Annotated in this window: 53 protein-coding genes, 2 tRNA genes, 1 pseudogene and 1 other annotated feature (2 of these 57 running past the window's edge); of the genes and pseudogenes, 11 read left to right on the top strand and 45 right to left on the bottom strand. The window is 37.1% G+C overall.

Annotated elements, in window-relative coordinates; genetic code table 11:
* On the bottom strand, positions 1-786 hold the 5' portion of the coding sequence (locus QGM71_RS00840; RefSeq protein ID WP_327605612.1) for a bifunctional folylpolyglutamate synthase/dihydrofolate synthase. 495 nt of this gene lie to the left of the window's left edge; only the first 786 of its 1,281 coding nucleotides appear in the window; it begins with the start codon at positions 784-786; its stop codon lies beyond the left edge, outside the window.
* A 61-nt stretch (positions 787-847) separates the two neighbouring features.
* Here QGM71_RS00840 and QGM71_RS00835 point away from each other — a divergent pair, with 61 nt between their 5' ends.
* The gene (locus QGM71_RS00835) at positions 848-1,738 is read left to right on the top strand and encodes an ATP-grasp domain-containing protein (protein ID WP_327605611.1); all 891 of its coding nucleotides are present in this window, start codon (positions 848-850) and stop codon (positions 1,736-1,738) included.
* A gap of 13 nt (positions 1,739-1,751) precedes the next feature.
* Positions 1,752-2,624, top strand: coding sequence for an ATP-grasp domain-containing protein (locus QGM71_RS00830; RefSeq protein WP_327605610.1), 873 nt, complete (start codon positions 1,752-1,754; stop codon positions 2,622-2,624).
* A 23-nt stretch (positions 2,625-2,647) separates the two neighbouring features.
* Here the strand turns inward: QGM71_RS00830 and QGM71_RS00825 are convergent, their stop codons facing one another.
* Positions 2,648-5,296, bottom strand: a complete 2,649-nt coding sequence (locus QGM71_RS00825; RefSeq protein ID WP_327605609.1) for a valine--tRNA ligase — start codon at positions 5,294-5,296, stop codon at positions 2,648-2,650.
* A 48-nt stretch (positions 5,297-5,344) separates the two neighbouring features.
* Positions 5,345-5,587: a binding site (T-box leader), on the bottom strand.
* Between the two features lie 155 nt (positions 5,588-5,742).
* Between QGM71_RS00825 and QGM71_RS00820 the strand changes: the two genes are divergently transcribed.
* Entirely contained in the window at positions 5,743-5,931 is a 189-nt protein-coding gene (locus QGM71_RS00820; RefSeq protein ID WP_327605608.1) for a hypothetical protein, read from the top strand.
* Here the strand turns inward: QGM71_RS00820 and QGM71_RS00815 are convergent.
* The 8 genes from QGM71_RS00815 to hemA all read right to left on the bottom strand — a co-directional run bounded on the left by QGM71_RS00815 (position 5,928) and on the right by hemA (position 14,622).
* Entirely contained in the window at positions 5,928-6,941 is a 1,014-nt protein-coding gene (locus tag QGM71_RS00815) for a phosphotransferase (protein WP_327605607.1), read from the bottom strand. The two genes, QGM71_RS00820 and QGM71_RS00815, sit on opposite strands and share 4 nt — an antisense overlap.
* 243 nt (positions 6,942-7,184) lie before the next feature.
* A complete protein-coding gene (spoVID, locus tag QGM71_RS00810; protein WP_327605606.1) occupies positions 7,185-8,240 on the bottom strand; it encodes a stage VI sporulation protein D in 1,056 nt (351 codons plus the stop codon).
* A gap of 137 nt (positions 8,241-8,377) precedes the next feature.
* Positions 8,378-9,667, bottom strand: a complete 1,290-nt coding sequence (hemL, locus tag QGM71_RS00805) for a glutamate-1-semialdehyde 2,1-aminomutase (protein ID WP_327605605.1) — start codon at positions 9,665-9,667, stop codon at positions 8,378-8,380.
* A gap of 36 nt (positions 9,668-9,703) precedes the next feature.
* Positions 9,704-10,684 carry a porphobilinogen synthase gene (gene hemB, locus QGM71_RS00800; protein WP_327605604.1) on the bottom strand — a complete coding sequence of 327 codons (981 nt, stop codon included), beginning with the start codon at positions 10,682-10,684 and terminating at the stop codon, positions 9,704-9,706.
* 6 nt (positions 10,685-10,690) lie between these two features.
* Complete coding sequence (locus tag QGM71_RS00795; RefSeq protein ID WP_327605603.1) at positions 10,691-11,455, bottom strand: uroporphyrinogen-III synthase; 765 nt, start codon at positions 11,453-11,455, stop codon at positions 10,691-10,693.
* On the bottom strand, positions 11,455-12,384 hold the full coding sequence (gene hemC, locus QGM71_RS00790; RefSeq protein WP_327605602.1) for a hydroxymethylbilane synthase: 930 nt from the start codon (positions 12,382-12,384) through the stop codon (positions 11,455-11,457). The genes QGM71_RS00795 and hemC overlap by 1 nt, the downstream gene beginning before the upstream one ends.
* Positions 12,385-12,406: 22 nt before the next feature.
* Positions 12,407-13,228, bottom strand: coding sequence for a cytochrome c biogenesis protein CcsA (gene ccsA, locus QGM71_RS00785; RefSeq protein WP_327605601.1), 822 nt, complete (start codon positions 13,226-13,228; stop codon positions 12,407-12,409).
* A gap of 17 nt (positions 13,229-13,245) precedes the next feature.
* Complete coding sequence (gene hemA / locus QGM71_RS00780; protein WP_327605600.1) at positions 13,246-14,622, bottom strand: glutamyl-tRNA reductase; 1,377 nt, start codon at positions 14,620-14,622, stop codon at positions 13,246-13,248.
* Between the two features lie 359 nt (positions 14,623-14,981).
* Between hemA and QGM71_RS00775 the strand changes: the two genes are divergently transcribed.
* Entirely contained in the window at positions 14,982-15,461 is a 480-nt protein-coding gene (locus tag QGM71_RS00775; protein ID WP_327605599.1) for a LiaI-LiaF-like domain-containing protein, read from the top strand.
* Between the two features lie 171 nt (positions 15,462-15,632).
* Here the strand turns inward: QGM71_RS00775 and QGM71_RS00770 are convergent, their stop codons facing one another.
* From QGM71_RS00770 to QGM71_RS00735, 8 genes are all read right to left on the bottom strand, one after another.
* A complete protein-coding gene (locus QGM71_RS00770; protein ID WP_327605598.1) occupies positions 15,633-16,376 on the bottom strand; it encodes an amino acid ABC transporter ATP-binding protein in 744 nt (247 codons plus the stop codon).
* Between the two features lie 20 nt (positions 16,377-16,396).
* Complete coding sequence (locus QGM71_RS00765; RefSeq protein WP_327605597.1) at positions 16,397-17,059, bottom strand: amino acid ABC transporter permease; 663 nt, start codon at positions 17,057-17,059, stop codon at positions 16,397-16,399.
* Between the two features lie 67 nt (positions 17,060-17,126).
* The gene (locus tag QGM71_RS00760; protein ID WP_327605596.1) at positions 17,127-17,939 is read right to left on the bottom strand and encodes a transporter substrate-binding domain-containing protein; all 813 of its coding nucleotides are present in this window, start codon (positions 17,937-17,939) and stop codon (positions 17,127-17,129) included.
* Positions 17,940-18,331: 392 nt separating this feature from the next.
* The gene (yihA, locus tag QGM71_RS00755) at positions 18,332-18,913 is read right to left on the bottom strand and encodes a ribosome biogenesis GTP-binding protein YihA/YsxC (protein WP_327605595.1); all 582 of its coding nucleotides are present in this window, start codon (positions 18,911-18,913) and stop codon (positions 18,332-18,334) included.
* Complete coding sequence (lon, locus tag QGM71_RS00750; RefSeq protein ID WP_327605594.1) at positions 18,900-21,230, bottom strand: endopeptidase La; 2,331 nt, start codon at positions 21,228-21,230, stop codon at positions 18,900-18,902. The genes yihA and lon overlap by 14 nt, the downstream gene beginning before the upstream one ends.
* 288 nt (positions 21,231-21,518) lie before the next feature.
* Positions 21,519-22,796: an ATP-dependent protease ATP-binding subunit ClpX gene (gene clpX, locus QGM71_RS00745; RefSeq protein WP_327605593.1), complete on the bottom strand. Its 1,278-nt coding sequence runs from the start codon at positions 22,794-22,796 to the stop codon at positions 21,519-21,521.
* Positions 22,797-23,115: 319 nt separating this feature from the next.
* Positions 23,116-24,402, bottom strand: a complete 1,287-nt coding sequence (gene tig, locus QGM71_RS00740; protein WP_327605592.1) for a trigger factor — start codon at positions 24,400-24,402, stop codon at positions 23,116-23,118.
* A gap of 130 nt (positions 24,403-24,532) precedes the next feature.
* Positions 24,533-25,513, bottom strand: coding sequence for a tetratricopeptide repeat protein (locus QGM71_RS00735; protein WP_327605591.1), 981 nt, complete (start codon positions 25,511-25,513; stop codon positions 24,533-24,535).
* A gap of 1,149 nt (positions 25,514-26,662) precedes the next feature.
* Here QGM71_RS00735 and QGM71_RS21915 point away from each other — a divergent pair.
* The 4 genes and pseudogenes from QGM71_RS21915 to QGM71_RS21755 form a co-directional block, all read left to right on the top strand.
* Positions 26,663-26,830 (top strand): annotated as a pseudogene (locus QGM71_RS21915) (ATP-binding protein); the annotation flags it as partial.
* Between the two features lie 305 nt (positions 26,831-27,135).
* Complete coding sequence (locus tag QGM71_RS00730) at positions 27,136-27,453, top strand: TM2 domain-containing protein (RefSeq protein WP_327605590.1); 318 nt, start codon at positions 27,136-27,138, stop codon at positions 27,451-27,453.
* 95 nt (positions 27,454-27,548) lie between these two features.
* Positions 27,549-27,758: a hypothetical protein gene (locus tag QGM71_RS00725; protein ID WP_327605589.1), complete on the top strand. Its 210-nt coding sequence runs from the start codon at positions 27,549-27,551 to the stop codon at positions 27,756-27,758.
* A 129-nt stretch (positions 27,759-27,887) separates the two neighbouring features.
* Positions 27,888-28,082 carry a tyrosine-type recombinase/integrase gene (locus tag QGM71_RS21755; RefSeq protein WP_407702987.1) on the top strand — a complete coding sequence of 65 codons (195 nt, stop codon included), beginning with the start codon at positions 27,888-27,890 and terminating at the stop codon, positions 28,080-28,082.
* Between the two features lie 133 nt (positions 28,083-28,215).
* Here the strand turns inward: QGM71_RS21755 and QGM71_RS00720 are convergent.
* From QGM71_RS00720 to QGM71_RS00685, 8 genes are all read right to left on the bottom strand, one after another.
* Positions 28,216-28,289 (bottom strand) — tRNA-Arg (locus QGM71_RS00720).
* 12 nt (positions 28,290-28,301) lie between these two features.
* Positions 28,302-28,375: transfer RNA gene (locus tag QGM71_RS00715), tRNA-Gly, on the bottom strand.
* A 216-nt stretch (positions 28,376-28,591) separates the two neighbouring features.
* Positions 28,592-29,101, bottom strand: a complete 510-nt coding sequence (locus QGM71_RS00710; RefSeq protein WP_327605588.1) for a metallophosphoesterase family protein — start codon at positions 29,099-29,101, stop codon at positions 28,592-28,594.
* 25 nt (positions 29,102-29,126) lie between these two features.
* On the bottom strand, positions 29,127-29,720 hold the full coding sequence (locus tag QGM71_RS00705) for an XTP/dITP diphosphatase (protein WP_327605587.1): 594 nt from the start codon (positions 29,718-29,720) through the stop codon (positions 29,127-29,129).
* Positions 29,721-29,731: 11 nt separating this feature from the next.
* Positions 29,732-30,484 carry a ribonuclease PH gene (gene rph / locus QGM71_RS00700; RefSeq protein ID WP_327605586.1) on the bottom strand — a complete coding sequence of 251 codons (753 nt, stop codon included), beginning with the start codon at positions 30,482-30,484 and terminating at the stop codon, positions 29,732-29,734.
* A gap of 164 nt (positions 30,485-30,648) precedes the next feature.
* A complete protein-coding gene (locus QGM71_RS00695) occupies positions 30,649-31,722 on the bottom strand; it encodes a GerMN domain-containing protein (protein ID WP_327605585.1) in 1,074 nt (357 codons plus the stop codon).
* Between the two features lie 100 nt (positions 31,723-31,822).
* Entirely contained in the window at positions 31,823-32,632 is an 810-nt protein-coding gene (racE, locus tag QGM71_RS00690; RefSeq protein WP_327605584.1) for a glutamate racemase, read from the bottom strand.
* A gap of 22 nt (positions 32,633-32,654) precedes the next feature.
* Entirely contained in the window at positions 32,655-33,107 is a 453-nt protein-coding gene (locus QGM71_RS00685) for a MarR family winged helix-turn-helix transcriptional regulator (protein ID WP_327605583.1), read from the bottom strand.
* A gap of 901 nt (positions 33,108-34,008) precedes the next feature.
* Between QGM71_RS00685 and QGM71_RS00680 the strand changes: the two genes are divergently transcribed.
* Complete coding sequence (locus QGM71_RS00680) at positions 34,009-34,233, top strand: helix-turn-helix domain-containing protein (protein ID WP_327605582.1); 225 nt, start codon at positions 34,009-34,011, stop codon at positions 34,231-34,233.
* 114 nt (positions 34,234-34,347) lie between these two features.
* Here QGM71_RS00680 and QGM71_RS00675 read toward each other — a convergent pair whose 3' ends face one another.
* The 4 genes from QGM71_RS00675 to QGM71_RS00660 all read right to left on the bottom strand — a co-directional run bounded on the left by QGM71_RS00675 (position 34,348) and on the right by QGM71_RS00660 (position 38,050).
* Positions 34,348-34,791 carry an acyl-CoA thioesterase gene (locus QGM71_RS00675; RefSeq protein WP_327605581.1) on the bottom strand — a complete coding sequence of 148 codons (444 nt, stop codon included), beginning with the start codon at positions 34,789-34,791 and terminating at the stop codon, positions 34,348-34,350.
* Positions 34,792-34,869: 78 nt separating this feature from the next.
* A complete protein-coding gene (sdhB, locus tag QGM71_RS00670) occupies positions 34,870-35,634 on the bottom strand; it encodes a succinate dehydrogenase iron-sulfur subunit (RefSeq protein WP_327605580.1) in 765 nt (254 codons plus the stop codon).
* A 2-nt stretch (positions 35,635-35,636) separates the two neighbouring features.
* Positions 35,637-37,400, bottom strand: a complete 1,764-nt coding sequence (gene sdhA, locus QGM71_RS00665) for a succinate dehydrogenase flavoprotein subunit (protein ID WP_327605579.1) — start codon at positions 37,398-37,400, stop codon at positions 35,637-35,639.
* Positions 37,401-37,429: 29 nt separating this feature from the next.
* The gene (locus QGM71_RS00660; RefSeq protein WP_327605578.1) at positions 37,430-38,050 is read right to left on the bottom strand and encodes a succinate dehydrogenase cytochrome b558 subunit; all 621 of its coding nucleotides are present in this window, start codon (positions 38,048-38,050) and stop codon (positions 37,430-37,432) included.
* A gap of 298 nt (positions 38,051-38,348) precedes the next feature.
* On the opposite strand from QGM71_RS00660, the gene QGM71_RS00655 reads away from it, so the two are divergent.
* Positions 38,349-38,786, top strand: a complete 438-nt coding sequence (locus QGM71_RS00655; protein WP_327605577.1) for a YslB family protein — start codon at positions 38,349-38,351, stop codon at positions 38,784-38,786.
* A gap of 44 nt (positions 38,787-38,830) precedes the next feature.
* Here the strand turns inward: QGM71_RS00655 and uvrC are convergent, their stop codons facing one another.
* From uvrC to zapA, 12 genes are all read right to left on the bottom strand, one after another.
* On the bottom strand, positions 38,831-40,615 hold the full coding sequence (uvrC, locus tag QGM71_RS00650; protein WP_327605576.1) for an excinuclease ABC subunit UvrC: 1,785 nt from the start codon (positions 40,613-40,615) through the stop codon (positions 38,831-38,833).
* A 93-nt stretch (positions 40,616-40,708) separates the two neighbouring features.
* A complete protein-coding gene (trxA, locus tag QGM71_RS00645; protein WP_327605575.1) occupies positions 40,709-41,023 on the bottom strand; it encodes a thioredoxin in 315 nt (104 codons plus the stop codon).
* A 179-nt stretch (positions 41,024-41,202) separates the two neighbouring features.
* Positions 41,203-42,174, bottom strand: a complete 972-nt coding sequence (locus QGM71_RS00640; protein ID WP_327605574.1) for an electron transfer flavoprotein subunit alpha/FixB family protein — start codon at positions 42,172-42,174, stop codon at positions 41,203-41,205.
* Between the two features lie 27 nt (positions 42,175-42,201).
* Positions 42,202-42,975, bottom strand: a complete 774-nt coding sequence (locus QGM71_RS00635) for an electron transfer flavoprotein subunit beta/FixA family protein (protein ID WP_327605573.1) — start codon at positions 42,973-42,975, stop codon at positions 42,202-42,204.
* Positions 42,976-42,993: 18 nt separating this feature from the next.
* On the bottom strand, positions 42,994-43,767 hold the full coding sequence (locus tag QGM71_RS00630) for an enoyl-CoA hydratase (protein WP_327605572.1): 774 nt from the start codon (positions 43,765-43,767) through the stop codon (positions 42,994-42,996).
* A 55-nt stretch (positions 43,768-43,822) separates the two neighbouring features.
* The gene (locus QGM71_RS00625; protein ID WP_327605571.1) at positions 43,823-44,407 is read right to left on the bottom strand and encodes a TetR/AcrR family transcriptional regulator; all 585 of its coding nucleotides are present in this window, start codon (positions 44,405-44,407) and stop codon (positions 43,823-43,825) included.
* Positions 44,408-44,536: 129 nt separating this feature from the next.
* On the bottom strand, positions 44,537-46,234 hold the full coding sequence (locus QGM71_RS00620) for a long-chain-fatty-acid--CoA ligase (protein ID WP_327605570.1): 1,698 nt from the start codon (positions 46,232-46,234) through the stop codon (positions 44,537-44,539).
* 190 nt (positions 46,235-46,424) lie between these two features.
* The gene (locus tag QGM71_RS00615; RefSeq protein WP_327605569.1) at positions 46,425-46,832 is read right to left on the bottom strand and encodes a DUF350 domain-containing protein; all 408 of its coding nucleotides are present in this window, start codon (positions 46,830-46,832) and stop codon (positions 46,425-46,427) included.
* A 32-nt stretch (positions 46,833-46,864) separates the two neighbouring features.
* Complete coding sequence (locus QGM71_RS00610) at positions 46,865-49,207, bottom strand: endonuclease MutS2 (RefSeq protein WP_327605568.1); 2,343 nt, start codon at positions 49,205-49,207, stop codon at positions 46,865-46,867.
* A gap of 14 nt (positions 49,208-49,221) precedes the next feature.
* The gene (gene polX, locus QGM71_RS00605; RefSeq protein ID WP_327605567.1) at positions 49,222-50,940 is read right to left on the bottom strand and encodes a DNA polymerase/3'-5' exonuclease PolX; all 1,719 of its coding nucleotides are present in this window, start codon (positions 50,938-50,940) and stop codon (positions 49,222-49,224) included.
* Positions 50,941-51,145: 205 nt separating this feature from the next.
* Positions 51,146-51,703 carry a CvpA family protein gene (locus QGM71_RS00600; RefSeq protein ID WP_327605566.1) on the bottom strand — a complete coding sequence of 186 codons (558 nt, stop codon included), beginning with the start codon at positions 51,701-51,703 and terminating at the stop codon, positions 51,146-51,148.
* A gap of 3 nt (positions 51,704-51,706) precedes the next feature.
* Positions 51,707-51,970, bottom strand: coding sequence for a cell division protein ZapA (gene zapA / locus QGM71_RS00595; RefSeq protein WP_327605565.1), 264 nt, complete (start codon positions 51,968-51,970; stop codon positions 51,707-51,709).
* A gap of 141 nt (positions 51,971-52,111) precedes the next feature.
* Between zapA and rnhC the strand changes: the two genes are divergently transcribed.
* Entirely contained in the window at positions 52,112-53,050 is a 939-nt protein-coding gene (gene rnhC, locus QGM71_RS00590; RefSeq protein WP_327605564.1) for a ribonuclease HIII, read from the top strand.
* A gap of 141 nt (positions 53,051-53,191) precedes the next feature.
* On the opposite strand, the gene pheT is transcribed toward rnhC, so the two are convergent.
* From pheT to QGM71_RS00575, 3 genes are all read right to left on the bottom strand, one after another.
* Positions 53,192-55,618, bottom strand: coding sequence for a phenylalanine--tRNA ligase subunit beta (gene pheT, locus QGM71_RS00585; RefSeq protein WP_327605563.1), 2,427 nt, complete (start codon positions 55,616-55,618; stop codon positions 53,192-53,194).
* Between the two features lie 15 nt (positions 55,619-55,633).
* Positions 55,634-56,668, bottom strand: coding sequence for a phenylalanine--tRNA ligase subunit alpha (gene pheS / locus QGM71_RS00580; RefSeq protein ID WP_327605562.1), 1,035 nt, complete (start codon positions 56,666-56,668; stop codon positions 55,634-55,636).
* Positions 56,669-57,036: 368 nt separating this feature from the next.
* Positions 57,037-57,671: the 3' portion of a TrmH family RNA methyltransferase gene (locus QGM71_RS00575; protein ID WP_327605561.1), read on the bottom strand. The gene runs 103 nt beyond the window's last position; the window shows 635 of its 738 coding nt (coding positions 104-738); its start codon lies off the right edge, out of view; it ends in the stop codon at positions 57,037-57,039.

The raw sequence follows: 57,671 nt of genomic DNA, 5'->3' as shown, positions 1-57,671 counted from the left end.
CTTCACCTGGTGTTCCCCGTACATTCGTATAGCAATATCTATCTTAGTGTCCCTACTATTTTTCCATACAAATCTTTGCAAGTTATCAGCAGAGGCCTTGACTTCATATATAAAATCCTGACCCATCTGGTGCAGGCTGACCTGTTTTTCTCTGGCTTCCTGAATAACTACTTCTCTTGCTTCATTAGCCATATCCCCTACAATTGCAGGGGTATCCTGCTTTATTATTCCAGCTTTATGATAAGCTATTTCACGTAATGTATCGCCAAGAAAAGAAGTATGATCCTTCTCTACATTTGTTATAATGGACATAATTGGAGAAATGCAGTTGGTAGTATCTTCTCTGCCACCCATACCTGCTTCAATTAGTATAATATCAACATGCTTCGTAAAATACATAAATGCCATGGCAGTAATTATTTCAAACTCTGTAGGAGACATCCCTTCTCTGTCTAAATGCAGAATTATAGAATGTATTTCATTAAGTATATCAACGAAAGATTCTTCTGATATGGAAGTGTTATCTTTAAAGATATGACCAGTCAGACCATCAAGACTTGGCGATGTAAAGACACCTACACGATAGCCATTGATCTGGAGTGCCTTCTTAATAAACTCTATCGTTGAACCTTTTCCATTCGTTCCCGCTATATGGAGTGCGGGGGTCGATTGTTGAGGATTTCCCAAAGAGTGAAGTAAATACTCCATACGATCTAAACCTGGCTGAATTCCTAAGAATTTCCTGCTTTCAAAGAATAGTTTAACCTGCTGGAAATTTTCGAACATTGGTACACCACTTTCTTTAAATAGGTATTAATTATAAGTATAGCAGAAAGGATATCATCAAATGAATCTACATGGTTGGATTATATATAACGGTAATTTACCGGGGAATAAGTTCCTTGACTTTGCTCAATGGATACAAGCAGCCGCTACCAGAAAAAACAGTACAACAACTATTTATAAAAACAATGAATTGCTCTCTTATTTAGGTATTGGACAACTTGAAGTGTTGCGACAAGACAAAAATAAGTTGCCTGATTATGTTGTTTTCGCTGACAAGGATATCTATTTGGCTAAGCAATTGGAATACCTTGGAGTCCCTGTTTTTAATAGTGCAGAAGCAATCGATATCAGTGATGACAAAATTGCCACCTATCAACGTTTAGCTGTTAAAAACCTGCCAATCCCCAGAACAATTATAGCGCCGAAAATATTCGTTTCTGGACAGTTGGATAAAACGACTGTGCAATTGGCAATGGAGTCATTAGGTTTTCCGATGATTATAAAGGAATCATTTGGATCGTTCGGCGAACAAGTATATTTAATATATACGGAAGAAGAGTTATACAAAATGGTTGAGTCACTACAGGGAAAAGCATTTATGTTTCAGGAATTTATTTCTTCAAGCTATGGAAATGACTTACGCCTGCAGGTTGTAGGTGACGAAGTTGTGGCTGCTATGAAACGAAGTGCTTCAGACGACTTCCGTGCAAACGTAACTGCAGGTGGAACAATGACTGCCTATAAGCCAACTCAACAAGAAGAGAAGCTGGCAATTGCTGCCACTCAAGCAATCGGTGCAGACTTTGCAGGAATTGATCTATTATTCGGCCCGAATAATTCCCCTATTGTATGTGAAATTAACTCCAATGCCCATATTCGTAATATGTTTGACTGTACGAATATCAATGTCGCAGATTATATTATTGGTTATATTCTTAACAGGTTGAATTAGGGGTGAGCAGCGGATGATGAAACATGGTTGGTTAATATACAGCAGAACAGATATTAAACAAAATAAATCCTATATTAATTGGTTTATTGAAGAAGCAAATTCGCAAAACCTATCTCTCGAACTTATTGTCAGGGATGAACTGACTATAGGCATTATAAATAATAAACGGTCAATTTATCTAAAAAATAAAAAAATCAAACCTCCGGATTATGCAATAATTCGTACGATCGAACCTTTGTTGAATCTGCATTTGGAAGCTTGTGGAATCAGGGTTTTTAATAATTCATATATAGCACGCATTTGTAATGATAAAGCGTTAACCCACCATTATATGCTAGACTTTGATATTCCTATGGTTAATACCGTTTTCTTCAAGAAACATACAATGCCGTTAACTTCTCCTCTCTCCTACCCTTGTATCATAAAAGAAACAACGGGAAAAGGCGGAATGCAGGTCTATTATATTAAGGACAAGCACAATTGGCAGAATCAGATGGAGAGTTTGTCTACAAGCGATTTTATCGTTCAGTCCTGTGATGTACAACTTGGAAAAGATATTCGGGTTTTTGTTGTAGGGAAGGAAATTATTGGTGCCGTTATGCGCTACAGCACCAGTGACTTTAGAGCCAATTATAAACTCGGTGGGTCTGTAAGTTTGTATAATCTCACTAAACAAGATGCGGATATGATAGAAAAGATTATTTCTCATTTCGACTTTGGAATGGTTGGTATCGATTTTCTAATTGGCAAGAATGGGGAACTTCTTTTTAATGAAATAGAAGATGTAGTAGGTTCACGCACATTGAGTGTTGTCAGTAACTTAAACATTTTACAAACGTATGTTACACATATAAAGTCAGAATTGAGAAAACGGGATATCAACTAAACAGTTGATATCCCGTTTCACTGTTATCCTTTTAATTCATTTAAACGTACTTTCACTTTAGATTGTTTTTCTCGGTAGTCCTGCTCTTTTTGCTTCTCCTCTTCTACAACTTCTTGAGGGGCTTTTTTAATAAATCCTTCGTTTGCTAATTTATTTTGTACACGCTCAACCTCTTTTGTCCACTTCGCCAATTCTTTTTCCAGCCGTTCTATTTCTTTATCAAAATCAATCAATCCTTCAAGTGGCAGGAATAATTCAGACCCGGTAATTACTGCAGACATGGCTTTATCCGGAACATCAATCTTAGTAGAGATAGTCAACTCGCTTGTATTACAGAATCTTTCTAAATAAATTCGATTGCTCTCAAGCTCACTTACAATAGTTTCATTTTCAGCTTGTATTAGAAGCTTAATTTGCTTGGACATCGGTGTATCAACTTCTGCACGTATATTACGAACAGATTTAATAATCGAAACGAGACGTTTCATTTCATCAGCTGCTTGATCATCATGGAAATCCTTACGTACCTCTGGCCATTCAGCTACTGTAATTGATTCTCCTTTATGAGGAAGTTGCTGCCATATCTCCTCCGTGATAAATGGCATGTATGGATGGAGCATACGCATCGTCTGATCTAGTACATGGGCCAGCACGGATTTTGTTGTTCTCTTCTTTGCTTCATCCTCACCGTATAGTGGGAGCTTAGCCATTTCGATATACCAATCGCATAATTCATCCCAAATGAAGTTATACAAGTGGCGACCTGCTTCTCCAAACTCATATTTGTTTGTATTTCTTGTTACATGCTCAATGGTTTCATTTAAGCGAGTCAATATCCATTTATCTGCTAACGATTTTTCACCCGAAAGATCGATGTCTTCATACGTGAAATCTTCCATATTCATTAATGAAAAACGCGATGCATTCCATACCTTATTAGCAAAATTCCAAGTCGACTCCACCTTTTCCCAATGAAAACGAAGATCCTGCCCAGGAGTTGAGCCTGTTAATAGGAAATAGCGTAGTGAATCTGCTCCGTATTCCTCTATAACATCCATTGGATCCACACCATTACCAAGTGATTTACTCATTTTACGTCCTTGGGCATCACGGATTAATCCGTGAATCAGAACATCTTTAAATGGTTTTTCACCAGTGAATTTCTTTGATTGAAAAATCATTCGTGCTACCCAGAAGAAAATAATATCATAGCCTGTTACCAATACATCTGTTGGAAAATGGCGTTTGAAGTCTTCTGAGTTCTCATCTGGCCAGCCCATTGTTGAAAAAGGCCAAAGCGCCGATGAAAACCATGTGTCCAGTACATCTTCATCCTGCTTCCAGTTTTCTATATCTTCTGGTGCCTCTTTTCCTACATAAATTTCATTTGTCTCTCTATGATACCATGCTGGAATACGGTGTCCCCACCAGAGCTGTCGTGATATACACCAGTCACGAATGTTTTCCATCCATCGCAAATATGTGTTCTCAAAACGCTGTGGAACAAAGTTAACTTTGTCATCACTTTGTTGCAGTTCTATTGCCTCGTCAGCTAACGGCTGCATATTTACAAACCATTGTGTTGATAAATATGGTTCAACTACGGCGCCACTGCGTTCTGAGTGACCAACCTGGTGAGTGTGATCCTCTATTTTAAACAATACATCAAGCTCTTGAAGGTCCTTAACAATCTTCTTACGACAGTCAAAGCGATCAAGATCTTTATATTTGCCTGCATTTTCATTCATGGTGCCATCTTCATTCATTACTAATACACGTTCTAAGTTATGACGATTACCAATTTCAAAATCATTCGGGTCATGGGCTGGCGTGATCTTAACTGCACCTGACCCTAACTCCATATCCACATAGTCATCAGCAACAATTTCTATCTCCCGGCCAACAATTGGTAATATTACTGTTTTACCAATTAGATCTTTATAACGCTCATCTTTCGGGTGAACAGCAATAGCAGTATCGCCAAGCATTGTCTCTGGCCGCGTTGTTGCAATTTCAATTGTTTCATTACTGCCTTTTAACGGATAACGCATATGATAGAACTTTCCCTGAACTTCTTCGTAAATTACTTCAATGTCGGAAAGTGCTGTCTTGGTTTTTGGATCCCAGTTAATTATATATTCTCCGCGATATATCAGATCCATCTCATACAACTTAACAAAAACCTCTCTAACAGCCTCCGATAAACCATCATCTAACGTGAATCTTTCACGGGAATAATCAAGGCCGAGACCAAGTTTTTCCCACTGGGAACGGATAAAATCTGCATATTCCTCTTTCCAGTCCCACGCTGTTTCTAAAAACTTTTCACGACCTAGATCATAGCGGTTTTTACCTTGATCTTTTAACTTTCCTTCTACTTTTGCTTGTGTAGCGATACCAGCATGATCCATACCAGGGAGCCATAATACATCATACCCCTGCATCCGTTTCATACGTGATATAGTATCCTGCATTGTCGTATCCCAAGCATGACCTAAGTGTAATCTACCGGTTACATTCGGTGGTGGAATCACAATGGTATACGGTTCTTTTTCAGGTTCCCCTGTTGCTTCAAAGTATTTTCCCTTTAACCAAAATTGATATCGATCTTTTTCAACTGCCTGCGGGTTATATTTTGGTGGCAGTGATGGTTGTTGATTTTTATTTTCCATACTTGTTCCTCCTTTTTAATTCCAAACAAAAAACCCTATTCATCCAAAATAAAGGACGAAAAGGGTTAGCTTCCGTGGTACCACCTTTGTTTACAAGCTCAATAAATAAACCTGTACACTCAACTAATTTGATAACGGTCTGCTCAACCGGCCTTCTTCTACTGGTAGAATACGTTCAAAGACGCTGCTTCAAGGGTGACCTTCCAAAATAACCGTTCCTGGGAAACTCTCAGCTCACGTTTCCCTCTCTTTAGGTGTTTATTTCGTACTCTTCCCTATCATCGCATTTATTGTACATAATTGAATTGCTTTAATACCTATATTTTATAGTTAACGCAAACTAACGTCAACTATTATTACAGGTATTGCACAAAACAACCGTCTATATACATATTATATAAGATAAAGGCATAACAAGTGAGGAATTCATAAAAAGGGGTGATTATATGGCTCGTTATTATCGTTATAGACTGCCACCATGGGCAAGAAACTGTATCATTGTTGTGGAGAAAGTTACTTTACCTATATTGATCTTTCAATTAATTCGTACTTTATTTTTTCCAACAAGCCTGGATGTTTTTTTATTAGGTTTACTGGTTGGTCTGTTTATTGCTTTTCATCAGGGTTGGATTTAACTCTCAAGATCTTCTAATGATATCGTCTCATGTTCAGTCTCAACATAATTTGACCATTGAAGTCCAAATCGTATTTTCCTGTATGCATGCTGCAGCTTTATGATTTGGTTAATCATCGTTTCTTCAGAGCTTTTTTTACTATAGTCTTGAACAATCCTGAGGTAGTCTATTGGATTCAATAAATGGATGGATAGCAGATAGAGTTCATTATTCGATAACTCATTTTCGTCATAGTATTTCTCAAACAATTCAATGATTTCGTTTGCAGGAAAGTCAAAATTGGCTGCCTCGCAATTAAAGAAGCCAGCGAGATCTGTGACAGCATGACCATAAGATGCTTTTTCCCAATTAATTATATAAAAAGTCTCAGCATTTATAAGATGAGAAAATTTTAAATCACCATGGCATAAACTATAATTCCATGCTGTTTCTTCCTCTTGCCCGTCAACAAATTGATCAATTCGCTTAATTGATTCTCGTAAGGCCAACTCAAGATCTCGAAAGTGTGTGCAAACCAGCAGTTCGATTGGAGACATATATCTGGTTCGTTCAAACAAATCGACAAACTCGAGTAATTTATTCTGTGATGCCAGACAGAATGATTTATAAGTATGGAAATCACTGATCATTTGGTTAGTTGAAATAGATTTAGTTCGTTTAGTTTCGGCATGAATTCTCCCAATTGTTTGATAAAAATTCACAATTGGTTGTTTAGTTGAGTGTGATTGTTCTGCATTTATCCAAGGAGTTAAATAAAAGATGCCTTGTTCTGTTTCTTCGTATATTTCCCCTCTTTGCGTTAAGTAAACCGGTACAATTGAAGTGATATTATGATTGTTAGCCTGCTGGTATACGCTATGGAAATGATACTTATTCTGCATGGACAGAGAACTTTTTTTTAAGGCATATGTAATATTTCCATCACTCACTTTGTAAAGTTTACCTGTTATTTTTTCAACATCTATAGGGTAAATGGCATAAGAACGTAACACATTATTAACTACATTCATCTTTTACCTCACCACCTAAAATGAACTGCCTCCGAGTACCCAAAAATACAAACCGTGTGGCGACATATGCTGATCATGCCCCCACACGGACGATTCAATAATACACAAGTAGTTGCTTGCATAAAACTGCTGGTGTGACTATAGTGTTTACGAAGCAATTTAAATTACAGCCAAAAACTCACATGGTTATTAAGGGAATTACTGCTAATTCTTTCTGCAGTTATCGCTGGAAATCACATATCTTCACCTTTTTTTAGTTGGTATATATAGCAGTTGCCCTTCAGATACATTATATTCCTCATCATCCAATCGGTTTTGTTTTATCAACTGCAATGTTGTTATTTTATAACGCTCAGCTATTGATTCAATCGTATCTTTCTCCTGTACAATACAAAGTCTCATTTTTGTATATTGTTCTTCAGTAGAACTTCTGAACATATCAGATAAATAACTTACATCTTCCACCTTTTCTTTTTCTGAACGACTTTCCATACTTTCGTAGTCATCAGATTCATAATGTGCTTCTGAAGAAATAGCAGAGCTTTCATCCGATTCCGGTGAATACGCTTCCTCGTTTGATGACTCCTTGCCAAAGAATTCTGCAAATGTTTTACTTTCTTTGTATTTCCAACGATCCTTTTCTTTCATTTCTTTATTGGTTTCTGTGTTGGTTTCTGTGTTGATTTCTGTATTGCTTTCTGCAGGTAATGAAGGTATATTTGTTGTGTTACTAATCTGGGGATCATTGATCGATTCGGCTTCTTCTTTCCGCTTAATCTCGAATTGAAAACTTTCCTCCGGTATATTTTGAGGACTGTTTTCTTCTTGTTCCTGGTCTTCCTCTTTATTGTCATTTTCTGCATAATTATTAATACCGTGAATTTCAATTGTGGAGTACAATCTCAGTTGACTTTGATCAGGTACTTCATAATCAAATGACTCAATATAAACAGTCACATCGTCTATATCAGCTACGCGATATGTTGGAACAGAAATTTCCACAGGGAAGCGGTGGGAAAAGGAAGCGATGCCATCCTCCTTATCTACAACTCGTTCTACATAACGTTTTGAATGATAGTCCTCAAATTCCAGTGTATCCTCTTCCACCTCAGAAGATAATATTCGTTGGTAGGACCCTTGCAACTCGATTACACCTCTTATAGAAATGTACTCATTAAAGGATTGTATAGATATTTCAGGGTCCAGTGAAATCTCTTTCATTTCTGCAACTTCCTGTCCCTTTTCAAAGTAAAGCGCCTCGTTTAACTCAAAACTAAATACCTGTCGATCATTTGACACATGATTCCCTCCCTTCAACATACATTCCATATGCTTATATGTCTTAATTATCTATATGAACAGCTTTTTGCGGTTATGCTTTAAATAACATAAAAAAAGCTATTCCACTAAGAGAATAGCCCAATAAACACAATTATTTATTTTTTAATTTTAGCAAATGCATTATTCACTGCCTGTATTGTCTTTTCCACATCTTCATCCGTATGAGCGGTTGATAAGAACAATCCCTCAAACTGTGAAGGTGGCAAGAAGACGCCTTCTTCCATCATTGCACGGTAATACTGCGCAAAGTAATCCAGATTGGATTTTTGGGCAGTTTCGTAATTAATAACTGCTTCGTCTGTGAAGAATACACCGACCATTGACCCTGCACGGTTTATCTGTAACGGGATTTCAAAATCAATTGCTGCTTGCTCAAAACCTTCAATTAATTTGTCCACCTTCTTATTTATTTCTTTATAGGATGATTCATCGAGTGCACTTAACGTCTCAATCCCTGCAGTCATTGCAAGTGGATTTCCTGATAAGGTGCCTGCTTGATAAATAGACCCTGTTGGAGCAATCTTTTCCATAATCTCACGCTTACCACCATAGGCTCCCACCGGTAAGCCACCACCGATAACTTTTCCTAAACAAGTTAAATCAGGTGTTATTCCAAAATGTCCTTGAGCACAATTATAACCAACACGAAACCCTGTCATTACTTCGTCAAATATAAGTACTGTACCATTTTTTTCCGTAATCGTTCTAAGTTCTTGTAAAAAATTATTATGAGGTGGAACCACACCCATATTTCCCGAAACTGGTTCTACAATAACAGCAGCTAAATCATCACCATATGTTTCAAATGCGTAACGGACGCTCTCCACATCGTTGTATGGGACTGTGATTGTATTTTTAGCAATTGACTCAGGAACACCAGGACTATCTGGCAATCCAAGTGTTGCGACACCTGAACCTGCTTTAATCAACAGTGAGTCACCGTGACCGTGATAGTTTCCTTCGAATTTTAAAATTTTATCCCTTCCCGTATAACCACGGGCTAAACGCAACGCGCTCATTGTTGCTTCAGTTCCTGAATTCACCATCCGTACCATTTCGATGGAAGGCACACGATCAATTACCAGTTTTGCTAGCGTATTTTCCAGAACTGTAGGAGCACCAAAGCTAGTGCCTTTTGCAGCGACTTCTTGGAGTTTAGCAACAACCCGCTCATCTGCATGCCCCAAAATCAGAGGTCCCCAACTAAGTACATAATCAATATATTCATTACCATCAATATCAGTTATTTTCGATCCTTTTCCCTGCTCCATGAAAACAGGAGACATACCTACCGATTTAAAAGCACGGACAGGGGAGTTAACTCCACCAGGCATTAAATCGACAGCCTCTTTGTAAGCATCTATTGAGTTCGTAAAACTTTTCACAATTAATCACCCTATCTGCATATTTTTATTCTTCTACTAATCATTCAACCATTTAGCTGCATCTTTTGCAAAATATGTGATAATTAAATCTGCTCCTGCTCGTTTCATAGAGGTTAGCATTTCCATCACTAATGCCTGTTCATCGATCCAACCGTTTAACGCTGCTGCTTTTACCATGGCATATTCACCACTTACATTGTATGCAACCACAGGAGCATTAAAGTTATTTTTCACATCGCGCACTATATCAAGATAAGATAATGCAGGCTTAACAATTAGAAAGTCTGCACCTTCTTCAATATCTGATGCTGCTTCACGCATTGCTTCTTTTCGATTTGCAGAATCCATTTGATATGTTTTGCGATCGCCAAATTGTGGGGTACTGTCTGCTGCATCCCTGAATGGACCATAAAAAGCGGATGCGTATTTAACCGCGTAGGACATGATCGGAATATTTTCAAAGCCTGCATCATCTAAAGCTTGACGAATAACAGCAACAAAGCCGTCCATCATATTAGACGGTGCGATAATATCTGCACCTGCCTCAGCTTGCGCTACTGCAGTTTTAGCTAATAGTTTAAGTGACTCATCATTATCCACATCCTGATTGTAAATGACTCCACAGTGCCCATGTGATGTGTATTCACATAAACACGTATCGGCCACAACGAGCATTTTCGGAAATTCCTTTTTGATTAATTTTGTTGCCAGTTGAACAATTCCACTTTCATGAAACGCCCCTGTACCTTGTTCATCTTTTTCACTTGGTACACCAAAAAGCATCATAGCTTTAATACCTAAAGCATGTATCTCCTCTACTTCCTCTTTTAAGCGATCAAGAGAAACTTGAAACACTCCAGGCATGGAGGATACTTCATTTTTAATAGCTGTTCCCTCTATAATAAAAATTGGATATATAAAATCGTCTGTTCGCAAAAAGTTTTCCCGAATTAGGGAACGCATAGAATCTGAAGAGCGTAATCTGCGATGACGTTTAAATTCTAGTTTTTCTGGCATTAAAACCTATCCCCTTTCAGTAATATAGTTACTTAAACTTGCTATCAATTCATCTATTGTAAACTCCTGTGGGGTGATTACTGAGTTAAAACCAAGCTCACGTGCCCGCAGTTCTGTCGTTGTACCAATACATGCGCAAGGTATCCGGGACTCAGCCGTTGCCATCTCCCAAAATGCCTCTACTGTCGATGGGCTGGTAAAAGTAATATAATCAATGTTTCCATTCTTTAAAATATCATTCAATCTATGTTTCATTTGATAGTTATAAGAAGTATCATATACTTCCAGTAAATCATAGGGCAATCCGTACTTGGAGAACCTGGCTGGTAGAACTTCCCTTGAACGGTTCCCGCGAACTAGTAAAACGGGTATTTTTCCAGTCTCTCTGTTAAGAAATTCATTTGCCATTACATCGGCATTATAGGTGGTAGGCATGAACGAAGCCGTAAAACCAAAGCCTTTTAAAGCAGCTTCAGTTTTATGTCCCACAACTGCCATCTTCATAGTCTGGAATACAGCCCAATCTATCTTATACTTTTTAACAAGTTGAAAAAAACAATTCACTCCGTTAGCGCTTGTAAAAAACAACCATTCATATTTATTCAGATTCGTAAGCAATTGCTTACTTTCAGGTTTATCTTTACATGAAATAGTTAATAAAGGAACCTCCACTGGCTGCCCACCATAAAATCTAACCATCTCAGTGAATTCCTTCGCTTGGCTTTCCTCTCGAGTGATTAATATTTTCTTTTCATGTAATGATATTGGCATTACTGGTCAAGCTCCTCTTTTACCTTATCAACTATCTCTTTTGCTCCTTGACTTATTAAGGCATTCGCGGCTTCTCTTCCTACAGTTTCCGGATCAAGACCACGTGCTACTTCTTTAAGAATTGTCTTACCGTCAGGTGTTCCAACTAAAGCAGTTAAAACTATTTCATCACCTTCCAGATAGGCATACCCGCCAATCGGCACTTGACAGCCTCCTTCAAGCAGGTGCAGGAATGTTCGTTCCGCTGTCACTGTTTTTGTTGTATCTGAATCATTAATCTGTGCTAATATTTCACGCAACTCATAATCATCTTCCCGACACTCTATTGCTAATGCTCCTTGACCAACAGCTGGTACACAAACATCCGACTCCAGGTATTCAGTTATTAACTCCTCACTAAGCCCAACTCGCTTCAGACCTGATACTGCCAGTATAATCGCGTCATAATCTTCTTCATTTAATTTGCGGATTCGTGTTTCAATATTTCCTCGAATCCATTTAATAGTTACATCCGGTCTCTCTGCCAGCACTTGTGCTGAACGACGTAAACTGCTCGTACCTACAATAGCTCCTTCAGGCAAGTCTTTCAAAGATATATTGTTCTTTGAGATAAATGCATCGCGGTGGTCTTCCCGCACTGGAATCGATGTTATTACAAGACCCTCCGGCATCGTAGACGGCATATCTTTCATGCTATGTACTGCTAAATCGATTTCTTTATCATACATTGCTTGTTCTATTTCTTTAACAAACAAACCTTTTCCACCAACTTTGGACAATGTTACATCAAGTATGCGATCCCCTTTAGTAACAATCTTCTTTACCTCAAAGTCATTCTTAATTCCAGCTTTCTTCAGCTGATCAATTACCCAGTCTGTTTGGGTTACTGCTAGATTACTTTTTCGTGATCCTATCGTTATCTTACGCATTTTGCTTCCTCCTTAAAATATGTTAATTAAAATGGAAATTTGATAGTAAACTAAATAAAAAGAAATTTATTAATAGAACTAAGAACGCAGCTGTATTATAAATTGATAACGCTTTTCCTTGATAGCCGCTAACTAACCGCAGTATCAAATAAACGATATAAACTACTAACACCAGTATAGAACCAACCGTCTTAATATCAAACCAATAAAACTCAGAATTTGAAACATGTGCCCAGACAACACCAAATATAATACCTATCAATAATAAAGGGACTCCGATAGTTATAGCTCTGAATGAATAGGTGTCCAAAACTTTTAAATCACCAAAACGCCATATCCATTTAAAACTTTTTTTTTCTTTTAAGAAGTGGTGCTGCATTATATGCATTAGCGAAAATAGAAAAGAAACCGTAAAGAAACCATAAGATACGATTGCTAATGTAATATGCGTTGCTAATATTTCGTTTACTAATTGTCCCCCACCTTTGTGAATGTTTTGCTGGGCTGTGGTTGACACATATAATAGATGAATAAAGAAGCCAAATAGATTCATAAAAAACACAATAAAATTTATTGGTAGTAGTTTATTAATAATCAACGAGATTGTTACCAGCACCCATGCATATAAAAACAAACTATCATTTAAAGTTATTATCGGAAAGTTTTTTTCAATTAATACTTGATACAATAAAAAAAAGGTTTGAATAGCCCAAACCATACTAAGTAACCAGAAGGCGATTTTATTAACCTTCTGGTTGTGCTGTATAAAATCAATAAAATAACCTACTAAGCTTAACCCATATATAATTAACAGCAATTCAACGATCAATTTCACTTCAATCATACTTGAAATCCTTTCTTTTAAGTCGTTTTGATATTTTCTACCATTTGAAAGGATACTTTTTCATTTATTTTCTCTATCTTTGTAAACGCATCATTTTTTATTGCTTGTTTTTCGAACTCTGCTTTTACTTCTTCTTCAATTCCAAAAATATTAACAAATAACTCTAAAGACTCTTCTGCTCTACCACTGGCAGCTATTTCTTTCGCCTGTGTAACAGGCTCTTTTAAAAGTTGATTAATAATACTTTTGGTATGTTTGTTTATTACTTTTCTCTCACGAGCTGTTAAGTCTGGGATTTTCCGTTCGATACTTTGCATCGTTTCCGACTGAATCGACAGTGCCTTTTGTCTTAGTGCAGATATAACAGGTACCACACCTAGTGTTTTTACCCATTCCTTAAAGGCAACGATTTCTGCTTCAAGCATAATTTCAATCTCTTCAGCAGCTGCTTTTCTTGCTCGTAAATTTTCATCAACTATATGCTGTAAATCATCAATATCATAAAGGAACACATTATCTAATTCAGCAATTTTCGGATCCAAGTCTCTTGGGACTGCAATATCTACCAGGAAAAGAGGGCTGCCTTTACGTTTTTTCTGAATAGGAGCTAATATTTCCTTAGTTAACACAACAGAGTCTGACCCCGTTGAGCTTATTAAAATGTCAGCTTTCTTTAATACATCCTGCAGATCATCCATGTGAGTTGATGTAGCATCGAATTTTTCTGCTAATACTGCCGCCTTCTCATGTGTTCGATTAACCACTGTAATTTTTGTTGCTCCTGAACCTTGAAGGTTTTTAACAGCAAGTTCGCCCATTTTTCCCGCTCCAAGAATAACAACATGTTTATTTTGAAGGTCTCCAAATATTTTTTTGGCAAGTTCAACAGCAGCGTAACTTACGGATACTGCATGTTCGCCAATTGCTGTATCCTTTTGTGCTCGTTTTCCAAAAGTAATAGCCTGCTTAAAAAGTTCATTAAATATTGTTCCAGTCGTGTTCATTTTTTGGGAAGTAAGAAATGCTTCTTTTACTTGTCCCAAAATTTGAGTTTCCCCTAAGACCATTGAATCAAGTCCGGTAGAAACCCTAAGAAGATGCTCTAAAGCACCATCATCTTCTGTAATCCGTAGATAAGAAGAAAAATCCTCCTTATCAATCTCAAACCAATCTGCCAAAAATTGTTTTATATAATACCGTCCTGTATGAATTTGGTCTACTACTGCGTAAACTTCTGTACGATTGCATGTAGAAATAATTACATTTTCCAGAATGCTCTTTTTAGCTTTCAACTCCACCATTGCCTCATGGAGTGTCTGTTCTGAAAATGTAAGTTTTTCCCTAATCTCTACAGGGGCTGTCTTGTAATTAAACCCAACTTTTAGTATATGCACGCTATCTACCCCCAAAAAAACTTAAGGAGTATGTTCATGGTTTTTGAACATACACTTTTTAACCTATATAATACCTATTATAACATACTAACCTTATCCTCTTTTTTGTAAATGTGAACAGATTCTGAAACAATATGGTAGGATTATACGTATGTGAACTATAACTCGACTGTACTTTATCATAATGATTATTATTAAGCAAGAGATCAACCTGTGTGGTCAGAATTGCACACTAGTTCCCCAATTATTTGTGCTATTATTGCAGATAAGTAATATTCAGTCACCAAACTGTATCCAAACAGTACAGCTAACTTTAAATGGAATTTTATATGGAGAATTAGTCAGAAAGGAAGTGTGGATTGAAAAAGAAAAATGCGTTGGCAGCTTATATACTAATAGGAATTGGTGTTTATTTTCTACTAGTTCAGTTAAAAATACCTATACTCACAAATTTTTATTCCTGGCAAACTCTTCTTATTGTAATTGGTCTTGCATTACTCATTCACAGCTATACATCGAAAAACTACCAAAATCTATTTAGTGGTACGATCATATTAGGTTTAGGCATCCATTTTCATGGTGTAGCACATTATTCCTTTTGGATAAACCATTGGGGTATGTATCTGCTAATAGTAGGAATAGCTTTTATTGTACGTTACTTGCAAACAAAAATGGGTCTTTTCCCCGGTATTCTGCTTATTAGTATAGCGATGATCATGATATTCTCTGTAAATCTTCCAATCTGGTTTGATTGGATTTACGTAGTTATTGATATAATAGAACGATTTTGGCCAGTTGCACTTATTATAATCGGCATTTATTTATTAAAAAAGAAGTAGTAAATACTTAATCTTAAGTTATAGAACAAAAGCGTAGAGCGCCCGTTTACCACCGTATGCGCTGGAGCTGGACGTGGCTAGATAATTTAATTCGTTATCCACAGCCCACAAATTTTATAATTTCCTGGACAATAAAAAAGTGATCCACTGACTAAGAGTGGATCACTTTTATTATAGGACTGAACTTAAAAATGCTTGTGTGCGCTCTTGTTTTGGATTATCAAAGAGATCATTGGGATCACCGGATTCTACAATTCTACCATCATGCATGTAGTTTACCCAATCACCCACCTCGCGCGCAAATCCCATCTCATGTGTCACAACAACCATCGTCATACCTTCCAATGCGAGTTTTTTCATCGTCGCTAAGACTTCTCCTACCAATTCAGGGTCAAGTGCTGAAGTTGGTTCATCAAACAGCATGACATCAGGTTTCATTGCTAGTGCACGTGCGATTGCCACTCGCTGTTTTTGTCCACCTGATAAAGTTGACGGATACACATCATACTTATCACCTAGCCCAACTTTATCCAATAATTCTTTTCCATCTCTTATCGCTTTTTCCTTTTTTATACCCTTAACTTGTGTAGGGGCTTCAATAACGTTTCCTAATACAGTTTTGTGGGGAAATAAGTTAAAATGCTGGAAGACCATACCCACTCGTTGGCGAACCTCATTTAAATTATGTGTGTTTTTTTCTATTTTCTCACCTTCAATTATAATGTTTCCGCTGTTTTTAATTTCCAGGAAGTTTAAACAGCGTAATAATGTACTTTTACCAGAACCACTCGCGCCGATTAAAACAACAACATCACTTTCTTTAACTGACATGTCGATATCTTTTAAGACGTGTAGATCACCGAACGATTTATTTAATTTCTCCACTCTTATAATTTCTTGTTTATCATCTACCATACTAATCTAAACCTCCCAAATTAATCACTTTGAGCTAATTTTTTCTCTATTTTACTTACTATTATTGTAAGAATTAATACAATTAATAAATAATATACAGCTACCGTCAAATAGTAAGGCAGAAAATTAAAACTATTTGATCCCATTGTACTGGCAACCCCAAATAAATCCTGCATGCCTATAAATGAAATAAGTGAGGAATCCTTAATTCCAATAATGAATTGATTACCGAGGGATGGGACTGCCCTTCTGAACGCCTGAGGCAATATAATCCTTCTCATTGTAAGCCCCTTGCTCATACCAAGCGAACTTCCTGCTTCTCCCTGCCCTTTATCAATTGATTGAATTGCACCACGGATAATTTCAGCTATATACGCACCACTATGGAAGGCAAGTCCTGCTGCACCAGCCCAAAACATCGGAATCAGTAATATATCAGTTAACCCGTAATAAAGAATAAAAATTTGTACAATAAGCGGAGTGCCACGAACAACCCATATGTAAGCATCAGCTATCCATTCTAATAGTTTAATATTTGATATCTTAAGTATTGCAAAAAACAGGCCAATTACACACGCGATAAGTAATGAAGCTATTGATAATTTTAAAGTAATCCATAATCCATTAAGAAAAACATCATAACTGCTAATGAATACCTCAAAGAATTCTAAAATAGACGACAATTATTCCAACTCCTTATAAGGGACAAATGTGCGCATACTATGCGCACATTTACAATCTGAGTATTTTTTATTCCATTTCTTCTGGTTCTTGTGTTATATCTACACCGATCCATTCTTCTGCCAATTCGGCTAGTTCTCCACTTTCTTTTAATTCCTGCAGAGCTTTATTTATTGCTTCCACCAATTTCTCATTACCTTTAGAAATTGCTACTGCTTGTTCACTAATACCTAATTGTCCTCGGTTTTCAATTTCCAAGCCGTTTTCTATGGCTGTCAAACCAGTTATGTCATCCGTAATAACGGCATCATGATGTCCTGAAGCTAGTGATTGTAAAGCAATTACGTCACTATCTACCTGCGGAATATTATCCGTATACTCTTCTGCCATTTCTACATATGTTGAACCCCGTGAAACAGATATTTCCATATCCCTTAAGTCTTCAATACTTTCCATATTACTGTCAGGTCGAGTAAATACTACAGGCCCAGAATAGTAATAAGGCTCAGAGAAATCTACCATTTCTAATCTTTCTTCAGTTATTGTATGGCTTGCTACTCCAATATCATAACGTCCCTCAGTAATTCCTGTTACGATACCAGAGAATTTTGCTCTTTCAGCCACTGCTTCCAGACCCAATTTATCTGCAATCGCCTCCGCCACTGCTACATCATAGCCAACCATTTCGCTACCTTCCATGTAACTAAATGGCTTAAACTCACCAGATGCTGCAAATATAAGTTTCCCCTCTTCAATTAACGAATAATCTTCATCATTACCGCCGTTAGCCGGTGAACTTGTGTCAGCCTCTTCGTTCCCATTTCCACATGCTGTCAAAACAAGTATGAATAAAGAAATAATTGCAATATTCAGTTTTCTCATGAGTTACTCATCCTCCAGTTTTTTTAATATTCATACACAATGCATGACTGCTAAGACATTGTTCATTATGTACATGTATAGCTGAGACTATGTACGCCTAATATGAGAATTGTACCAGTAAGATTGTTTTTGTACCACCTGCTTATAGACGGGTTTGAACGCCTGTATACACATATTATTATATTTATCCCCCTATAACTCAAGTTTCCTTATATATGCACCATATTTCGGACTAATACCTCTAAATACTGAGAATTTTCCGATAAAACCTAAAATACATACTGCTGAATAAGCTAAAAAATATATTTCATCAAAAAAGCTTTTCACAAGAAATTATTCTCTGTGAAAAGCTCGATTAGAATTTTAAATTTATATAAATTGGAATCTGATTTCTACAAAAATTTCCTTATGAGGCCCCATGCTTCATCCTTTCCTTCTCCTGTTTCAGCAGAAAAGGGTAATAGGAAATCTTTTTCCGTCACTTGGAACATTTCCTTCGTACGTCTTAAATGTTTAGATCTTTTTGTTTTAGGTACTTTATCAAGCTTTGTAGCAACAATAATAACAGGTATCTCAAGATGCTTCAAAAAGTCATACATTAAAATATCCGTGTTCGTAGGTTCATGTCGAATATCGGTGATCAATAAGGCGGCCTTAAGAGTATTTCTCTTTTGGAAATACTCTTCCATCATAACCCCCCATTTCTCACGCTCCTTTTTTGAGACTTTTGCATACCCATAGCCAGGGACATCTACAAAATAAAAGAGTTCATTTATTTTGTAAAAGTTTAAGGTCTGTGTTTTCCCAGGTTTAGATGATGTCCTGGCTAAATTTTTTCGGTTTATCAGTGTGTTAATAAAAGAAGATTTCCCAACGTTAGAGCGCCCAGCCAAAGCTATTTCTGGAATATGGTCGGCTGGGTACTGTTGTTGACTAACGGCACTAATAACAATTTCGGCATTAGTTACTTTCATTATTTTCCCCCACTAGCGCGTGATTCAGTACTTGATCTAAATGACTTACCTTAATAAATGTTAAGTCGCTTCGTACACTTTCTGGAATATCCTCAATATCCTTCGCATTCTCTTCAGGTATAATAATCGTTGTTATACCTGCTCGGTGTGCACTCAATGACTTTTCTTTTAATCCACCAATCGGTAGCACTCTGCCTCTGAGTGTAATTTCTCCAGTCATCCCTACTTCTTTTTTAACAGCTCGTCCCGTTAGTGCAGAAACAAGCGCAGTAGCCATCGTTATCCCTGCAGAAGGGCCGTTTTTTGGTGTTGCCCCTTCTGGAACGTGAATATGAATATCGTATGTCTCGTGAAAGTCAGGGTCAATATTTAATTCTTCTGCTCTTGAGCGAATATAACTGAACGCAGCCTGTGCAGATTCTTGCATCACTTCACCAAGTTTTCCTGTAAGGGTAAGCTTACCCTTACCAGGGTAATGAGAAACTTCAATAGATAAAATATCTCCGCCTGCAGAGGTATATGCTAATCCTGTAGCAGTACCAACCTGGTCTTCCTGCTCCATAATACCGTAACGATAGACAGGTTTTCCAAGCAGCTCTTCAAGACTTTTTTCAGTTACAATAACTCGTTTCTTTTCATCAGAAATAATAATTTTGGCGGCTTTCCTGCACAATTTAGCCAATTGTCTTTCTAAATCCCGAACACCCGCTTCCCGTGTGTACCTGCGGACTAATTTCAATAGTGCTTCATCACGAATTTGCAGATTCGTTTTCTTCAATCCATTTTCCTTTAACTGTTTCGGTAAAAGGTGTTCTTTAGCAATATGCAGCTTCTCTACTTCCGTATAACCGGCTATTGAAATTAACTCCATACGATCTAACAGAGGACCAGGAATATTATTTACATAGTTTGCGGTTGCTACAAAGAGAACATTTGATAAATCATATGTTTCCTCTATAAAGTGATCACTGAAACTGCTGTTTTGTTCTGGATCTAATACTTCCAACATCGCTGATGAAGGGTCACCACGAAAATCATTTGACATTTTATCAATTTCGTCCAATAGAAATACGGGGTTAACTGTTTTAGCCTTTTTCATTCCCTGGATAATTCTCCCTGGCATCGCACCTATATATGTTCGTCGATGTCCCCTTATTTCTGCTTCATCCCGGACACCTCCAAGTGATATTCTTACAAAATTTCGATTAATCGATCTGCCAATAGATTTGGCCAGGGAGGTCTTTCCAACACCAGGTGGTCCCACCAGGCAAAGAATCGGTCCCTTTATCGATTTTGTTAATTTTTGAACAGCTAAATATTCCAATATTCTTTCCTTTACTTTATCTAATCCATAATGATCTTCATCAAGAATTCTTTCTGCATTTTTAATTTCAATGGTATCTTGCGTTTGTGTTGTCCATGGCAAGGTCAATAGCCATTCCAGATAATTGCGGATCACAGAACTCTCCGCGGAGCTCTGTGGAACCTTCTCATAACGGTCTAGTTCTTTGAGCGCCACTTCCAAAATATTATCCGGCATGTCTGATTGTTCTATTTTTTCCTTAAGTTCTCCAACTTCTCCTGTTTTTCCATCTTTATCTCCGAGTTCTTTTTGAATGGCTTTCAATTGCTCTCGTAAATAATATTCCTTTTGTGTTTTCTCCATGGAGGTTTTAACACGCTGCCCAATCTTCTTTTCCAGATCAAGCACTTTTTTTTCATTGGAAATAATTTTTATTAATAATTGTAATCTTGCCTTTACAGTTTGTATCTCAAGCAGTTCCTGTTTTTCTTTAATCTTCAATGATAAATGTGAAGTTATAATATCTGCCAGTCTTCCTGGTTCCTCTATATCGGAAACGGTAGCAAACGTCTCATTTGTTATCTTTCGAGATATCTTAATGTATTGTTCGAATTGACCTAACAATGAGCGCATCAATGCCTCTTCTTCATTAATTTCTCCATGAATATCTTCAAGTTTTTGTATTTCTACAATAAACTCTTCCTCATGATCAATAAAGCGTATTATTTCTCCACGGTGTATTCCCTCAACCAGTACACGAATCGTACCGTTTGGAAGCTTTAACATTTGTTTTACTTTTGCAAGTGTTCCTACTTGATATATATCGTCAGGATGAGGATCATCTATACTTACCTTTTTTTGAGCTGCTAAAAATATAGTTTGATCACCCATCATAGCTTTTTCCAATGCTGTAACTGACTTGTCTCGACCTACATCCAGATGAAGCACCATGGTTGGAAATACAAGTAATCCTCGTAAGGGCAGGAGGGGAAGCTGAATCGTATCTTTTGTCATAGTATGTACCTCCAATATTTATGTAATAAATTCCTATCTATATATCTTTAAAGTCTATATAAAACTCATTCATTTGTAAATCTATATATTCTAAAATGTACCACTTTCACCATTTAATTAATCACCTTTATAGTTTGTATTACCTTATGTAAATATACTAAACAAGTTGAAAAATATAGACAGGAGAGCAGATAGCAAGGAAAGGTCCTTAATTTTCATAGAGAAAAGACTGACTTGAAGCATTTATCCGAATGCCAAGTCAGTCTCCAAATACTATATTTTAATTAGTTATGCACTTTCCTTGGGGTACTTTTCATTATCTTCTATTACTGTACCATCCCGAAAGATAAGTCTTGGGTTTCCGGCTTCTTGTTTAACCGTATCTTTTGTAATAACACATTTCTTGATATCTTCTCTTGAAGGTAATTCAAACATAACCTCAAGCATAATACTTTCGATTATTGACCGCAGACCACGTGCTCCTGTCTTACGTTCAATTGCTTTAGCTGCTATTTCAACTAATGCTTCTTCTTCGAATTCCAGCTCTACATCATCTATTTGGAATAACTTCTCATATTGTTTAACAAGTGCATTTTTAGGCTTGGTTAGAATTTCCACTAACGCATCCTTATCTAATGGCGTTAATGCTCCGATCACTGGAACTCTCCCAATAAATTCAGGGATTAGCCCATATCGTAAAAGGTCTTCCGGTAATATCTTCGAAAGCAATTGACCCATTTCCAGGTCTTCCTGCTTCTCATTTGAACCAAAGCCGATTACTTTCTTACCAAGACGGCGTTTTATAATCTGATCAATACCATCAAACGCACCACCAACAATAAACAAAACATTTGTTGTGTCTATCTGAATGAATTCTTGATGTGGATGCTTACGGCCCCCTTGTGGAGGAACGCTGGCTACTGTACCCTCAAGGATTTTTAACAATGCTTGTTGTACGCCTTCTCCAGATACATCCCTTGTAATAGATGGGTTTTCTGACTTACGCGCAACCTTATCAATTTCATCAATATAAATTATACCTTTTTCGGCTTTTTCCACATCGTAATCGGCTGCTTGTATAAGTTTTAGCAGGATATTCTCTACATCTTCACCTACATAACCAGCTTCAGTCAGGGACGTCGCATCTGCCATAGCAAACGGTACATTAATAATACGAGCTAGGGTTTGTGCCAATAAAGTCTTACCACTTCCCGTAGGCCCTATCATTGCAATATTACTTTTAGACAACTCAACATCACCAGTATTTTTCGGCGCGTTAATACGTTTGTAATGGTTATAGACAGCTACCGATAAATTTTTCTTTGCTTTATCTTGGCCTATGACATAATCATCCAACGTTTCACAAATCTCTTTTGGTTTAGGAATTTCTTTTAGTTCTGTTTCTTCTTCAGTCCCGAGTTCTTCTTCCACTATTTCTGTGCAAAGTTCAATACATTCATCACATATATAAACGCCCGGTCCGGCTACTAGCTTACGAACTTGCTCTTGGCTTTTTCCACAAAATGAACATTTCAATTGCCCTTTTTCTTCATTAAACTTAAACATTCAATTTCACCCCTAAAAGTTTAAATCTACTCCCAATCCTTTTGATCAGGATTCAACTTTTATAGTCATCATATCAGATCAAAATAAAAAAACAAAACAATACACACTTTCCTGGTAATATGTATTGCAAGTATTAGTATTAATTATGAATAAACTACAGTAAAAGTCAAATCATACTACTTATACTATATGTCGCATCACTAAATAAATTAGTTTAAACCAATTTAATTTATTTCTATCGTATTCTTAAATGGAAAACAAGGTGCAGTATGCCGCACCTTGTTTTAGTATTCACTTTATTTCATTGTTTATAATAGACTTATACAATTTTACTGTGTTCAACAAGGAAGTCAATTGCTTTTCTCATCTTCAGATCACCTTTAAGCGCGTCTGTATTTCCACCAAGCATTTGTTTCAGCTGGTCTACCTCTGTACCATACATCGATGCCATTTTTTCCAGCTCGGCACTCAAATCTTCGTCAGTTGCTTCAAGTTTTTCTTCAGTTACAATGGCTTCTAATGTAAGATTGGTTTTCACACGTTTCTCCGCATCATCTTTCATCTGCTCTTTTAAGGCACTTTCATCCTGACCTGAGAACTGTGCATACATCTCCATCGTCATGCCTTGTGCCTGCAAACGTTGTTCAAATTCTTTAACCATTTGATCAAGCTCTGTATCAACCATTGCTTCTGGAACATCTACTTGAGCATTATCTGATGCTTTTTCAATTAAAGTTTCACGTTTTTGATTTTCAGCATCTTGTTTCTTTTGCTCTTCTAGTTGTTCTCTTTTCTTTTTCTTCAATTCATCAAGAGTCTCAACTTCTTCATCAATATCTTTTGCAAACTCATCATCCAGTTCTGGCAATTCTTTGGATTTGATTTCATGGATTTTAACTTTAAAGGTAGCTTTCTTTCCAGCTAGCTCTTCTGCATGATAATCTTCTGGGAATGTAAGTTCAACTTCTGTATCTTCTCCAGTTTCTTTACCAACCAGCTGTTCTTCAAACCCGGGAATAAATTGGCCTGAACCAATTTCCAATGAATGGTTTTCGCCTTTTCCGCCTTCAAAAGCTACATCATCCATAAATCCTTCAAAATCCATTACAACCGTGTCGCCTTCTTCAACATTTCCTTCTTCTTTGACAACTAATTCAGCCTGTTGCTGACGTTGGTTCTCAAGATCCTGATCAACTTCCTCGTCAGTTACTTCCACTGTTTGTTCTTCTACTTCCAAACCTTTATAATCACCTAGTGTAACTTCTGGTTTAACAGTAACTTTCGCAGTGAAAACCAAAGGCTTTCCTTGTTCGATTGTTTCAATATCTACATCCGGCTGAGCTACAGGCTCAATTCCAGTTTCATCAATTGCTGCTACATAGGCATCCGGTAAAACAATGTCAACTGCATCTTGATATAATGATTCTACACCGAAGCGGTTTTCAAAAATCTTACGTGGTATTTTTCCTTTACGAAATCCGGGGATTTGGACATCCTTGGATACTTTTTTGAATGCTTGATCCAGTGCTTGATCAAACTTTTCTGGTTCAACCTCAATTGTTAATAAACCTTCGTTACCTTCTTGCTTTTCCCATTTTGCTGACATAAAATTCCCTCCAAAATCTATTGTTTCCATACATTACTCACGTTAATTAAGTATAATGATCTCAAATTTACAACCATTTTATTATAACATAATTACTAAGCCTTTCAAGCATTTGAAGCTACTTCTGTATTTACTCTTCTATAATACCAAGATACAAAGATTCACACAGTTGTATCTCTTCCATGTAACGAGCAACATCAACCGGTGTTTCCTTTTCAAAATTACTATGTATGTTTAAGTAACCTTCACCTATATTCTTCAAGGCCTCAGCGATCTTCACTACATCTTTGTTGGGTGGCATAATTGGATACCTAACATATGCATATCGATATAGTAATTGCTCCAGCAGCTGGAACAATGATGGGTTCTCTTGTTGTACTTCATTTATCAGCAATAACGTTTGCTTTATAATTATGTCTGCATTAATTTCTGTTACTTCATTTGGTTTGACGCTTTTTGTAAATCCTAACTTATGTATATCTACATGATCAGATATATTCACTTCCTGGAGCCATTGAAAAATAGCAGTCTTCGTCACTGGATGTACTTTCTCATTTACCAATAATGAAAGAACTTGTTCTGTCGGTAATGATTTCATTTTTCGTAATGTTTCAACTAATCGCCACTGTTCACTATGATTGTCCTTATTAATAGACTCGTAAAGGTCACTCAAGTAACCAAAAGATTTTTCAACAATCAAGTCTGTTTTCATTTTACTGCTCATGTCATAGAGTTGCTCAAATTGTTCCTTTATCACCGCCGGGGTGCTGCCATTAGAAAACTCATCTTCCACTTGTTCCATTAACAATCCATATTGATCCGTTTGAAATAAAATGGTTAAATAAATGTGCAGGTAGTGGTAATAATTATCATTCCTATAAAGTAATAGCTCTTCACACATATCCTGAGCTTCACTATAACGCCCTAATTCCATTAAGCACATTATCTTACCTATGAATACCTCATGGTTATCAACTTGGTACCTTAATAATTCGTTTAATTTGTTCAGCGCCTCTTCATATCTTTTTTCCTTAAGAGCTTGCAAGCTTTCTTCTTCAAGGGCTGTTTTCCATTTGGGAAAGAGTATTATATTTTCGGGTAGCGTTTGCATGCGTATCCTCCTTTCTCTTCCTAAGGTGTAGTATTTATAATTTAGATATTAGATATACATTCCCTTTTCCCAACAAATTAAACGTCTGATTCACAGAAAAGAGAAACCTATTTAACATGCTTAGGTTTCTCTTTGTTGATGTCCCAGGCAGGATTCGGACCTGCGACCCACAGCTTAGAAGGCTGTTCTGTTGTTAAGGAAGAAACAGACGTTCTATGAAAAATCTTGATTCAACGGGATTCCGAAATCAGTTGTTAGGAATAATTAAGTTCATTTCCAACCCCCAACCAAGCAAATTCAATCCCATTTCAACCCCAATTAATAATTTAAAACTTATACTTTATATAATGAAGGAAAAAATAACATCATGCAACTATCACCAATTCTCCATAAATAAATACATCCGCCTTTTTTCGTTTACTACAGATCTTCATCCTCAAATCCTTCAATTGCCTTTTCTAATAATCTAACATCAAAATAACCAGCTTCAATGTCGTCTTTCATGGATAACAAATAATCTTTCAATTCTTCATTTTATAGTCTTGGCACGTTATTCCAGCTATATTCTCTGTTGCCTTTACATAACACAATTAATCCAATATCATTTTCATACTTTCGTGTAGCAACTAATTTGTAATTTTTGCCGACTGGCGGATTTTTAAATTCCATATGGCACAGCATCCTTATATACACTCTATTTTTCAATATCAATTTTGCTTTCTTCACACCCAGCCTTGAATCCTTTTACTTCTTAGCCTGTGCTATTTTTTTCTTTTTGCAACAATAACAATGGACACGCGTGAAGCAAATATATTCTTCCATTTGATAAACGACCTTTATGATAAGTCTATTTCCTTCCTCTTGAAATGGAGCGAACGTTATTAATTTACATATAGACAGAGGATTTATTTAGAAATTACAAATTATTTTGTTTTTTGCAGGACTTATTACTTAATTGTCGAAATATAAGAAAAGGGGAGAGTCGATGAATGATCCCAGAGATTGGAATTTTAAAGGAACCCCATAAAGCTAGCGTCACCACTGGATGATACTTTGACAATGCAAAAAGTTTTTTAGCAGTGTTATATACCTTCTTTGATGCAATTGTCACAGCGCTATCTGTCGCTAAAGCAACTCCAAATCTATTGAAAGGAGATTAAAATCGCTGCATTTCCGTTTCATAAAACATTGGACACATTTAATTTAGATGAGCAGCAATCTTTAAGTAAGAAGCAAATTTAACAATTAAAAGAGTTTACATGGTTGGATCAATTATATAATTTAATCATTCTGGGTCCACCAGGAGTGGGTAAAACTCTCATAGTTAAAAAGGCCCACCCATTTCCGTAACCAGGGCTTTCAGCATAAAACAATTGTAATTTGTCATAATAAATAAGGCGGCCTACATATAAGCCACCCTCTCTTTCGATGGATTTATTCTTTCAAAATATAGTTGGTTGGAAGAAACTCACGACTGAAGATATAGAAGACATCAGAAATTACATAGAGTGAATGCAGCAGAAAGCTAAAAAGAGGAAAGAAAAAGATAAATAAGAAAATTTGATATTAACTATGGTTCAACTATGGTCGATATAATTATTATGGAGAAGGGAGGGTTAGTAATGGACAATCTAATTTTAAAGAGGGATTTATCAGCAGAACAACTATCAATGGTTGATGCAGAAGTTGAAAGACAAGGTAAAAATAAGCTGATTCTGTACGTTTTATGGTGGTTTACAGGTGTAATCGGTGGTCATAGATATTACTTAGGTGATATTGGTTATGCAATTGGAATGACCTTAACATTAGGCGGTTTTGGAATCTGGGCACTTATTGATGTTTTTATTATTGGTAAAAGATTAGAGACAAAAACAACTTTACTCGAAAGAGAAGTAATTGAAAAAGTGAAAGTTATGTCTAAAGATAGAAACGCTGGCTAACTGTAAACTTATATTAACACCGGGTGTACATTCTTTTGTACACCTTTTCTTATACACTAGAATAGAACATACGTTTTTAAAATGAAGGAGATTTAATGAAATATGTAACTACATTGCTAGAGGATTCTGTGGAAGGATTATACATTCATATAGGTATTAAGGATCCTAAACATTCCATATACGACGTTGCATCTGCATTAGGCATAGAAATATGCTATTTTGCTGAGCTCCCATTTTGTATTCCGGGAACGGTTACCTTGGATCCACAGATGCCACCAGAAAAACTGAAAGAGATTTACTCATGAATAGGCTCATGATCTTTATCATTTTTATTTGCCAATGAACTTGGAAAACCAATGTGTCCTGATTCTATCAGTCAATGGTGGGGTCGATTTATGAGAAGTGATGCATTCAAGGAACTGGAATAAAAACGGATTCGTTTTCACGATTTAAGGCACTCCTCGTTAACTTATTTAAGTTATAAGGGTTTACGTGCCAAGGCGGTACAAGAACGAGCAGGACACGCTCGATTTTCAACCACACACGATTTATATGGACACTTCCTAGAAGATGAAGATAATGAAGCAGTTAGTTATCTTGATGAACTATTTAATAAGCCGGCAAATTGATGTAAAAAAATCAATCCAACCCCAATCCGACCCCAAGAGCCCACCTTCTTTAGTTCGTTAAACTGATGAGTAATAGGAATTAAGAAAGCCTAACCCCTTGATACATAAAGGATTAGGCTTTCTTTTTACATAGTGTCCCAGGCAGGATTCGAACCTGCGACCCACAGCTTAGAAGGCTGTTGCTCTATCCTGCTGAGCTACTGGGACATATAGTATTTATGGAGCGGGTGAAGGGAATCGAACCCTCATCATCAGCTTGGAAGGCTGAGGTTTTACCACTAAACTACACCCGCATAGTAACAATTAATTCGAACATACTGCCAATACATCAGCAAGGTTAATCAAAAGGAAACATAGGTGGAAAGCTTCTAAAAAGGTTACCTGCTGATTTAACGGACAAGAATCATTATATGCACTATACTATTTTTTGTCAACACTTTATATTTAATATTGATTGAAAAGCTCATCAACCATAGCAGGAATACTAGGCAGATGAGCTTTTATAATTCTTATAAAGAAGCACGATAAGTCAACTCTTCTACCTTCTTGCCACTAACTGTATGGAAAGCAACAATAATATTATCTGATGATTCCCACTCCATGATTGCATATGTCTTTTCAACTCGATTACGTGGCAAACGGATGCTTCCTGGATTAATGAATAACTGTCCATCTATTTGTTCAGCACCAGCAATATGAGTATGCCCGTAACAAATAATCTGTGCGTCTTTTTCTGCAGCACGGTATGATAAGGTTGATAAATTTGATTTTACATTATCGAGATGGCCGTGTGTTACATAAAACGTAAGTCCACCGATAACAGGTGTTTGTTCATTCGGATAGCGTGAGTCAATGTCACAATTTCCAGCCACCTTTAAGAAACCATTCAACTCCGTCGCATCCAAGTCCAACTCAGAATCACCACAATGGATCATGACATCTGCCTGATGGCGGTTTTTAATTCCTTCGATTTCAGCTGTTAACCCATGGCTATCACTTATAATCAGGACTCTGGACATAACAAATCCTCCTTACACAATCATTTTATATGTTTTTAATCCACTCTTCCAACTGTTGAATCGCATGATAACGGTGACTAATTTTATTTTTTTCACCCGAAGAAAGCTGTGCCATCGTTTTTGTATAGCCTGATGGGATAAATATGGGGTCATACCCGAACCCGTTTTTCCCTTCTGCTGTAAAGGCAATCTTTCCCTCACAAAACCCTGTTTTGAAGATAGTTGGTTTATTCGGAATAGCGATAGCCAGGACACAGATAAATCTTGCGTCCCTCTTCTCAATAGGAACACCTGTTAATTCATCCAACACCTTTTCTATATTTGCTTGATCGTTTGACTGTACACCTGCATATCTCGCAGAATATATACCTGGCCGTCCATTTAGAGAATCAATGATTAATCCAGAATCATCGGCCAAGACTGGAGTACTTTGTATTGCTGAAATTTGTTCTGCTTTTAGTGCCGCATTCTCTTCAAAGGTTGTACCATTCTCCTCAATATCGGGCACTTCATCATTTAACTCTAATAAAGATAGAGCCTTTATTCCATATCGAGCAAAAAAATCTTTAAATTCTTTAGCTTTTCCCTCATTTTTTGTTGCAATAACCAGTTCCTGCATGTTCAGTCCTCCTATTTAACAACAGTTTCACCAATTCGCCCAGCTAAATCGCCGATTGTTTCTTTTTGCTTATCAAAGATTTCCTGTATTCCCTTATTTGCGAGCTGAAGCATTGTTTGTAATTGATTGTATGAAAAAGTCGCTTCTTCCCCTGTTCCTTGAATTTCGACAAACTCACCAGAGCCCGTCATAACAATATTCATATCAACATGTGCTTTTGAATCCTCTTCATAGTTTAAATCCAGTATTTCTGTACCATCTGATAGCACGCCTACTGACGTAGCTCCAAGTAAATCTGTAACAGGCATTTTTTCAATTATATTCTTTTCCAATAATTTACCGAACGCCAATACAACAGCAACAAACGCACCAGTGATGGAAGCTGTTCTTGTTCCACCGTCTGCTTGTATAACATCACAATCAACCCAAACTGTACGTTCGCCTATTCTATTTAAATCAACAACAGAACGAAGTGCTCTGCCAATTAATCGCTGTATTTCCATGGTTCTCCCACTGACTTTACCTTTTGATGATTCTCTAATATTCCTTTGTTCTGTAGCACGAGGCAACATGGCATATTCTGCAGTTATCCAGCCTTTGCCCTGCCCACGCATAAATGGAGGGACTCTATCTTCAATACTTGCATTGCATATCACTTTTGTATTGCCAACCTGTATTAAAACCGAACCTTCTGGATGACTAATATAGTTTGGTGTAATTGTTATTTCTCGTAAACTATTTACATTTCTTTCATCATTTCTCATAATATAACTCCTCCTTGATTCAACCATTATCTTAACATAATTTTTGCTATTTCTACACGTTAATACATACAGCCGTAAAAGAACAGCCGGGGTCAGCTATGCTAAAGCTGACCCCGGCGATAATCAAAAATAAAAAGAGGCTGTGTGGACAAGCCCCTTTAGTTTTAGAGTTTTTCTATTGACATAAACGTTTGATTTGTTACTGGTTCACTGTATACCTCACCATTTTCATTAACCAATTGTTCGACATCCTCAACTTTTATTTGTACTGCTTCCACGGCTTGTTGTTCCGTTAGAGTTCGAACTAACGTTTCCATTACTTCATCTGATATCATGGATTTTTCCATATCTTTCAATATCTCTTTATTAAACACCAATTCGAGTACTCCACTTTCCAAAGAAGGAGTATTAGTTAATAATGTATGTGTATTAAAAACATGTTTTATATTCGTATTGAATCCCGGTCCATCAATCATGGCTTGAACAATAGAACGAAATATTTCTTCATTTTCACCCTCGACGTACTGTGTTACCGGTACATAATAACGATTTTCATTATGCTCAGCGGGATAGTACATGGTAACTGCTTTACTATTAATAATATCCAGATTATCTGTGTTGATTAAATTAATGCCATTTACTCTGGAATATCCATCACCAATTGGTGTGCCATTTACAGGCATCTCGCTTTGTGGATAACCATTAATTCTTAATTGGATCTTATCAACGTTTTCAAACTGGGTTAGTGTATGGGTCATGGCTTCTATTATCTTCAATTCATCGTCAGCTTCATAATCCTCAAATTCACTGGAAACATCTACGATCATCGTACCATCTTCTTGAAGATTCAACCCTAATATTTCTGTTCCTGCAGGAAGCACTGCTCTAAACCCATTTGGCAGCAAAGGTGTTATAGGGCCACCCTCAACTAAATGTTCTAATACTTGTGTTGCGACTTCCTTTGATTCGAGATTTGGCAGCTCTACTATCTGGGAGGCGACCATTCCATTCGAATCAATCAAATACAGTTGCCGTGCTACTGTTTCCGAACTATTTTCGTTAACATCCTGATCGACCTCCTCTGTACCTTCTTCTTGTGTTGCTTCTTCTAAGTTATCAACAGCTACCGCATCTTCGGGCGGATCCATCTCCTCCATTGATTGTTCTCCTTGAAAGCACCCTGTTAATAGTACAGATAAGGTTATTGCTCCTGTCAAAAGTAAACCGCGCTTTAGCATGTGATTCCCTCCTACGATGGTTTGTACTATTATATATACGGGCTCATCCTGAAAATAGACCAAAAAAATAGGATACTTGATATAATCAAGCATCCTGCTGCTAATTAATAGCAGCTTTTTCTATACTCACCGTATGTAGATTTGAATTTTTAAAAATACTTTTTGATATTTTACGAAAAATAGTTAACTCCCCAGTGGTAAAGAACTGGTGTTTTGGTATTTCTCCCTCACTGTTTAGAAGGTTATGAATATCTAAAATAGCACTGGTCTCTCTGGCTGTTTCTTCACTTGATGAAATGATAGTGACATGCTTTCCAATGCTGGATTGAATCGTATCCTTCATTAAAGGATAATGCGTACATCCAAGAATTAATGTATCTATATGATTATTCTTTTTCATTGGACTCAGAGTATCTTCCACAACCTTTAATGCTTGTTCGCCTGTGGCGCCACCTTGTTCAATCAATGGCACGAAGAGAGGACAAGCTAATGCATTAACATGAATAGTACTGTTAATGTTTTTTAATGCTGTCGTATATGCTTTACTTCTAATTGTTCCTTCTGTACCAATAACACCAATATGATTATTTTTAGTAAACTTTAGTGCTGCACGTGCTCCAGGTTGAATGACACCAATGACTGGAATATCTAAGTTATCCTGCAGTTCTTTTAATGTGAATGCTGTAGCAGTATTACATGCTATAACTAGCATTTTTATGTTTTTCTTCAACAAAAATCGAACCATTTCCCATGTAAACTTCTGCACTTCATTTTTAGACCTTGGACCATATGGACACCTTGCTGTATCCCCCAAATAGATCAGTCTCTCTTTAGGTAGTTGGCGCATGAGCTCGTGTGCTACTGTTAGACCACCGACCCCAGAATCGATAACCCCGATTGCTTGCTCCAAATATATCGCCTCATTTGTATTATTATTTTTTATTAACAACTTTCATTTGTTCATGTAAGAATGTTAATAACTCATTTAGCTTGTCAGTTTGCTCTTCTGTGAATTCCTGTAAAACTTCACCGACATAATCCTGCCGCTTATCAATTACTTCATGGATAATTGTCCTGCCTTTGTCTAAAAGGTGAATCCGCACGACACGCCTATCTTTGGAATCACGGACTCTTTCAACAAGGTCATTTTTTTCCATTCGATCAACTAAATCTGTTGTAGTACTAAAAGCCAGACTTATTCTATTAGATAATTCCCCAATAGTCAGATCTCCTTCTTCAGACAACCATTGCAACGCAACAAATTGCGGGGAAGTAATCGGATAATTATTTAAGATTTTTCTTCCATTTTGTTTAATTATCCCTGCGATGTAACGGAAATTCTTTTCTATATCTTTTATGGCATCTGCTGTAACATCTTTTTTCAAGAAAGCAACCCCCTACACTATTTCTTGTCTTCGTAACATTTTACCACAACCATAGACGTAATATGAGAATTCCACACCCGAATTGCAGAAAATTGTTTTTTCCATTTTTTTCAGATAAGTATAAATTTGGCTGTATAAAACTCTTTGACAGCAAAAGCCAAGTCCAGAAAAGCTGATCTCCTTTTTCGAGGACGTCCTAGTTCCCTTCCAGCTTCCACTGAATCTAACTCAACATAACCCGGTTCGTTACAGATAAGGAAGGCCGACTTAAACCGGGCTTGTGCTTAGGCGCCGGCATAACCTTATGAAAGATAAACTTGACTTATCGTCAGAAATGGCGAAAGTCTAAGTGAAATCTTATACTCTGGAGTGGATCTCATACAACAGTAGAAGATCCACTAACTACGCCGCTCCTGAGCGGCAACGTCGACCCATCCGCGGGTGCGCGGGGGCAGCACATAGGTGATAAAACGGTCTCCCGCGCTTTTGTTCTTTCAAAAGCTTTTTTAAGAGCTTTTCATTCTTTCAAAAAAGACCTTAATATATACCGTAATATCCTGCTAAACTTATACGGAACTGTTTTTATTGTGTTAACACAGAATGATTATCAAAGGACGATAGTTGTTTCAACAGCATATTATTAATTAGTAGAATTCCGGCAAAATACTTTGTAACCCTAAAGAGGAATTCTCTAGAAGTTTTCTTTCGGCGAATAGTTGGAGGGGAGCTGTATAGAAATTAACTTAAGGACCTTCATGTTATCTATGGTTAATGTCAGGCATCTCTTATGTTTAGTCAGGGATAATTGTACGCACCGTTTTCACTAATCATCATAAGCTGATAAGGACTAAATAATTTCCCTTCAATCTGCAGCTCTATGACAGCAAGGAGGGGTTAACATTTGAAGGAAAACGAGTATAAACCGAAGCAATTACTAACAAAACGCGAAAAAGAAGTATTCGAACTCTTAGTACAAGATAAAACAACAAAGGAAATTGCCCAGGAGTTGTATATATCTGAAAAAACTGTCCGCAATCACATTTCAAATGCTATGCAAAAGTTAGGAGTCAAGGGGCGATCGCAAGCAGTAGTAGAGCTCCTTCGCATGGGGGAATTAAAGCTCTAAAAATAAAACCGACTTTCCTTTGATGGAGGTCGGTTTTATTTTATTCTTTGAAAGGTATAAGTACTGAGAAAAGCACATTTATAAATTGTTACGAAAACTATAAAGTAACTATTACTATTTCTCTAATAGTTTCTCTTTCATCGATTTATTTAAAGATACTGGTTTCCCGGTCTTTGGATTAACATAAACCAGTCTGCCCCGTCCTGTTATGGTGATTTCATCTTTAGCATTCAACCCCATATAATGCAGGTCAATAGACGTATTCCCTACATGATTAGCTTTTACAAATAGGTTCAGATTATTATTAAAGTACATTTGCTGAAGGAAGTCACATTGTAAATCAGCCACAATGGGAATACCTTCTGTACTCTCTAGATCACCAAATAAATTGACTGATTTTAAAAATTCAATTCGAGCTTCTTCAAAATAAATAAATGGAGATACATTATTGACGTGACCAAACATATCTGTCTCTGAGAATCGAATTTTTATAGGGATCGAAAAAGAAAATTCAGAACGCCACTTTTCAAGATCATTAATATATGTATTCGTTTTCAATGATAAATCTCCTTTCCTGTATAAAAAGACCCTCACCATTTGACTGGTAAGGGTCATTACACTTATAAGTCCAAGTTATTAATGTGCATGGTCACTACCAAAGAAATTTTTGAATGCTTGTATATTTGTTGCTCTATTCATAGCAGCGATAGAAGTTGTCAATGGTATCCCTTTCGGACAGACCTGAACACAGTTTTGAGCGTTACCGCAACCATCGATCCCTCCATCTTCCATTAACCCATCCAATCGCTCACTTGCATTCATTTCTCCTGTTGGATGTGCGTTAAATAATCTGGCCTGTGAAAGTGCTGCAGGTCCAATAAAGTTTGATTTGTCATTAACATTTGGACAAGCTTCTAAACAAACACCACAGGTCATACATTTCGACAATTCATATGCCCACTGACGTTTTTTCTCAGGCATACGCGGACCAGGACCCAAGTCATGCGTGCCATCAATTGGGATCCATGCTTTCACTTGTTTTAATGCATCGAACATACGCTCACGATCAACAATCAAGTCACGAACCACAGGAAATGTAGCCATAGGCGCTAAGCGTATTGGTTGTTCCAGCTTGTCAACGAGAGCTGCGCAGGATTGTCTTGCCGTTCCATTAATAACCATGGAGCAAGCACCGCAGACTTCTTCTAAGCAGTTCATATCCCAATAGACTGGAGTTGTTTTATCCCCGTTTGCATTTACAGGATTTTGCCGAATTTCCATCAATCCTGATATAACGTTCATGTTCTTACGGTAAGGAACATGAAACGTTTCTTCATAAGGATCAGATTCGGGGCTGTCTTGTCTAGTTATTATAAAAGTAACTGTCTGTTCTTCAGCCATCTTTACTTACTCCCTTCACTTTTTTTTGAATAGTCCCGTTTACGTGGTGGTATTAAGGACGTATCAACTTCTTCATAAGAAAATACAGGTGATTGCATTTCTTTATCAAAAGCTGCAATTGTAGTCTTTAACCATTCTTCATCATTACGTTCCGGAAATTCCGGTTTGTAATGAGCTCCACGGCTTTCGTTTCGATTATATGCACCAATTGTAATAACACGTGCAAGATGGAGCATATTTTTCAACTGACGTGTAAACATTACTCCTTGGTTACTCCAGCGTGATGTATCATTAATATTTATATTTTCCCAGCGTTCCAATAGTTCTTTAATTTTTTCATCTGTTTTCAGTAGTTTTTCATTATCACGTACTACTGTAACATTATCTGTCATCCATTCTCCAAGCTCTTTATGAATTTGGTAAGCATTTTCGCCACCATCCATATTTATAAGTGCTTCGAATTTCTCTTGCTCTTCTTTTTGTCTTGTTTCAAAGAGTTCAGGAGAGATGTCATCAACATGTTTTTCAAGACCATCGACATATTTAATTGCATTAGGACCAGCAACTGCACCGCCATAAATTGCAGATAGAAGTGAATTTGCACCTAGACGGTTTCCACCATGTTGTGAATAGTCACATTCACCAGCAGCAAATATTCCTGGGATATTTGTCATTTGGTCATAATCAACCCATAACCCACCCATAGAATAATGAACAGCAGGGAAAATCTTCATTGGTACTTTACGTGGATCTTCTCCAACGAATTTTTCATAAATTTCAATGATTCCACCAAGCTTTATATCAAGCTCTTTAGAATCCTTGTGTGATAGATCAAGGTAAACCATGTTTTCTCCATTAATACCAAGCTTTTGATTTACACATACGTCAAATATCTCACGTGTTGCAATATCACGTGGAACCAGGTTTCCATAAGCAGGATATTTTTCTTCTAAGAAGTACCAAGGTTCTCCATCCTTATATGTCCAAACACGGCCACCTTCTCCACGTGCTGATTCACTCATTAAGCGAAGTTTATCATCACCTGGAATTGCTGTCGGATGAATCTGAATGAATTCACCATTTGCGTATTTTGCACCTTGTTGATATAGAACACTCGCCGCTGATCCTGTATTTATGATCGAGTTTGTAGATTTACCGAAAATGATACCAGGTCCACCTGTTGCTATTATTGTTGCATCTGACGGGAATGATTTAATCTCATGTGTAGTAATATCCTGAGCTACAATTCCTCTTCCTACACCTTCCTCATCAATAATGGCTCCCACAAATTCCCAGCTTTCGAATTTTGTTACTAACCCTTCTACTTCAAAGCGGCGAACTTGCTCATCTAGTGCATATAATAATTGTTGTCCTGTAGTAGCCCCTGCGTATGCTGTACGATGATGCTGAGTTCCACCAAAGCGGCGGAAATCAAGCAAGCCCTCCGGTGTACGGTTAAACATAACCCCCATGCGATCCAACATATGAATAATACTTGGTGCAGCATCACACATAGCTTTTACTGGTGGTTGGTTTGCAAGAAAATCTCCACCATACACACTGTCATCAAAGTGAACAGATGGAGAATCTCCTTCTCCTTTTGTGTTAACGGCACCATTTATACCACCTTGGGCACACACAGAGTGAGAGCGTTTCACAGGTACAATAGAGAACAGATCTACATTTACCCCTGCTTCCGCTGCTTTAATTGTTGCCATTAAGCCGGCAAGTCCCCCGCCGACAACGGCTATTTTACGATTACTCATAGTTAATACTCACTCCCTTTTCGTTTAGATTAAGCTCCGTATGCAAATTGAATTAATGTTCTTATACCAAGGTAACTGATTGCCAAGAATATAAGCAGTGTTGCGTATGTAGCGATCTTTTGAGATTTTGGTGATTGTGTAAATCCCCAAGTCAGTAAGAAGCTCCATAGTCCATTTGCGAAATGGAACGTCGCGGAAATAACACCAATAACATAAAACCAAAACATAAATGGATTTGTTAAGATGCCTTCCATTAAACTATAGTTCAGCTCAACATTTCCCAGTCCGATTTGAACACGGGTTTCCCATACATGCCATGCAATAAAAACTAATGTAATTACTCCCGTTATACGTTGTAAATAAAACATCCAATTTCGGAAGTAACCGTAATTTTTCATATTGTTTCGTGCTACAAATACAATATAAACCCCTAAGATTGCATGAAACAAAATTGGTAAATAGATTACAAACGTTTCTAATAACAATACGAATGGAAGCCCTGCCATAAACCCTGCTGCATTATTAAAACTTTCTTCACCGTACACAGCAAAATGATTCACCACTAAGTGCTGAACCAAGAATATCCCGATAGGAACTACACCTAATAGTGAGTGTAATCTTCTGTAAAAAAACTCACGATGTTCTGCCATGTGTTACCCCCCCTTAGTAAAATGCTATAATATTTTGATTCGTACAGACTTAGACACTGTCTAAATTCTGGACTTTTTGTGACATGTTTATTGTACTTCTATCTACAAAAAGCGTCAAGAAAAGGAAACCTAAAATATAGAGTGGGAGTTTTATCCAAGTGCTATTTATTTTAGAAAAAAATCTTAATGCAGACTTGCGTAAACACCAAATTATATAGATAATGATACTAGTAAACTACTAATGAACGTCGTAATCTGTACCAAAATTTGTGGTTTTAAAATTGAAAGGATGACATCAATGTCTAAAAAGATAAGTCTACTATCGGTTTCTCAACTCGATAAATTACATACTGCCGGTGCTGGATATGATATCCTGCGCTATTTATGTTTACCCGAATTATTGGGTAGAGAGTCTAACACACTCTTATATTTTATGGGAAGAAACTTGGCTAGGAAATTTGACATAAAAAGCATGGAGGATGTTTTTATCCTATTTGAAAAATTGGGCTGGGGAAGATTGGAATTAATAAAAGAAAAGAGAAAAGAAACTATTTTTTACTTAATGGCAGATGCAGTTGTTCATCGATTAGAAGCACCAATCGATGCTGATTTCCGTCTGGAAGCAGGCTTTCTAGCTGAAGCTGTTCAGATCGTGGAAGGTATAGAATGTGAATGTATGGAAGAAATCAACTATAAGATTCATCAAATAGAATTCTCGGTACTATTCACAAAATAAAATAAGGAACATTATAGCCTGAATTTAGAAGGCTATAATGTTCCTTATTTACCAGATTCTTTATTTAAGTACAAGACTATATCCTGGGCTGTATTTCTTGGAATACCAAGCTTTGTTATATCATCCAAACTTGCTTCTCTAATTTCTCCTATTGATTTAAAGTGCGTTAACAATAGCCGTCTTCTTTTCTCACCAATCCCGGGAACTTTGTCTAATTCTGACTGAAACAACCCTTTCCCACGAAGCTGACGGTGAAAGGTAATGGCAAATCTGTGTACTTCGTCCTGAATCCGCTGGACAAGATAAAACTCCTGTGACTGTCTAGGTAAAGGGATTACCAGTGGTGGATTGCCATACAGTAATTCACTTGTTTTATGTCTATCATCTTTTGATAAACCACATAATGGTATATCCAGGTCAAGTTCATTTTCCAAAACATCCAGCGCGGCACTCATTTGTCCTTTGCCACCATCGACTACGATTAAGTCAGGTAAAGACAAACCCTCTTTTAGTACCCTTGTATATCTTCTTCTAATAACTTCTCTCATAGTTTCGTAGTCATCTGGTCCTTTAACATCTTTTATCTTATATTTACGATACTCTTTTTTATTTGGTCTGCCATCTATAAAAACAACCATAGCGGATACTGGATCCGTACCCTGTATGTTCGAATTATCAAAAGCCTCTATCCGCTGAGGTGTTTCAATATTTAATACTTCACCTAATTGCTCAACAGCTAAGATTGTTCTTGCCTCGTCGCGCTCAATTAATGAGAATTTCTCTTCTAATGCAATTGTGGCATTCTGATTAGCTAATTCCACTAATTCTTTTTTTCGTCCACGGTACGGTGTGTGTACATCAATATCTAAAAGCTCCTTTATTAACTCATCATTAGTTCCAATTGGAACAAGGATTTGTTTTGGCTTAGGATGATTTTGGTGAAGGTAAAACCTCCCAATATAACTGATGAAAGTTTCTTCTGGTGTATCAAAGAAAGGGAACACCCCGCCATCTCTTTCAATTAATTTCCCTTGTCTGATAAAGAACACCTGAATACACATCCAGCCTTTATCATAGCTGTACCCAAATATATCTCTGTCTGCATTATCATTTAAAGTCATTTTTTGTTGTTCCATAACTACTTCAATATGCTGAATCTGATCACGTAATTCTTTTGCCCGTTCAAAATTAAGTTCGTCACTGGCTTTAAGCATTTTATTTTTTATATCATTTTTTATTGTTTTATACCCTCCATGTAAAAAGGAGGTAATACTGCGTACTATTTCTTTATACTCCTTTGCAGAAGGTGCTTTCTCACTGCATGCCAGACATTGATTCATATGATAATAGAGACATGGTCTTCCGGGGGGATTATTACATTTTCGCAGCGGATACAACCGGTCGAGAAGCTTTTTAGTCTCTCTTGCGGCAATCACATTTGGATAGGGTCCAAAGTACTTTCCTTTATCCTTTTTCACCTTTCGGATGATCAGTAACCGTGGGTGTCTTTCGGATGTAATTTTTAAATATGGGTAGGACTTATCATCCTTTAGCATGACATTATATTTGGGATCATATTTTTTTATTAAATTCATTTCCAATATAAGCGCTTCAATTTCTGATGTTGTAACAATGTACTCAAAATCGTTAACTTCCTGAACTAACCGCTGAGTTTTCCGGTCATTAGCACCTGTAAAATAGGAGCGGACACGGTTTCTCAATAGCTTAGACTTACCAACATATATAATTGTACTATGCTTATCTTTCATTAGATAACAACCTGGTTGGGAGGGCAAGACAGCTAACTTTTGCTTAATTGTTTGATTCATTAAGACTCATTCCCTTAGCAATTTAGAAAATCCCCTGTTACGTTCGGCAACAAGGGATTTAAACATTCTCTTCTCTATCCTATTATAGACTCATTAAGCATGTTTGTTAATTAAATCTACAAGTGCTTCTTTTGGCTGAAAACCAATCACTTGATCTACAACATTACCGTCTTTAAACAATAATAATGTCGGGATGCTCATAACACCATATTTACCGGCAGTCTCCTGATTTTCGTCCACATCCAATTTTACGATTTGAACTTTATCTTCCATTTCGCCATCAATTTCTTCTAATACTGGGGCGATCATTTTACAAGGTCCACACCATGGAGCCCAAAAATCTGCCAACACCAAGCCCTCGGCGACTTCTTTTGCGAAATTTTGATCAGTTACATTTTCTATAGCCATACATTATTCCTCCTCATTAAAGCATTAATTCTAAACATGAGTATAACATCGTTAGTATTTCCTTACTAATAATCTGCTTATTCATTTCTAGGTGATTTTATAAAAGGTGTATACCGTTATATGGTATATTATTCCCTATAAAAATAGCCATCACTAGGCAATGGCTATTTTTATATTTACTATTTAATTTTTTTAATTTCCTCAATGAGTAATGGAATTATTTCAAACAAGTCTCCAACGATGCCGTAATCTGCTACATTGAATATGTTCGCTTCTGGATCTTTATTTATTGCAACGATAACTTTTGAGTTTGACATGCCTGCCAAATGTTGAATGGCACCAGATATCCCTACTGCAATATACAGGTCTGGGGTGACTACTTTACCTGTTTGACCTATCTGCAAGGAGTAATCACAATATTCAGCATCACACGCACCACGTGATGCACCTACTGCCCCTCCCAATACTTCAGCAAGTTCGTATAGTGGTTTAAATCCTTCATCACTCTTTACTCCGCGGCCACCGGCTATAATTACATTTGCCTCAGATAAATCAACACCCTCAGATGCTTTACGTATTACTTCTTTAATAATTGTACGGATGTCTGCAACGTCTACATTTTTAGTGCTAATATCACCAGATCGTGATTCGTCACGTTCTAACATAGGAATATTGTTCGGTCTGATTGTTACAAACGTTATTCCACTAGTAATAATTTTTTTCTCAAACGCTTTACCAGAGTATATTGGTCTGGTAAATTGAACTTTTTCAGCAACTTTTTCTATTTCTACTGCGTCAGATACTAGACCGGTGTTCAGTTTACTGGCCAGTTTAGGGGTTAAATCTTTACCTATCGATGTATGTCCCATTACTATTCCATCTGGAGACTCATCGTTAATGACAGCTAGTATAGCTTGACCATACCCTTCCGATGTATACGTTTTCAATTTTTCATGTGAAACGGCAATAACACGATCAGCACCATAATAGATCATTTCCTGTGCTTGATTTTCTAAATTCTCATCCCCACATAGTACACCAACGATTTCTCCGTCAGATTTTATTTTTTTTGCTGCGGCAATTGCTTCAAATGTTACATTACGTAATGAACCTTCTCTTGTTTCACCAATTACTAGTATTTTATTACTCATGAGAGTTACTCCTTTCTTTATGCATGATTACAGTACTTTTGCTTCGTTCTTAAGTAATGAGACTAATTCTTGTACTTGATCTTCCAGTTCACCTTCAAGTACTCTGCCTGCTTCTTTTTCAGGTGGTAGAAATATTTCAACCGTTTTGGTTTTTGGTTCTACATCCTCTTCTTCTAGATCAAGATCATCAATCTCTAATTCTTCCAACGGTTTCTTCTTCGCTTTCATGATTCCTGGAAGTGAAGGGTAACGCGGATCGTTTAGACCTTGCTGACATGTTACAAGTACTGGAAGTTTCGTCGCAACAATTTCTACATCGCCTTCTACATCTTTTTCGATAGTAACTGAATCTCCATCGATTTTTAAGCTTGTAATTGTAGTGACATACGGGATTCCTAAGCTTTCAGCTAGCCTTGGTCCTACTTGGCCACTTGCTTCATCAATCGCTACATTCCCTGCAAGAATTAAATCTGCTTCTTTTCCCTCAAAGTAAGCTTCTAATATTTTAGCAGTAGTATATTGATCTCCATCTTCAAGATCATCTTCCGTATTGATTATTACTGCTTTGTCCGCGCCCATAGCTAAGGCTGTGCGCAGTTGCTTTTCTGAATCTTCATCTCCAACAGTTACAACTGTAACTTCTCCACCATGTGCATCACGCTGGTTTATTGCCTCTTCAACTGCGTATTCGTCATATGGATTTATAATGAATTCCGCTCCATCATCTTCAATCCGACCATTTGAAACAGAAATCTTTTCCTCTGTATCAAATGTCTTTTTTAATAATACATAAATATTCATGTTACATCCTCCTTTAGTTTACTTATCCTGGAAGTTTGGTTGGCGTTTCTCCATAAAAGCCTGTACGCCTTCTTTTGCATCATCAGATCCAAAAATCTTGCCAAAAGCCCTTGCCTCTGCTTTAACACCTTCAGTAAATTGTTCTGTTTTAGCAAATGGAATCAAATGCATGACACTAGTTATTGTTAACTTACTTTTTGCAGCAATTTTTTCTGCTAGTTTCGTAGCTTCCGAGAAAATATCACCTTCCGCTACTACTATATTAGCAAGACCTAAATCATAAGCCTCTTTGCCGCTTACAGGATCTCCAGTTAATATCATCTCGTACGCCTTTGTAGATCCGACATAGTGAGGTAATCGTTGAGTTCCTGCAAACCCTGGAATAATACCCAAAGATAACTCTGGCAGGCCAAGCTTTGCGTTCTCGGTAACAATCCTCATGTGACAAGCCATCGCAAGTTCTAATCCCCCACCAAGAGATGCTCCGTGAATGGCTGCAATAACAGGAATTGAGAAATGCTCGATTCTATCAAATAATACCTGCCCTTTTTCTGCTAATGATTGGTAGTCTGATGCATTCTGAAGTGATGTAAATTCTTTTATATCCGCTCCTGCAGAGAAAAATTTACCTTCACCTTTTAGTATAATCGCTTTTACCACATTATTCTTCTCAATCTCATCCAGCACACTCGATAAATCATTTAAAAGTTTACTAGATAACGCATTAGCTGGTGGACTCTGGATCGTTATGTGTGCGACGTTGTTTTTCAGTTCGTATGTTAATGTTCCCAAGACCAATCCTCCTTTCCTAGTTGTATTCATTAAACTGATTTTAGTAACTCAGATACTATTCTACAGAAATACCGTTCGTTAATAAAGCATGAACACTATGAGCTTGTTTTACTAAATCATACTTACGCTCTTTCATGACCCAATTTGTAACTGTTTCGTCTAAAGTCCCGAAGATCATTTGCCGTACAAGAGGAAGATTTAATTCATCTCGAAACAGCTTTTCTTCGATTCCCTCTTTTATAATCGTATCTATAACGGTTAAGTAGGGTTTTAATTCTTTATTAATTTGCAAGCGTAAAGTTGAATCCGATTGTCTTAATTCCAATTGAGTTACTATTGCCAAGTGATGATCTTCTGAAAGCTGGCGGAAATGCATTTCTATTAGTGTCAGTAATTTTTGATTTGCGTTTTCCTGCTTATTTATACTACTAATAATCTGGTCAATAAATTGTCCCATTCTCTCTTCAAAGACAGAAACAAGGATATCTTCTTTATTTTTAAAATAAAGATAAATAGTTCCGTCAGCAACACCAGCTTTTTTAGCAATTTTAGAGACCTGTGAAGCATGATATCCATTTTCTGCAATTACTATTACTGCAGCATCAATAATTTGTTTGAATTTCGGTTTATTCTTTTTCATGTTATTCTCCTTAGAACGTACAATATCATAAACTGAATGAATAATCATTCATTAGTTATTGTAACGATCCAATTAAATTCTGTCAATATAAAGCTTGTACTATCTTCTGAAAAAAAATGAGCAGTTCGCTCAAATTGTAGTGCTGCTTTCCTTACTGTTTTCTTTCTCTTCATCTACAAGTTTTCTTCTTAAAATTTTCCCGACAGCTGTTTTTGGTAATTCACTACGAAATTCATATAATCTTGGTACCTTGTATGCTGCTAAATGTTTTCTGCAAAATCCATTTAATTCTTCCTCATCAACAGTATAACCTTCTTTTAACACTACATATGCTTTTACTGTTTCTCCACGGTAAGGATCCGGAATACCTGCGACTACCGCCTCTTGAATTCCTTCATGTTCATAAAGCACTTCTTCTACCTCTCTCGGATAAATGTTATATCCTCCTGCTATAATCATGTCTTTTTTTCGATCTACAACGTAAAAGTATCCATCTTCATCCATGTATCCAAGATCACCAGTATACAACCAGCCATCTTTGAGTACGTTATCTGTTTCCTCCTGATTATTCCAGTAACCTTGCATTATCTGAGGCCCTTTTACAGCTATTTCACCAACTTCACCAATATCTGCTTCTTCATCAGATTCCATTCTGTAAATGGCAGAATCTGTATCAGGCCATGGTATACCTATACTGCCACTAACTCTGTTCTCCCAAACAAGATTTGCATGGGTAACTGGTGACGATTCAGTTAATCCGTAACCTTCTACTAATCTTCCTCCAGTAATTTTCTCAAATTGTTCCTGAACTTCGGCAGGCAATGGTGCTGAGCCACTGATACACGCTTTAATAGAAGATAAGTCATACTTTTTAATATCTGGATGATTCAAAAGACCAATATAAATAGTCGGTGCTCCTGGAAATAAAGTAGGTTTCTGTTTTTGAATCGTCTTCAGTACATCTCCGGCATCAAATTTCGGAAGTAAAACCATTTTAGAACCTATCATAACCGAATTAATCATTACTGTAGTCATACCGTATACGTGAAAAAATGGTATTACACCAAGTATAATTTCCTCACCCTTTTTCGTCTTATAAAGCCAGGCATCACACATCTGAACGTTTGCTACTAAGTTATAATGTGTCAGCATAACCCCTTTCGGATTTCCTGTTGTTCCACCAGTATACTGTAATAAAGCCAAATCTTTTACAGGATCAATATCTACACTTTGATAATCTTCAGAAGTCTGGTCGATCATTGATTTCCAAACATGAGTGTCTTCACTTTGTTCTACTTTAACTACGATACTATATTGCTTTTTTTGAATAAACGGATAAATAAGATTCTTCGGAAAGGGTAAATAGTCCTTTATACCGGTAACAATTGTATGTTTTATAGCTGTGTTTGCGCGAATGTTTGTTACACGGGGCAGTAATATATCTAAACAAACAATTAATGTAGCGTCAGAATCTTTTAACTGATATTCCAATTCTCTTTCTGTGTACAAAGGGTTTGTTTGAACGACAATAGCACCGGCCATCAGAGCAGCATAATAACTGATTACTGCCTGTGGACAATTCGGTAACATGATAGCCACCTTATCCCCTTTTTGCAATTCTAATTTTTGCATGTAATTAGCCATTTTTCTTGATTCCTGGTAAAGCTCAGTAAAAGAAAGCTCTTTCCCCAAAAAATAAAGCGCTTTCTTTTCTCCGTACACCTTTGCACTTTCTTCCAAAAATGCATGTAAGGGTTTCTCGTCATACTTAATAGTTGTTGAAATTTCCGATGGATAATGTTTGTGCCATTTTTTTATTTTTTCCATAAACTCTCCTCCTTTATTACTAGTTTATACTTATTATACAGATTAATTTCTATTTTTGAAATATTACGTGATAATTTTTTAATAAATTAATTAATACTGTATTCTATACCAAATAATAAACACCCACAATGACAAAAATTATTGCCACTGCTATTAGTACTTTTGCTAAAGTTTCCACTATCTTCTCCCCTTATATAATACTGGCACCAATTACAAATGCTAATCCTATGGAAATAATCATGGCAATAAAACCAACTGCTTTATTACCTTTTCCAATCTCCTCATCAACCTTTATTGAAGGTGTAAGAAATTCAAATATAATATAGCCAAACAATAACAACAGAAAGCCGAAAGTCCCCCAGCCAACACTTTGAAGTAAAGTATCATTATGTTCAATGGAATAGCGGAAGATAGTAGCTATCCCAAATATCTTTCCGCCTGTCGCCATTGCCACTGCAAGATTTCCCTTTCTTATCTCATCCCAATTCTTATAGGATGTAACAAGTTCAAAGATGGCCAAAAAAACAAGAGTACATAAGATTACAACACTGTATCTGGCTGTTGTTTCTACAATTATATTTTCCCAAAAGCCATTCATGGACAAACACCTTCTCCCTTGTTACATGTATTCTATCTGAATTCAATTATGGTAATACCACTTCCTCCTTCACTGGAAGACCCAGGTCGGGAAGAAACAATACTAGGGTGTTTTTTTACAAATTCTTGTACACCCTTCCTTAATGCACCTGTACCTTTACCGTGAATTATAGATACATTTGGATATCCTGCAAGTAACGTATCATCAATATATTTCTCGAGTTTTATTAATGCGTCATCAAAGCGTTCCCCACGAAGATCCAATTCTGTGCTTACATGGTAACTGGATCCCTTTATCGTTGCTAAAGGCTTTTCGAACGTTTGCTTCTTTTTCCCAATTAATTGCAGATCTTTCCTCTTTACTTTTACTTTCATAATACCAACTTGTATTAAATATTCATTTTTAGCTATTCTTTCCAAGACTTCACCTTTTTGATTAACTGTAAGCAGCTTAATTTCATCTCCCGGTTGGAGATCGTTATCTGATACCGGTGTTACATTCACACTGGGGTCTTTCCTTTTGGCAAGGTTGGGCCTGGCATCTTCCAGCATTTTCTTTGCTTCAATCCATTCATGTTCTTTTAGATGAACTTCTGTTTTCATATTGCGAATCTCATCAACGATTAATTCTGCTTCCTCACGTGCCTTGTTCAAGGCCTTTTCTGCTTTCTCTTCCGCTTTCTTAAATAATGTTTCCCGTTTTTGTTCAAACTGCTTCCACATTGTCTCAATTTCATCCCGGAGTGCTTCGCTTTCCAGCAGTATCTGATGTGCATCCTCATAATCCTTCTTTGCCTGCGTTTGGGAATCCTCGAGCGATGCAATCATATTGTCCACACTTTTTGAGTCAACACCGATATGAACTTTGGCATGTTCAATTACGTTTTCCTTCAATCCTAAGCGCTTAGAAATATCAAATGCATTGCTTCTGCCAGGTACCCCAATCAACAAACGGTACGTTGGCTGAAGTGTCTGTACATTGAATTCCACTGAAGCATTAATTACATTCTCTCGATTGTAGCCATAAGCCTTCAGTTCCGGGTAATGGGTAGTAGCAATAATTCGAGCTCCGCGGGAAACTACCTCATCTAAAATTGACATTGCTAAGGCGGCACCCTCCTGTGGATCAGTTCCAGCTCCTAATTCATCAAACAATACCAATGTTTGATGATCAACTTTTTCTAGAATATCCACGATGTTTGTCATATGGGAGGAAAAGGTGCTTAGATTTTGTTCAATTGATTGTTCGTCACCAATATCTGCAAATACATTTTCAAATACTGCCATCTCACAGCCATCAAATGCTGGAATTTGTAAACCGGATTGCGCCATTAGTGTACAAAGGCCAACCATTTTTAATGTTACTGTCTTACCACCAGTATTTGGGCCTGTAATTACAATCGTTGTATATGATTCACCAATCTCTACATCATTAGCCACTACCTCATCCGCTGCAATTAATGGATGTCGTGCCTGCTGCATTTTTATTATGCCGTTATTATTAATTTTTGGCATAGCAGCCTTCATTTGCTTCCCTAAATTAGCTCGTGCGAATATAAAGTCGATTTGTGCCAAAACGGTTACATTTTCATTTAAGAAAATCTCCTGGCTGGCAATGTGTTCACTTAATTCACGTAATATGCGGTCTATTTCCTGCTTTTCTTTTATTGATGCTTCCTGCAGCTGATTATTCAAGTCAACTACCGCTTTTGGTTCCATAAATAACGTTTGACCTGAAGCAGACTGATCATGAACGATTCCACCAATTGAGCCACGGTATTCATGTTTCACGGGTAATACGTACCTGTCATTACGTATAGTTATTAACGCATCAGAAAGCATGTTACTCTTTGTCTTTGTATAACTATCCAGTTTATCGCGTACTCTGCTTTCAAAGGTGCGAATAGAAGAGCGGATGCCACGAAGTTTTTGAGAAGCACTATCCATTACATGTCCATGATCGTCAATACAGTTTTTTATATGCTGTTCGAGATCTCTGAGGGGTGTAACCCGATCAGCAAGCCCATTTAAAATGGTGAGATCCTCTTCCATTTTTTCAATAAAATCTTTTACCTGTCTGCCTCCATAGATTGTATTAGCTACATCAAGACATTCTTTGGTTGTTAGTACACCACCTATCACACTGCGCTTGAGACTCGCACGGATGTCAGAAATACCACCTAGTGGAATAGCTGCGTTTAAGCGAATTACTTGCACAGCTTCATCTGTCTCCATTTGCAGCTCCACTACTTTTGCAATATCAGTAGATGGCTTTAATTGTAGAGCCAGCTCTTTTCCTAATGACGTTGCTGCCTGGTTACTCAGCTGTTCTGTAATTTTATTAAATTCAAGTACTCGAAGAATTCTTTCATTCATCCATTGTTGCTCCTTTATTTGTTACGATTAAAATAAGCGATAAGCTTTTCTTTTGACCAAGTATTTAAAACATTTTCTTTTTGTACCCATCCTTTTCTTGCCACACCTACACCATACTTCATATGATCAAGCATTTGATAATTATGGGCATCTGTATTAATTGCCAGTGTAACGCCCATTTCCTGTGCTTTGCGGGACCATTCTGAGGATAAATCCAAACGATTGGGATTTGCGTTTATTTCCAGTGCGGTATTTGTTTCTTTTGCCCGTATCATTAGTTTATTCAAATCGACCTTATACCCTTCTCTTCTCCCAATTAGTCTGCCCGTTGGATGTGCAATCAGAGATACGAAGGGATTATCCAAAGCAGCATTCAAACGAGCCATAATTTTATCCTCAGTTTGATTAAAACTGGAATGGATGGCACCAATTACAAAATCCATTTCCTGCAGAAAGTCGGCTGAAAAATCAAGTCTGCCATCTGGCAGGATATCCATTTCTACACCAGCAAAGATATGGATGTCAGTATATTTATCATTTAATCTATTAATTTCTTCTCGTTGCTTTCTCAATCTTGTTTCATCCAGCCCGTTTGCTACTTTCAAATACTTGGAATGATCAGTAATTGCCATAAACTCATATTTCTTCTTTCGAGCCTGGTTCACCATTTCTTCTAATGTTTGTGCACCGTCACTTCCCGTGGTATGCATGTGTAAATCTCCGCGGATATCTGTTAACTCAATCAGGGGAACAGCATTTTTAAAAGCTTCTACTTCCCCAGTATTCTCTCTTACCTCAGGCGGAATATAATTTAATCCAAAATGATTGAAAAATTCTTCCTCGTCTTTAAATGTTAGCACTTCATTCGTTTCTTCTACTTCCACACCATACTCGTTAATTTTCTCACCTTGCGATTTGGCAAGCTGTCTTAATGCTACGTTATGATCTTTTGACCCGGTAAAATGATGAAGCGTAGAAGCAAATTCCTCTTTTTCAACTAAACGAAAATCCACATTTATATCATAGATTTCATCAAGTGTTACAGACACCTTTGTATCACCTTTAGCGATAACCTCTTTGATGTTTTCTATTTTCAGCAGTTCGTCCCGTACCTTCAAAGGAGTGTCGGTAGCTATAATAAAATCAATGTCCTTAATTGTTTCACGCATTCTGCGTAAACTTCCGGCCCGTGAAAAGTTAATAACTCCATCCATTTCTTTTACATATGCTTCAATCTTTTCGGCAATCGGAAGCATCAAAGCAATAGGCAAACGGTTTGGACGTTTGCCAGACTCCTCCAGAGCAGCCAAAATTTTCTCTGCTGATCTTTTTCCAAATCCAGCAAGACTTTCTACTTGGCCGTTCTCAATTGCTTTTTTCAATGTTGGCCCATCTGTCACACCAAGTTCCTTATATAATTTCGATAGCTTTTTTCCGCCTAAGCCCGGCAAGTTAAGCAAAGGGATTAATCCATCAGGTATTTCTTCTTCTAATATACGGAGGGTATCTGAAATGCCGGTTTGTATATACTCTTCAATCACTGTACTGGTTCCTTTGCCGATCCCTTTAATTTTCGTAAAGTCCTCGATGTTTGTTAATGATCTGTCATCACGCTCAAGCGCCTGGGCTGCTCGTCGGTATGCGCTGATTTTAAAAGGGTTTTCTCCTTTAAGTTCTAGGTATATTGCTATTTTTTCGAGTAGTTTAATAACGTCCTTTTTATTAACTTCCATTTCTTCTTCACCCACTCTTAGTAATAATAAAGTGAACCACAGTTCAGCTGTTGTCTGGTACATTTCCCAATTAGTTTCTTAAGGGGAAGCTCACTTCTGCGTCATTTAGATAAAATACGATAAAAAGACTGATTCAACTTAGATAATACCTATTGTACATGACATACAAATGTATCCCTAACACTTTGAATCAGTCTCGGTATCCCTATTTGATATTAAATAAATTGACTATATTTAAGAACCATAATTCTCTTATTTTCTCTGACAAATATGGTGTATTTTCTAAGATATTCAGCGCTATGGATGAATCATTTATCCAGTCCTGAATGCCAGCAATTGGTGTCAGAGCAAGAATATATAAGGCAATGAAAAGTAAGAGATACACTTCTACAAACCCTAAAACAGCCCCAAGTATTTTGTTAATCGAATTTAAAATAGGTAATGATGCTATAAAATCAAGCATAGAAGCTATGATTTGTAATACGATTTTCACAGCAATAAAGATTAATACAAATGCTATGGCGTTATAAAAGCCGTTTTCCAGTGGCAGGGCATGCAGAAATTCTGCCCACGCACTGTCATCAGACAAATCCGGGTAAGGAACCCATAATGATAGTACGGGACCAAGCCTATCATAGTACATTGTTGCTACAATGAAAGCTACAACAAACCCTATCAAATGAACTAGTTGTAGAATTAAACCTCTCTTTAATCCAATTAAAAAACCAAAAATTAACAATATGACTATAATTATATCAAACATACTTTATTTATCCTCTTTCTTCTTTAGTGAACCCAGCAATTTAGCATAGTCCTCTTTTAGTTTCAAATAATCATTCATTGTGTTAACAGCTGTCAGGACAGCTAATTTTGTTGTATCTAAATGCAAGTTAGAACCTTGAATCTCACTCATTTTCTGATCAACGAGACTCGCAACCAGTCGAACATGGCTTGCGGATTCCTCACCTACTATCGTATATGATTTATTATGTATTTCCACTGTTATGCGTGATTTATCGTTATGGGCCACACGTTTACCCTCCTGCCTAAGAAAATTGGTCACTTAATATTAACACGAAGTAAAGCATTTAGGAAAGACTTCTTAATTAACATTTCATTATTAATTATATTTTGCTATAGTCTACATATGGACTTGAATGGAGAGATAAATGTGCCACAGACCGTTTACGTATTAACCACAAAAACCATAAACAGGATGAAGATCGCTTACAGCAGCTCACTTGTTTCCCCACCACAGGGAGCAGTTTTTCGTGCAAAGACCGAAAATGCCGTTATTACCGCTTATAAATCCGGCAAGGTTCTTTTTCAAGGAAATTCACCAGAAGTAGAAGCTCAACAATGGGCTGATCAAGCTGGTAACCTAAGCACCGTTGGAAAATCAAATCACAAACAACAGGCAACGACAAAATATACACCACCATCCACTTTATTCAATAGTAGTCATATTGGTTCTGATGAAGCTGGTACTGGTGATTATTTCGGACCCATTACGGTGGCCTGTGTCTATGTGGGACAAAATCAAATTGAGACACTCAAAGAACTTGGTGTAAAGGACTCAAAAAATTTAACCGACCCAACGATTAAAAAATTATCCAAAGAAATAGTTAAGATGGCGATACCTTACTCACTACTTGTTTTACATAATAAAAAATATAACACCCTTCAAAAAAAGGGGTGGACGCAAAGTAAAATGAAGGCAATGCTTCACCATCATGCGATTAACAGTCTTGTTAACAAGATTGGAAATGCCCCATTGAATGGCATACTGGTCGATCAGTTTTGCGAGCCAGCAGTATATATAAAGCACATTTCTACGGAAAAACAATCCCTTGCTGAGAAGACATACTTTATGACTAAAGCTGAAAGCTACTCGATTGCTGTAGCTGCTGGATCCATAATTGCCAGAACCAGTTTTCTTAAAGAAATGGACAAACTGTCAGAGATGGTTGGGGCAACATTACCAAAGGGCGCCTCGAAGAAAGTGGATCAGACCATTGCAAAATTAATAAATGATAAAGGGGAAGCTTCCTTAAACGCCTGTGCAAAAACGCATTTCGCAAATACTAAAAAAGCACGCGCTTATTTGTAAGTTTTATTTCTCTCGAACCTCCCCCGCTAATTGCCAGGCAATTTGAAGGAGTCTTCTGGTGTCGAAGGATAAATTTATTTTAAAAAGCGATACAGCAATCGCTGTATCGCTTTTTTAATAGTTGATGTAACGCTGTAATAATTAAGAGCGAATGTATGCACCGAACTTCTGATTAACCGTATCAATAATTTTAGTAAATGATTCTTCAATTTCATCATCTGCTAATGTTTTGTCAGGGTGCTGGTAGAGTAAGCTATACGCAATTGACTTCTTACCCTCTGCTATATTTTCACCTTGATATACATCAAATATCTGAACATTACTTACCAATGGAGCTCCACTTTCCTCAATAACTGCTTTTACATCTCCCGCTACCACTTCAGCATCCATGATAAATGCTATGTCACGTGCTATTGATGGAAATCTGGGTATTTGATGATATGCAGGAACACTATTATATACAGCAAAAACCTTCTCCATATTAATGTCAAACACATATGTTTCTTTTAAATCCAGCTTCTTCTCCATCATTGGGTGTAATTGTCCAACAAACCCAATAATATTATCTCCAATAATTATAGTTGCACATCTACCTGGGTGCATGTCCGGCAGACTGGACTGTACGAAGGAAACCGGGATCTTCAGATAGTCAAATAATCCTTCAATTATCCCCTTAGTTACATAGAAATCTACTTCCTTCTTTTCTTGCTGCCAAGGCTGTTCCATCCACTTTCCAGTAAGTGCACCAGCTAAACGCAATTTTTCATCCGGTTGTTTTGTTAATACTTTTTCTTTAGTGATAAATATATTACCCAGCTCATAATATGCCAGGTTTGGCTGGTTTCTTGCTTGATTATAAGCTAATGTGCTAAGTAATTCGGGCAAAATACTTAGTCGTAAATATTTGTGATCTTCACTCATAGGCATCGCAAGTCCTACTGGTTCCATTCCTTGTTCGTTAATTTCAGGGCTGATCAGCTTTTCTATACTTGCTTCGTCCGTTAAAGAATACGTAATTGTCTCCATTAATCCTGCGCCTTGAAGATAGTTTTTTATGTTTCGTTTCAATTGTTGTTCCTCAGTTAACGCACCAGCTTGTGATTCTCCCACAGGTAGCGTGTATGGCAGATTATCATAACCATAAATTCGCGCAACTTCTTCAAGCATATCTTCAAATATAGTAATATCTTTCCGCCTGGTCGGAGCCTGAACAGTAAATCGCTCGCCAGCTTGTGTATAATTAAAACGCAGCTTATTTAATATATGAACAATTTCCTCTGGTTTTATATCCGTTCCAAGTCTTTTATTGACCTCAGGTGTATCCATCTCAACTGTTTTTTCTGACCGATCCAACTCATCAAATTCAACTACATTTGCCAGTACCTTGCCACCTGCATATCTTTGCAATAACTGACAAGCCCTTAGCCCTGCATTTCTGACTCGATTTGGATCAATTCCCTTTTCAAATCGAGTACTTGATTCACTGCGCAATCCTGTGTCCTTTACTGTTTTTCTTACAGCAGATGGAGCAAAATAAGCTGCTTCCAGCAAAACAGTTGTTGTATTATTGTTTACTTCTGTATCAAGCCCGCCCATTACTCCTGCCAGGGCAATTGGTTTGGTGCCATTTGTAATAACAAGGTGCTCCTCTGTTAATGTTCTTTCCTGTTGATCTAATGTAGTCAGCTTTTCCCCCTGGTTAGCGCGGCGGACTACTATTTTGTCAGACTCTAGTCGGTTATAATCAAATGCATGCAACGGTTGGCCATATTCCAGTAACACATAATTAGTAATGTCTACTACATTATTTATTGGACGTATACCAGAAGCAATCAAATAATTACTCATCCATAAGGGAGAAGCTTTAATTTCAAGATCTTTTATAATAAATGCACCATAATAAGGGTTCAAGTCAGCTGCTTCCATCTGGACTGAAATATGTGCTTCTGCACGTTCGTCCGCGAAATTAACTTCTTCGGCTGGTAAATTGATTGGCTGATCCAATAAAGCAGCTACTTCATAAGCTACCCCAAGCATAGACAAACAATCTGCACGATTCGGTGTTAAATCAAATTCCAATACAGCATCATTAAGGTTAAGCAGCGGCTCTACACTTTCACCAATGGTGACATCATCTGGAAAAACGAAAATTCCGTCTGACGTTTCTTTAGGGACATATTTTTCTTCTATCCCCAGCTCTTGCAAGGAACAAATCATTCCATTTGATTCTACACCACGTAATTTCACCTTTTTAATTTTAAAATTCCCGGGTAGAACTGCACCTGGTCTGGCAACAGCTACTTTTTGTCCCTGCGCAATATTTGGAGCCCCACAAATAATTTGTAATTTCTCATCCCCAATATTTACTTGGCAGAGGTTTAATTTATCTGCATTTGGATGTTTTTCACATGTCTCAACATAGCCTACGACAACATTCTCACTTTTTTCAGCAATGTATTCTATTCCATCCACTTCGATTCCAGACTTCGTAATCCTTTCCGCTAAGTCTTCTGGACTTATTGTTCCTATATCTACATAGTTTTTCAACCAATTTAATGATACTAACATGACTAAACTACCTCCCTAAGCATTGTGATACTGTTTTAAGAATCTGATATCGTTTGTATAAAATTGGCGTATGTCATTTACTCCATATTTCAGCATGGCAATACGTTCTGGACCCATTCCAAATGCAAAGCCAGTATATTCTTCAGGGTCATATCCTGCCATTTTCAGTACATTTGGATGTACCATCCCTGCACCTAAAATTTCAATCCACCCTGATCCTTTACATACCGAACACCCTTCGCCATTACACACTTTACAGGAAATATCCATTTCTACGGATGGTTCTGTAAACGGGAAAAAGCTGGGACGCAAACGGATTTCTCTTTCTTCGCCAAACATTTTTTTCGCAAATGTATCTAATATCCCTTTGAGATCGCTCATACGCACATTCTTATCTACATAAAGACCTTCAATTTGTGTAAATTGATGGGAATGTGTTGCATCATCGGTATCACGGCGGTACACTTTTCCCGGACAGATCATTTTAACAGGTTTTCCCCCATCGAATTCATTCATAGTACGCGCTTGTACTGGTGATGTATGTGTGCGAAGTAATAATTCATTGGTAATATAAAATGTATCCTGCATATCTCTCGCTGGGTGACCTTTCGGTAAGTTCAAGGCCTCAAAATTAAAGTAATCCGTTTCTACCTCAGGTCCTTCTCTTACTTCAAATCCCATTCCGATAAATAAGTCTTCAATTTCTTCCACTATTTTAGTTAACAGATGAGGACCACCGACTTTTACGGGCCGACCTGGCAGTGTTACGTCTATTGCTTCTTTTTCCAACTGTTTTTCCAGAGCAGCACGCTCAAGTTTTTCACTTTTAAGATTGATGGCTTCCGTTATTGATTCTCTTACTTTGTTGGCGATCTCACCAATAACAGGACGCTCCTCTTTTGAAAGCTTACCCATCCCTCTTAATACACCAGTTAAAGAGCCTTTTTTTCCTAAATAGGCTACTTTAATATCCTGAAGCTCTTTAAGTTCTCCGACTTGTTCAATTTTCTGTATTGCTTCTGCTTGTATTGCTTCCATTTGCTCTTTCATTTACAACTGCCTCCTTTAAATCAATTAGTTATAACTTTTTTCCGTCTTAGTTTGGACAAACAAAAAAAGCCCCTTCCCAGAAAGGGACGAGGCTATCGTTTCGCGGTACCACCCTAATTGACACAAGACATTACATAATTGCTGTGTCCAACTCATTCATGATAACGGATCAAAAAGTCCGGAACACCTTTACTTGTTACACAAGGTCCTAGTGTCAGCTCCAGAGTGAAATAATAACATTTAATACGATAGAAATGCTTTCAGTCCAGGCATTTCTTCCCTTATATCGCTCAAAAATGGTATCGGGCTCTTTCAAAGCTTTATTAATATTACATATATTATAGTTAATTTATTCTTTACTTGCAACTTTACTTCCTTATGTAATACATTAAGATACCTGCTGCTATACTAACATTAAGTGATTCTGCTTTGCCGTATATAGGGATGTTTACTATAGTATCAGCTGTTTCCAACAGTTCTTTTTTAACCCCTGCGCCTTCATTTCCTACAATTAATGCCACTTTCTCATTTACCACAACTTCACTGTACTTCTTAGCATCCTCAAGTGCAGTCGCCCATATATTGAATCCCTTTTCCTTTAATAGAACTATTTCATCTTGCAGCTTTCTATGGAGTATGGGGATATGGAAAAGCGATCCTTGAGATGAACGGATTACTTTATCATTATATAGATCAACTGTACCCTGTCCTAAAACAACGCCATCGAACCCAGCTGCGTCAGCTGTTCTAATTATTGTTCCTAAATTGCCGGGATCCTGTATGGAATCAATCAGCAATATACGACTTCCCGCGCTCTTGTTGTTGTATTTCATTGATAATACGGCAGCGATGCCCTGGGGTGCTTTCGTCTGTGATATATGCTGAAACACATTATCGCTAACTTCTAACACAGCAATACCTTCACAACACCTCGGTGCTTCAACACCATGCTGTACAATAATTTCCTTTACTGTCCAGTCACTCTTACAAGCTTCCTCAACTA

The sequence above is a fragment of the Virgibacillus tibetensis genome, assembly GCF_036026595.1.
GTDB lineage: Bacteria > Bacillota > Bacilli > Bacillales > Amphibacillaceae > Virgibacillus_P > Virgibacillus_P tibetensis.
This window is presented reverse-complemented; position numbering and strand designations above follow the sequence as displayed.

Coding starts and splice junctions, on each gene's coding strand:
- QGM71_RS00835 (WP_327605611.1), top strand. CDS start 848: ATGAATCTACATGGTTGGATTATATATAACGGTAATTTACCGGGGAAT.
- QGM71_RS00830 (WP_327605610.1), top strand. CDS start 1,752: ATGATGAAACATGGTTGGTTAATATACAGCAGAACAGATATTAAACAA.
- QGM71_RS00825 (WP_327605609.1), bottom strand. CDS start 5,296: ATGGAAAATAAAAATCAACAACCATCACTGCCACCAAAATATAACCCG.
- QGM71_RS00820 (WP_327605608.1), top strand. CDS start 5,743: ATGGCTCGTTATTATCGTTATAGACTGCCACCATGGGCAAGAAACTGT.
- QGM71_RS00815 (WP_327605607.1), bottom strand. CDS start 6,941: ATGAATGTAGTTAATAATGTGTTACGTTCTTATGCCATTTACCCTATA.
- hemB (WP_327605604.1), bottom strand. CDS start 10,684: ATGCCAGAAAAACTAGAATTTAAACGTCATCGCAGATTACGCTCTTCA.
- QGM71_RS00795 (WP_327605603.1), bottom strand. CDS start 11,455: ATGCCAATATCATTACATGAAAAGAAAATATTAATCACTCGAGAGGAA.
- hemC (WP_327605602.1), bottom strand. CDS start 12,384: ATGCGTAAGATAACGATAGGATCACGAAAAAGTAATCTAGCAGTAACC.
- ccsA (WP_327605601.1), bottom strand. CDS start 13,228: ATGATTGAAGTGAAATTGATCGTTGAATTGCTGTTAATTATATATGGG.
- QGM71_RS00770 (WP_327605598.1), bottom strand. CDS start 16,376: ATGGTAGATGATAAACAAGAAATTATAAGAGTGGAGAAATTAAATAAA.
- QGM71_RS00760 (WP_327605596.1), bottom strand. CDS start 17,939: ATGAGAAAACTGAATATTGCAATTATTTCTTTATTCATACTTGTTTTG.
- yihA (WP_327605595.1), bottom strand. CDS start 18,913: ATGAAAGTAACTAATGCCGAAATTGTTATTAGTGCCGTTAGTCAACAA.
- lon (WP_327605594.1), bottom strand. CDS start 21,230: ATGACAAAAGATACGATTCAGCTTCCCCTCCTGCCCTTACGAGGATTA.
- clpX (WP_327605593.1), bottom strand. CDS start 22,796: ATGTTTAAGTTTAATGAAGAAAAAGGGCAATTGAAATGTTCATTTTGT.
- tig (WP_327605592.1), bottom strand. CDS start 24,402: ATGTCAGCAAAATGGGAAAAGCAAGAAGGTAACGAAGGTTTATTAACA.
- QGM71_RS00735 (WP_327605591.1), bottom strand. CDS start 25,513: ATGCAAACGCTACCCGAAAATATAATACTCTTTCCCAAATGGAAAACA.
- QGM71_RS00730 (WP_327605590.1), top strand. CDS start 27,136: ATGGACAATCTAATTTTAAAGAGGGATTTATCAGCAGAACAACTATCA.
- QGM71_RS00725 (WP_327605589.1), top strand. CDS start 27,549: ATGAAATATGTAACTACATTGCTAGAGGATTCTGTGGAAGGATTATAC.
- QGM71_RS00710 (WP_327605588.1), bottom strand. CDS start 29,101: ATGTCCAGAGTCCTGATTATAAGTGATAGCCATGGGTTAACAGCTGAA.
- QGM71_RS00705 (WP_327605587.1), bottom strand. CDS start 29,720: ATGCAGGAACTGGTTATTGCAACAAAAAATGAGGGAAAAGCTAAAGAA.
- rph (WP_327605586.1), bottom strand. CDS start 30,484: ATGAGAAATGATGAAAGAAATGTAAATAGTTTACGAGAAATAACAATT.
- QGM71_RS00695 (WP_327605585.1), bottom strand. CDS start 31,722: ATGCTAAAGCGCGGTTTACTTTTGACAGGAGCAATAACCTTATCTGTA.
- sdhB (WP_327605580.1), bottom strand. CDS start 35,634: ATGGCTGAAGAACAGACAGTTACTTTTATAATAACTAGACAAGACAGC.
- sdhA (WP_327605579.1), bottom strand. CDS start 37,400: ATGAGTAATCGTAAAATAGCCGTTGTCGGCGGGGGACTTGCCGGCTTA.
- QGM71_RS00660 (WP_327605578.1), bottom strand. CDS start 38,050: ATGGCAGAACATCGTGAGTTTTTTTACAGAAGATTACACTCACTATTA.
- QGM71_RS00655 (WP_327605577.1), top strand. CDS start 38,349: ATGTCTAAAAAGATAAGTCTACTATCGGTTTCTCAACTCGATAAATTA.
- uvrC (WP_327605576.1), bottom strand. CDS start 40,615: ATGAATCAAACAATTAAGCAAAAGTTAGCTGTCTTGCCCTCCCAACCA.
- trxA (WP_327605575.1), bottom strand. CDS start 41,023: ATGGCTATAGAAAATGTAACTGATCAAAATTTCGCAAAAGAAGTCGCC.
- QGM71_RS00640 (WP_327605574.1), bottom strand. CDS start 42,174: ATGAGTAATAAAATACTAGTAATTGGTGAAACAAGAGAAGGTTCATTA.
- QGM71_RS00635 (WP_327605573.1), bottom strand. CDS start 42,975: ATGAATATTTATGTATTATTAAAAAAGACATTTGATACAGAGGAAAAG.
- QGM71_RS00625 (WP_327605571.1), bottom strand. CDS start 44,407: ATGAAAAAGAATAAACCGAAATTCAAACAAATTATTGATGCTGCAGTA.
- QGM71_RS00620 (WP_327605570.1), bottom strand. CDS start 46,234: ATGGAAAAAATAAAAAAATGGCACAAACATTATCCATCGGAAATTTCA.
- QGM71_RS00615 (WP_327605569.1), bottom strand. CDS start 46,832: ATGAATGGCTTTTGGGAAAATATAATTGTAGAAACAACAGCCAGATAC.
- QGM71_RS00610 (WP_327605568.1), bottom strand. CDS start 49,207: ATGAATGAAAGAATTCTTCGAGTACTTGAATTTAATAAAATTACAGAA.
- polX (WP_327605567.1), bottom strand. CDS start 50,940: ATGGAAGTTAATAAAAAGGACGTTATTAAACTACTCGAAAAAATAGCA.
- QGM71_RS00600 (WP_327605566.1), bottom strand. CDS start 51,703: ATGTTTGATATAATTATAGTCATATTGTTAATTTTTGGTTTTTTAATT.
- pheT (WP_327605563.1), bottom strand. CDS start 55,618: ATGTTAGTATCATTAAATTGGTTGAAAAACTATGTAGATATAGGAACA.
- pheS (WP_327605562.1), bottom strand. CDS start 56,668: ATGAAAGAGCAAATGGAAGCAATACAAGCAGAAGCAATACAGAAAATT.